Origin of the sequence: Chromobacterium haemolyticum (assembly GCF_002081825.1) — a bacterium.
GTDB classification, from domain to species: domain Bacteria; phylum Pseudomonadota; class Gammaproteobacteria; order Burkholderiales; family Chromobacteriaceae; genus Chromobacterium; species Chromobacterium fluminis.
Window position 1 is genome coordinate 1 of the sequence record NZ_MUKU01000035.1, and the last position, 53,981, is coordinate 53,981.

Here is a 53,981-nt window from a genome sequence, read left to right on the forward strand (position 1 = left end):
ATTGAATGTGTTGTGCTTTGCCAGTCTGGCATCAGCAGGTACGTTACCCGCCCAATTGGCGCGCTTACTGGAGCAGTCGAGGCTGTTTGTGCTGCCACCACGCAGACCAGGCCGACATTGCCCGCGAGTCGTGAAGAACAGGGCACACAAATATCCAACGAAAAATGCCAGTCAGCGTTAACTGACTGGCATTACGCCATCTGGCGGGCTTTGTCATTGCGCGGAGACGCCGGACTTAAGAACCTGTTTACGATCTGCTGCGCGTCGTGAAGCGTGGCACGGTGAGTACGCCTTCGAAATGCTCATGTACCACGCGTACATTCCGCTTTCTCAGCCATTTTCGCCTTGTCTCGCCTTAGCTCGCGAGATCGTAAACACGTTCTAATCGGCCGCCTTCCTCAGGATGGCGTACAACTCGTCCTTGAGCCGTAGTTTTTCCTTCTTCAGATTTTCGATTTCGAAGTCGGCGGAAGGCTCGATACGCGCTTCCATATTCTTGATCTTCTGGTCCAGGTCGTTGTGTTTGTTGAACAGGCGGGTGAAGTGATCGTCTTCGGTTTTCAGCTTGCTGATCAGTTCGCGGTATTCGGGAAACATGGGCGACTCCTTGGGCGGGTGGATACATGGAGCGGCTAACGACGCGGGCCTGAGCGAAGCGTAAGGGCAAAATCGGTAGTCGTCAGCGATTGGATACTGCCAAACCATGCTAACACCGCGCGGCGGCGAAGGTTATTGATCCAGAGCAGACGCCCTCCCTTAGGCCAGCCGTGCGCAGCAACGTGCTCTCAGAACGTGTTTACGATCTCTCGAGCTAAGGCGAGACAAGGCGAAAATGGCTGAGAAAGCGGAGTGTACAAGCGGTATATGAGCATTTCGAAGCCGTACTCACCGTGTCACCTCTCACGAAGCGCAGCAGACTTTAGAACAGGTTCTCAGGGCTTGAACCAGGGGCGCCCGTGCTGGGTGGGAAGCTGATAGCGTTCGGCCAGTTTCTCGTAGCCGCCGGCGGCGGCGAAGCGGCGCAGGCCCAGATTGAAACGGTCGCGGTCGCGGGCATTGCGGAAAGTCAGCCGGTAATGAGTGGGCGTGAACAGCGCGTATGGGCAGAGCTTGGCTCTGATGTCGATCTCGCGGCTGAGATCGTGGCTAAACTGCTGGAAGATGTTGATGTCTGAAATCGCCACGTCGGTGCGCTCGCTGTACAACAGGCGGTTGAGGGTGACCTGCGGCGATTCTTCGCGGTAGGACGGAATCTGCGGCGTCAGCGCGGCGAAAGCTGGCCCCAGATAAAGGTGGGCGCCCTGAAAGGCCGCCACCCGGAAGCGAACCAGGTCGTCCAGCCGCTGTAGGTGGATGCGGCGTTTGCACAGCGTGATCGCCATGTTCTGGTAAACGATGTAGGGCTCGGAAACATGGCCGCCGCTATTGGCGATGGCGGCGTCCACCTGGCCGTTTGCCAGCCAGTTGTGCGCGCGCAGATTGGGGCCGAAGCGGATTTGCGGCTGATAACCCGCCTGGCTTAAGGCCTGGCTGACGATGTCGTATTCCACGCCCTTGCCGCGTTCGGCGTCGATATAGGGTTGTTTGGTTTCGCCCAGCGCCACCCGTAGCGACGGCAGCGCCGCAATCTGGGCGCTGAGCAGCAGGGCCGGCAAGGCGCGGAGGACGAGGTGGAGCGGCGTGAAAGCCATGGGCCGGTAGCGAGTATCGATATGGTTGCAATGGCGCGCCCTTGGGCGGGGCCGTCGAATAGATTCTTTATAGCCGCTGGCCCGGGTCCGGCCTTGCCTGATGCGCGGACGCGAGCCGCGGCTGCCGCATTGTAGCGATTGCGCGGCCGGGCTTCCCGGGTTTCCGGCGGGGGACCGGTAAAAAGCGAGAATATGGCTTATCCACAGGGTTTGACGCAATGCCGTGCTTATCCACAACGTGCTTAGAGCCTGTTCAAAGTCTCGCGAGCAAGGGCGAGACAAGGCGAAAACGGCTGAGAAAGCGGAATGTACACGTGGTACATGAGCATTTCGAGGGCGTTTTCAACGCCGTATCGCCGAAGCGCAGTAGACTTTGAACAGGCTCTTACTTGATGCCCAGTCTTTCCATCCGATAGCGCATCGATCTGAAGGTTACGCCCAGCATCTTGGCGGCTTGGGTGCGGTTGAAGCGGGTGCTCTCCAGCGCCTTGAGGATGGCTTCGCGCTCCACGCGGTCCAGAAAGTCCTGCAGCGCCTCGCCGTCGGCGCAGGTCGGCGCCTCGCCGTCGCCATGGCCGCCCTGATCGCTCGGCAGCAGTTGCAGGTCCCGCAATTCAATGCGGGCGTCGTTGGCCAGGGCCACCGCGCGTTCCAGGATGTTTTCCAGTTCGCGGAAATTGCCCGGATAGTTGTATTCCAGCAAGGCTTTGAGCGCCGCCGGCGCCAGCCGCGGCTTTTCATCGGGGGAAAAGCGTTCCAGCAGGCTGGCGATGTAGCGCGGCAGATCCTCGCGCAGTTCGCGCAGCGGCGGCATGCGCAGCGGGAGCACGTTTAGCCGGTAGTACAGATCCTGGCGAAAGTTGCCGGCGTCTACCCGCGCGGCCAAGTCCTTGTGGGTGGCGCAGATGATGCGCACGTCCACCGCTTCTTCCTGGGCGTTGCCCAGGCGGCGCACTTTCTTTTCCTGGATCGCGCGCAGCAGTTTGACCTGCATCGCCAGCGGCAGGTCGGCCACTTCGTCCAGAAACAGCGTGCCGCCGTTGGCTTGCTGAAAGAAGCCGTCGCGGTCGTTGTCGGCGCCGGTGAACGCGCCTTTGCGGTAGCCGAAGAATTCGCTTTCCATCAGCGTTTCCGGGATGGCGCCGCAGTTGACCGGGATGAACGGCCGTTCGGCGCGCGCGCTGTGCTCGTGTATCATCCGCGCCGCCTGTTCCTTGCCGGTGCCGGATTCGCCGCTGACGTAAACCGCGGCCTGGCTGCGCGCCAGCTTGCCGATCAAGCGCAGCGCTTCCTGGATCGCCGGCGATTCGCCGTCCAGCCGCACCGCGGCCTCGGCTTTGCCGTTGTCCACGCGCAGCACGGATTTCACCAGGCTGCGCAATTGAGCCAGGCTGACCGGTTTTTGCAGATAGTCGAAGGCGCCGGCCTTCATCGCCAGTACCGCGTTGTCGGTATTGCCGTAGGCGGTGATCACCGCGATGGGCACGTCCAGGCCCTGTTCGGCGATATGGCGCACCACTTCGATGCCCTCGCCGTCCGGCAGGCGCATATCGGTCAGCGCCAGGTCGAAGGGCTGGCTGTTCAGGCTGAGTTTGGCGGCGCCGACGCTGGCGGCGGTGGCCACGTCCAGCCCCATCTTGATCAGGGTCAGTTCCAGCAGTTCGCGGATGTCCGGTTCATCGTCGATCACCAGCACGCGCAGGGAGGATTTAGCCATAAGCCTTGTGACAGATCAGACGGAACACGCCGCCGGGCGGGCAGTAGTCCAGCCGCGCGTCGTTGGCTTCCGCCAGTTCGCGCGCGATGTACAGGCCCAGTCCGGTGCCGGCGCTTTCCGTGGTGAAAAAGGGTTCGAACAAGCGGGCCTGGGCATCTTCGCTCATGCCTGGGCCATCGTCCATTACCTTGATGGTCAGGTGGTTTTCCACTTCGCCCACTTCGATGCGCACCGCGCCCGGCTGTTTGCTGGAGTAGCGCCAGGCGTTGGCCAGCAGATTGTTGAGAATCTGGCCAAAGTGGCCGCGGTCGAACTGGACCGCGGCGGCCTGCGCCTGATAGACGCAGCAGATCGCGCCGGCGGCGGCGGCCTCCACCACGCCGAAGTGGTCCAGCAGCTCATCCAGGAAGGGCTGCAGCCGTATCGGCTCGGCTTTGATCCGGTCGCGGCGGTTCAAGGCCAGCACTTCTTGCACCATGTGGTTGATGCGTTTGCTGTTGCCCTGCACGATGCGGATTAGCCGTTGGCGCGCGGGGTCGGTTTCGTCTTCGGCCAGCAGGTCGGCCGCGTGGTTGATCGCCGACAGCGGGTTGCGGATTTCATGGGCGATATTGGCGGTGAGCCGCCCCAGCGCCGCCAGTTTGACGCGTTTGCCCTCCTCCGCCATGTCCGCCATGTCGCGCATGAACAGCAGGAGCGCGTGGTCGTCGCCCATCAGCACCGGCACCATGCGGCCCACCAATTGGCGGCCGCGGATGTTGCGGTCGATGAAGCTGGGATTGGGAGGGCAGCCGTTGTGTCGCCAGCGTTCCACCAGCGGCAGCAGTTCGGGAACGGCGTGGCCGCGGCGCATGGCGCCAAAGTAGCGCGCCGCTTGATTGTTGAACTGACGCAGCAGGCCGGAGGGGTCCAGCACCACCACCGCGTCGCGCTGGCTTTGCAACACCAGCTCGTTCAGGCGGTTGAGGTTGGCGATCTCGCCGCCGCGGCGGGTGGCCAGCGCTTCGGAGTCGCGCGCCACCCGGCCCAGCTTCCAGGTGACGATGGAGGTGATGAAGCCGGCGGTGGCCAGCAGCGCGGAGTAGTAGAAATCCGAGCCGCGGCCTATGCCCAGGTATTGCTCGACGCCGACGAAGGACAGCAGGATCAGCGTGGCGATGGAGGCGTAGAACAGCGCGTAGCGGCCGGAGGACAGTAGGCCGGCCACCGCCAGATAGGGCAAGAGCAGGATGCCGTAGCCGCTGCGCACGCCGTCGTTGATGCCCATCAGCAGCACGATCATCGCGATGTCGGCGGCGATGGCCAGGGTCAGCTGCAGGGTGTGGGCCAGCCGGCCGTTGCGCAGCAGGAACCAGGCGCCGATCAGCGCGGCGTAGACACCGCTCCACAGATAAAAGGCCTTGCCGCCGGCCACCAGCGATTCGCCTTCGCGGTTGGCGAACAGGGACATCGCCAGCAGCACCAGCAGCAGCGCCGCCCGGAAGCTGTTGATGAAGACCAGCCCGCTGCGCGGGGTCAACGGCGTCGGCGGGCGGTCCTGGTTCATGTCGTCGGCAGCTCGCAGATGGCGCTGACGCTCCATTTCTTCGGCATCAGCTTGCCCTTCTTGCCGCGCTTGCCGGCGAATTCCGCCAGCGCCAGTTTTTCATCGGAGGCCTTGCCGCGCACAGACAGCGTGGACAGCAGCGCTTTTTCGCCGTTGATGAGGCCGACGGCGGTGACGGCTTCGCCGTCTTCCACCGCCATCAGCATCAGGCCGCGGCCCTTGGCCAGCTCCTTGAGTTCGGCGGCCGGGAAGGCCAGCAGCCGGCCGTTGTCAGCGGCGGCCACCAACTGGGTGGCTTCAGCGATGCCGGCGGCCGGCAGCGGCGCGGGGGTCAGCACGGTTTCTTCCGGGTTCAGCGTCAGGAAGGCTTTGCCGGCCTTGACCCGTCCGGCCATGTCGCCCAGCTTGGCGATGAAGCCGTAGCCGCCGGAACCGGCGACGACGAAGCGGGCCTCGTCTTTTCCGGATAGCATCTGAGCCGGCTTGGCGCCGTCCTGCAGGTCCACCAGCGAAGCCACCGGCACGCCGTCGCCGCGGCCGGTGGGCACGTCGGCCGGATCCACGGTGTAGGCGCGGCCCTTGGAGTCCAGCACGATCACCGACCACACGGTGCGGGTTTCCACCACGGTGTGCAGCGCGTCGCCGTCCTTGAAGGCCAGCGCGGTGAGGTCGACGTTGTGGCCGACGCGGGCGCGGATCCAGCCCTTTTGCGACAGGATGATGGTGACCGGCTCGTCGGCTATGGTCTGGGTCAGCACCGCGCGCTCGGCGGTCTTGATCTCGCTGCGGCGCTTGTCGCCGTACTTGGCGGCGTCGGCCTGGATTTCTTCGCGCATCATGGTGCGCAGCGCGTCCGGGGTGTCCAGCACATGGTGCAGGCCTTCGCGCTCCTCGCGCAGGTCGGACAGCTCTTTCTCCAGCTTGAAGCCTTCCAGCCGCGCCAGTTGGCGCAGGCGGATTTCCAGGATGTCCTCGGCCTGGATCTCGGTCAGGCCGAAGGCCTTGATCAGGTCCGGCTTGGGCTCGTCGGATTCGCGGATCACGCGTATCACTTCATCGATGTGGATGAAGGCGATCATCCGCCCTTCCAGGATGTGGATGCGCTTTTCCACCTGGGCCAGCCGGTGCTGCAGGCGGCGGGTGACGGTGGTGCGGCGGAAGTCCAGCCATTCGCTGAGAATGGGCTTGAGGCCTTTCTGACCCGGCCGGCCGTCCAGGCCTATCATCACCAGGTTCATCGAGGCGTTGCCTTCCAGGCTGGTTTGCGCCAGCAAGGTGTTGATGAACTCGTCCGGGTCCTGGCGGCTGGATTTGGGTTCGAACACCAGGCGTACCGGGCACGCGCTATCGGACTCGTCGCGTACGCGGTCCAACAGCGACAACATCAGGCTCTTCAGGTTTTGCTGATCCTGAGTCAGCGTCTTCTTGCCGGTTTTGACCTTGGGATTGGTGGCTTCTTCGATTTCCGCCAGCACTTTCTGCGCGCTGGAGCCGGGCGGCAGCTCGGACACGATCACGCGCCACTGGCCGCGCGCCAGTTTTTCCACTTCCCATTTGGCGCGCACGCGCACGCTGCCCCGGCCGCTCTCATAGGCGGCGAGGATGTCTTCGGCCGGGGTGATGATCTGGCCGCCGCCGGGGAAGTCCGGGCCGGGCACGTATTGCATCAGCGCCGCGGTGTCCAGCTCCGGATTGTCCAGCAAGGCGACGCAGGCGCTGGCCACTTCGGTCAGATTGTGCGGCGGGATTTCGGTGGCGAGACCCACGGCGATGCCGGAGGCGCCGTTGAGCAGCACCATGGGCAGGCGCGCCGGCAGCAAGCGCGGCTCCTCGAAGGCGCCGTCGTAATTGGGTACGAAGTCCACGGTGCCCATGTCGATTTCCGACAGCAGCAGGTCGGCGATCGGCGTCAGCCGCGCCTCGGTGTAACGCATCGCCGCCGCGCCGTCGCCGTCGCGGCTGCCGAAGTTGCCCTGGCCGTCGATCAGCGGGTAGCGCAGCGTGAAGTCCTGCGCCATGCGCACCAGCGCTTCGTAGGCGGAGCTGTCGCCGTGCGGGTGGTATTTACCCAGGATTTCGCCGACCACGCGCGCCGATTTCACCGGCTTGGCGCCGTGGGCCAGGCCCATGTCGCGCATCGCGTACAGGATGCGGCGCTGCACGGGTTTCTGGCCGTCGGCCACTTCCGGCAGCGCGCGGCCCTTGACCACGCTCATCGCGTATTCCAGGTAGGCGCGCTCGGCGTATAGGTCCAGCGGAATCCACTCGCCGTCGTCGGCGTCTGCCGCGGGCGGAGTGGGCGGCGGCGGGGTCAGAGCGGCGGCGCCGTCCGGCGTATTCTCGGCAAACAGATCGTTATCGTTCATATGGGCAAGGCAGGAGGTGAATCGGTTAGCGTTCATCGGCCGGCGTTTGCGCCACGGCAAAGCCTGTCCTCACGGTTATAGCTGGCGAGGACGCGTTGTCGTAAGCTTGGCCCGGGTGCGCCGCAAGCCGGCCGATGATAATGAATCAGTTCAGGGGAATTCTACTATGGCAAACCGAGTTGCGTGGCACTGCCACCGTTTCGATGGTTTTACGCCGCTGGCGCTGTATCGGGCCTTGCAGTTGCGCGACCGGGTGTTCGTGGTGGAGCAGCAGTCGATTTACGGCGACGTGGACGGTGTGGATGTGCACTGCCTGCACCTGTCCGGCCACGACGACGGCGGCCGGTTGCTGGCTTACGCGCGCCTGATCGCGCCGGGGGAGAAATACCCGGACGCGGCGGCGATAGGCCGGGTGGTGGTGGCGCCGGAGGCGCGCGGCCAGGGTCTGGGCAAGGCGCTGCTGGCGCAGGCGGTGGCGCAGTGCCGCGCGCATTTCCCGCAGGCGGCCATCATGTTGTCGGCGCAGACCGACGCGCAGGCCTTGTACGAAAGTTTCGGCTTCTGCGCGGTGTCCGAGGCTTACGACGACGGCGGCATTCCGCATGTGGATATGCGGCGAGAGGCCGGCGTTTAAAACCATTTCATCGCGCCTTCCGCCATGAAAAACCCACCCCGCAACGGGGTGGGCGCGTCAAGCGGAGATGAAGACGGGCTCAGCGTTTGGCGGCCGGGCCGTCGCTGCCCAACTCCACTGCGTAGGCCAGCGCCAGCTGCGAAAATTTCAGCGCGTGGCGAGCCTGGTTGCCGGCGCTGGCGAGGGTGTCGCGCACGGAGTGGATATTGGGGTTGGACTGGTTGAAGGCGGATTCGAACGGGAAGGACGCCGGATAGCCGTTCTTGTGCCAGGAGGCGTGGTCGGAGCAGGCGTAGCCGCAAGAGCTGTAGCCCACTTTCAGATTGGGCAGATAGACCTTGGCCAGGTTGGCGAGGAAGGTGTTCTGCGACGCGTTGGTGTAGTCGGTGAACAGGAAGATGTCCTCCGCGCTGCCCTGGTAGTTGGTCATGTCCAGCTGCAAGGCGCCCACCACGTTGACCTTCTGCTGCTTGTAGCGGTTGGCGATGTCGGAGGAGCCGCGCAGGCCCACTTCTTCCGCCGCATAGGCCATGAACTTGATGGTGCGGCGCGGCTGGTAGTTGTTGGCCATCAGCACGCGGATCACCTCGGTCAGGCTGGCGATGCCGGAAGCGTCGTCGTCGGCGCCCGGCGCGCGGCTGGTTTCGCCGGTGCCGTTGCCCACGGTGGAGTCCAGATGCCCGCCCAGCACCAGGGTTTCGGCGGCGTTGTCCTTGCCCTTGATGGTGAGAATCACCGATTTCTGCGGCCAGGCGCTGTGGGCGAACTGCTCCACGCTCACGTCGCCGCGGCCGGCGGCTAGCTGCCGCCATTGGCTGGCGATCCAGTTGGAGGCGTTGACGCCGTGGCTGGTGGTGTAGAAGCGGTTCTGGTAGTTGGACAGGGACTGGATGGTGCCGAGGATGTTGCTGTCCTGCAGCTGCGGCAACAGCTTGTTGACGGCGGCCTGGTCGTTGATCTGGTAGCTGGGCAGCAGCGCGCTGGCCACCGGGGCTTTCAGCGCGGTGCGCGCGTCCTGCAGATCCTTGTGCACGATGAAGCCGCCGCAATGGCGCAGGCTGTGGTGGATGGCGTCCGACAATTGCGGCAGCACGCTGTCGTCCACTTGCACCAGGTGGACTTTCTCGGTGGCCACGCCCTTGGCGGACACGCCGGCCGGCAGCGCGCTCACCGCCAGCTGGCGGCTTTCCTGGCTGCGGCTTTTCGGGCTGACTTGTTGCAGCAACTGATAGGCGTCCTCGCCGATGGAAATCCATACCGGCGCGGCCTGGACGGCGCCGGCCAGACTGGTGGCGGCCAAGAGCGCGACGAGACTTGGTTTGAGAGTGAGCATTCCGGAATTCCTGAGCGATGCCGGCCATGGGCGGACCATGGCCGGCGGATGGGAGAAACGGCGCGGGCCGTCATGGCCGCGCCGTCAGACGGTCATCAGCTGTCGCAAGCCACGCCCACGGCGGTGAAGGCCTTGGTGACGTCGGCGCTGTTGTAACCGCGCGCCTCGGCTGCTTTCTCCACGCCGCAAGCGGCACTGTTGTAAGTGGCGTTGGCGGTCCAGTACAGGCGGTTGGCGTCCACGAACACTTCAAAGGCCTTGCGGGTATTCCAGCCGGGGCTGGTGGCGATCAGGTAGAAGGCCTTGTTGTACACGCCGCTGGAGTAGTGCACGTCCAGGCCGCTGGTGTAGTCATTGGCGTGTCCGATGGAGCGGCCGTCCTTGGTCGGGTCGGCGAAGTAGCGCAGCGCGCCGGTCTTCTTGAAGATCTCCGCGCCCACCAGGAAGTCGTTCTTGCCCTTCATGTAGTACTCGGCGGCTTCGCCGGCCATGTCGGAGAACGCTTCGTTGATGCCGCCGGACTGTTCGCTGTAGACCAGGCCGGAGTTCTGCTCGGTGAAGCCGTGGCTGACTTCGTGAGCGGACACATCCAGCGACACCAGCGGGTAGAAGCGGGTGGCGCCGTCGCCGAAGGTCATCGCGCTGCCGTCCCAGAACGCGTTTTCATAGTTGCGGCTGTAATGCACCTTCATCAGCAGCTTCTGGTTGATCGGACGCAGGTTGAACCAATCCTTGTACAGGTTGAACACCACGTTGCCGAAGTAGTGGGCGTCGTTCAGCGGCGAGTAGGCGCCGTTAATGGCCTTGTAGGTGTTGGTGGGGCAAGCGAACTTGTACGGGGTGGTGCCGCTGGTGCCGCCGTTCAGGTTGATGGTGGCGACGTTGCCGCTGTCCATCTTGCAATCGCTGGTGACGATCAGCGGGCCGTAGGTGGTGCCGTACAGATATTTGCCGGTCTTGGCGTTGCCGCCGGGGCCGTTGGCTTCGGCGTGGTTCAGGCCTTCCCACTGTTTCAGCACCTGGCCGCTATTGGCGTCGATGATGAAGTGCGGGCGGCTGGGATCCTTGCCGCCTTCCACCAGGAAGGACACCAGATAGACCAGCTGGGCGGTGTTGCGCTTGTCCAGGCGCACCACCAGTTCGGTCTTTTCGTTGCGGGTTTCATAGCCGTTGGCCTTCAGCGCCTTGGCGTTGGCCAGCACCTGGGAGGCGCTGAGAGCCGGCTTGACCGAAGCCAGGTCGGAGGCGATGCCGCGCACATAGTAGCCGGACAATTTGCTGGCCGCGGCGGTGGACGAGCCTTTGGCGAATTGCTTTTCCTCCACTACGGCTTCGCCCCACACCGGCACGCCCTGATAGTACTGCTGGTAGCGGGTGATGACTTTGCCGTTGGGGAATTGCGAGCTGCGTTGCGCCTTGAGTTCGCCCTGGTTGATGCCGGCGGCACTGAACGCGCTGGTGCCGGCGGCAAGTTTACTGGATTTGCTCAGCGCATCCAGATTGACCCGCTCGGCGGCTTGGGCGGAGCCGTAAGCCAGAGCCAGCGCGGACAGCACCAGTACGCGAACCATCGCAGTTTGGGTTTTCATCACGAATTTTCTCCAATGTAGATCAGCGGGACACGGTAATGCCCCGCGTCAAGCCGGCGGGTCTTGCGTAAAGGCCGCCGGCGCCAGACAGGCTTGCGCCTGCCCTTTCGGACGCTTGGAAATCTTTCCCGAAGATGACTGGCGCCATCGGGCGGGGGTGGAATTCTCTGCGTCCCTTATGCGTTCCCGACATGGGACGTCGCTCTGAGCATGGGAAAGGAGTTGCTGAAATCAGAGGACGCTGGCTTGGTTTGTTCTGACGACCACTTGCCAAATGCATAAATTATGTATTGGTTTTTCCGCCTTGATATGCATCTGTTCTAAGTGCCAGTTGCTTGGAGACTAGCGGCGGCGGGCATGACCGAAATCAAAGCAGGGCGTCGAATCCTTGGTAGACAAGGAGAAGAGAGGGAAACATCAAGAAAATGAAAAGCCGCATCATCCCGATGCGGCTTGTTGTGATGCGGCAACATCCCTATCGCTATAAAAGCGGACAAACTGTCTAATTATGGATGGTTGCGGTTTTTTGAATATGCGTAAAGCGCATGATATCAATGAGTTGTTCTCACCCAGCTAGGGTTAAGGCGCCAGCCGCGCGACCCTCCAAGCACCGTCTTCCAGCAAGGAATACTGCACTCGGTCATGCAGCCGGCTGGGGCGGCCCTGCCAGAATTCCAGCCGGTCCGGCGTCACCGCGTAACCGCCCCAATGCGGCGGCCGGGGCACGCTCAAGGGGTGTTTGACCCCGAACATCGCCGCGCGCGACACCAGCACGCTCTTGGAGCCGATCTCGCTGCTCTGTTCGCTGGCCCAGGCGCCCACGCGGCTGGTGTAGGGCCGGCTGGCGAAATAGGCGTCCGAGACTTCCGGCGCCACCTGGGCCGCGCGGCCCTCGATGCGGATCTGCCGCTCCAGCTCCGGCCAGAAGAAGGTCAGCGCCACATAGGGGTTGTCGTTCAGCTGGCGGCCTTTTCGGCTTAGATAATTGGTGTAGAACAGCAGTTGGCCGTCCTCCACCCCCTTGAGCAGCACGATGCGCGAAGCGGGACGTCCGTCCGCTCCGGCCGTGGCCAGGTTCATCGCCGTAGGCTCGGGCACTTGCGCGGCGATGGCCTGGTTCAGCCAGCTCTCCAGTTGGGCCAGCGGGTCCGGCAGGCACTCCTCCGGCGACAGTTCTTTCTTGGAAAAATCCTTGCGGATGTCTGCGAGGTTCAGCGACATTTCGTCCTCCTTGAAGGGGCTATCTTATGTCAGCTCCGCTTGGACCATATAGGGGTTTGCGCAAGAAGCGCGCGCTATTTTAGCCGGCGCGCGGCGCCGGATTCTGCTATGTCATATAAGGCGCTGACGACGGACCGGCGCGGCTTGCCGCCGCGGCGCAGGACTTGCGGTTCAAGTTAGGCTAAAATACCCCATTTCTTTCCGCGGCTTATCCGCCCATGCATCTGTTCGCCCTTGGTTTGAACCACCATACCGCACCGCTCTCCATCCGGGAAAAGCTGGCTTTTCCTGCGGAGGTGTTGCCCAAGGCGCTGGACAGCCTGGTCAGCTCGCACGCGGCGCGCGAGGCGGCCATCGTCTCCACCTGTAATCGCACCGAGATCTATTGCACCGGCGGCGATCCGCAGGCGGCGCTCAGCTGGCTGGCCAAATTCCACGGCCTGGCGCTGGCGGAGATGCAGCCCTATCTCTATCAACTGGACGAGGCCAACGCCGCGCGCCACGCTTTCCGCGTCGCCTCAGGCCTGGACTCCATGGTGCTGGGCGAGACCCAAATCCTGGGCCAGTTGAAGGACGCGGTGCGCAGCGCCGAGCACGCCGGCACCATGGGCACCCTGCTCAACGGCCTGTTCCAGCGTACCTTCGCCGTAGCCAAGGAAGTGCGTTCCAATACCGCGGTGGGCGCCAGTTCGGTGTCGATGTCGGCGGCGGCGGTCAAGCTGGCCGAGCAGATCTTCCCCACCATAGGCGAACTGAACATCCTGTTCGTCGGCGCCGGGGAAATGATAGAGCTGGTGGCCACACACTTCGCTGCGCGCAATCCTTCCTGTATCACCGTGGCCAACCGCACGCTGGAGCGCGGCCAGCGGCTGGCGGAGCAGTTCGGCGGCAACGCCGTCACCCTCGCCGAGCTGCCGGACATCCTGCCGCGCTACGATGTGCTGGTCACCTCCACCGCCAGCCAGTTGCCCATCATAGGCAAGGGCATGGTGGAGCGCGCGATCAAGGCTCGTCGCCACCGGCCCATCTTCATGCTGGACCTGGCGGTGCCGCGAGACATCGAGGTGGAGGTGGGCAAGCTGGCCGACGTGTTCCTGTACAGCGTCGACGACATCGCCAGCGTGGTGGAAGTGGGCAAGGAAGCACGCCAGAGCGCGGCGGCGGAAGCCGAAACCATCATCCAGGCGCGGGTCTGCGAATTCAGCGACTGGCTGAAAAAGCGCGAGGCCGTGCCGCTGATCCGCGCGCTGCGCGACGACGCCGACCGGCTGCGCCGCGCAGCGCTCGACGCCGCGCTCAAGCAGCTGGCGCGCGGCGAAGCGCCGGAACGGGTGCTGGAAACCCTGTCGGTTCAACTGACCAATAAATTGATGCATCCCCCCACCCGGGCCTTGTCGTCCGGGCGCGGCGCGGAGCACGACGCGCAGGTGGAAGCCGTGGCGCGTCTTTATCGTTTACACCCGGAGTCGTAATGAAAGCGTCAATTGCGGCCAAACTGGCGCAACTGGCCGACCGTCTGGAAGAGGTTACCCACCTCCTGGCCAGCGAAGCGGCTACTCAAAATATGGATGCGTTCCGCAAGCTCACCCGCGAGCATGCCGAACTCAGCCCGGTGGTGGAAACCTACCAAGCTTATCGCCAGTGCGAGAGCGACATCGCCGCGGCGGAAGAAATGTTGTCGGACCCGGAGATGAAGGAATTCGCCCAGGCGGAAATTGCCGAGGGCAAGGACAAGCTGGCGGCGCTGGAGCTGGAGTTGCAGAAGCTGCTCTTGCCCAAGGACCCCAACGACGAGAGAAACATCTTTCTGGAAATCCGCGCCGGCACCGGCGGCGACGAGGCCGCGTTGTTCGCCGGCGACCTGTTGCGCATGTATACCCGCTACGCGGAACGCAACCGTTGGCAGGCGGAGATTGTTTCCGCCAGCGAATCCGATCTGGGCGGTTATAAGGAAGTGATCGTGCGCCTGATTGGTTTCGGCGCTTTTTCCCGGCTCAAGTTCGAGTCCGGCGGCCACCGCGTGCAGCGGGTGCCGGTGACCGAGACCCAGGGCCGCATTCACACGTCAGCCTGCACCGTGGCGGTGATGGCCGAAGCCGACGAGCTGGCCGACGTGGTGCTGAACCCGTCGGACCTGCGCATCGACACCTTCAGGGCCAGCGGCGCCGGCGGCCAGCACATCAACAAGACCGACTCCGCAGTGCGCATCACTCACCTGCCCACCGGCATCGTCGCGGAATGCCAGGACGGCCGTTCCCAGCACGCCAACAAGGCCAGCGCGATGCAAGTGCTGGCGGCGCGCATCATGGACATCCAGCGCCGCGAGCAGCAGCAGAAGGAGGCGGCCGAGCGCAAGAGCCTGATTGGCTCCGGAGACCGTTCCGAGCGCATCCGCACCTATAATTTTCCGCAGGGCCGCATCACCGACCATCGAATCAACCTGACCTTGTACAAGCTGGATTATGTGATGGACGGCGACCTGAGCGAGCTGACCGACGCTTTGATCGCCGAACAGCAGGCGGAATTGCTGGCGGAATTGGGCGAGTGAAAGCCGGGCGGTACTAGCCAGGATTATGGCGTTGCCGCTGTCGGCGCAACGCGCTACACTCGCAAACTCAAGAACGGGCGGTTTGCCGCCCGCGCCCGCAGGCAGGATTGTTGCGCGGGCTTATTCTCCGAACTTTGGGCCACTCGCGTGGCCTTTTTTCTTGTCCGTTCGCCGGAGAGCGGGCAAAAAAAAGCCGGGCCCTGTCTGAACCCGGCAATGCCCAACGTGGATTGGCAGTTAATCTGGCGACGCCGCCGCATCTTGCGGCGACACGCGGTAAGCAGTGGAAAATTCTCCGTTGCAAGCGGATGTCATCCTGTAATATTTATAATCCGTTACTATTTCAGTACGGATAAAGCCTTAGGCTCGGGAATGACGGTTCCGTTTCCGGGCAAGCCAAGGCCGGGCTTGACTCCGGCTGCCGGCGCCGCGCTGGAAATCGGGGAGCGCGGCATAGACGGCTCGCTCGGCGGGGAGCGCGAATCGCCATGCCATTGTTGCATGGCGGCGGTTTGCATGCCGCGGAACGCCGTTCAAAGCCCAGCCGTGCCCGGCATGCCTAGCATACGATGTTGCGCCTGGCATGACAAAGCAGTTAATTTCATGATAACCATGATAAAAAGGCATGTAAGATGAAGCTGCCACCGCTTAATGCATTACGCGTATTTGTCGTTGCCGCCGAGCATTTGTCCTTTACCCGCGCCGCCGCCGCGCTCAGCCTGACCCAAGGGGCGGTCAGCCGCCACGTGCAAACGCTGGAGGAATACTACGGCGCCACGCTGTTCACCCGGCAAGCGCGCGGCCTGTCGCTGACCGCCGAGGGTGAGGCGCTGATCAAGCCCGCGCGCGAAGCCTTCCAATTACTGAACGAGGCCAGCGAAGCGCTGCGGCTGCGGCAAAGCGATCTGCGCGTGCGCATGCCCCCCACCCCGGCAATGCGCTGGGTGCTGCCCAATCTGCCGGATTTCCAGACCCGCTATCCGGAATACACGCTGCACCTGGTAACCCAACTGATTCACGACAAGCCGTTCAACCGTGCGGAATATGATCTGGCGGTGGTGGGCATGGCGCGCGCCGAAGTGGCGCCGGACCTGCGCACCGAGTGCATCTGCCGCGAGAAGCTGATTCCGGTCTGCTCGCCGGCCCTGCTGAACGGCAAGCATCCGCTGAACACCCCGGACGATTTGCGTCACCATACCCTGCTGCACCCATGGCGCGATCAGGACACCTGGAAGCGCTGGCTGAAACTGGCCGGCGTCAACGGCGTGAATCCGGAAAGCGGCGTCACCTTCGACGCTTCCGAATACGCGCTGCACGCCGCCGTCGCCGGCATGGGCGTGACTCTGGCCCAGGTGTCCATGGTGACCCAGGACCTGGATTCCGGCCGGCTGGTGATGCCTTTCGATACCGTGCTGGAAACCGAGTGGAGCTATTACCTGGTCTATCCGCACGAGTTGGCGGAGCTGCCCAAGGTCAAGGTGTTCCGCGACTGGCTGGTGGCCATCCTGGCCAAGAGCGAAGCCAGCAGCTGGCTGGCGCGGCGCGGCTATTGAGCGCCAGGCGGCGGGGCATCCCGCCGCCGCTGATCACCCCTTTCTGTAAATTTCTGTGTCGGCCACTGGATTCCAGGGCGTTCTCGGCGCAAAATAATTGACTAGTCAATTATTGATAGGTCAACAAAAATGAGCACCTTAGCCGCAAGCGCTGGAGCGGCCGGCGCGCTGGATTTCCGCCAGAAAGTGCTGGCCATGCTTGGCCTCTGCTTCGTGCTGCTGATGGTGGCGCTGGACCAGACCGTGGTGGGTACCGCCATGCCCACCGTGGTGGCGGAGTTGCACGGCTTCGATCTCTACGCTTGGGTGGGCACCGCCTACCTGCTGACTTCGGTCATCACCGTGCCCATCTTCGGCAAGCTGGGCGACGACCACGGGCGCAAGCCCTTCGTCTTGACCGCCATCATCCTGTTCACCGTCGCCTCCATGTTGTGCGGCCTGGCTCAGAACATGTTGGAACTGGTGCTGGCGCGCGCGCTGCAAGGCGTGGGCGGCGGCATGCTGGTGGCAACCACCTTCGCCTGCGTGCCGGACATGTTTCCGGAAACCGCGCAGCGCCTGCGTTGGCAGGTGATGTTGACCGCCGCTTTCGGCTTGGCCAATGCGGTGGGCCCGACCCTGGGCGGTTTTCTCACCGAATACCTGGGATGGCGTTGGGTCTTCTTCGTCAATCTGCCGGTGGGGTTGGCCAGCCTGTGGTTCGTCTGGCGCTATCTGCCGGCGATGCGTCGCGGCGGCGCCGCCAGCAAGCTGGACTGGCAGGGCGCGTTGCTGATTGCCGTGCTGCTGGGCTCGATGCAGCTGCTGGTGGAATGGCTGCCGCTGCACAAGCCGCTGTGGCTGATGGCCGGCCTGGGGCTGGGCGGCCTCGCCGCATTGGCCGGCCTATTGTGGTGGGAGCGGCGTTGTCCTAATCCACTGTTGCCGCTGGACATGTTGAGCCACCGCAGTCTGGCGCCCTTGTTCGGCCTGTCTTTGCTGCTGGGCGGCGGCATGTTCGCGGTGATGTATTACGCGCCGTTGATGTTTCAGGGCGGTTTCGGCCTGTCGCCCAACCAGGCCGGACTACTGGTGACGCCGCTGGTGGTGTGCATCACTCTGGGCAGCATCCTGAACGGCCGCATCGTCACCCGGGTGCGCCGCCCCACCCTGTTGCTGGGCCTGGGCTTGCTGTTGTTCGCCTTCACCGCCGGCGCTTTGGGCTGGGTGGACGCCGCCACCGAGCACTGGCTGGTGGCCGTGCTGATGGCGGTGGGCGGCTTGGGTTTGGGCCTGTTGCTGCCCAACCTGACCATCTTCGTCCAACAGAGCGCGCCGCGAGAGCAGCTGGGCGTGGCCACCGCCATGATTCAGTCCACGCGGATGATAGGCGGCATGCTGGGCACCGCGCTGGTGGGCGTGTTCGTCACCCACCGTTACGTCGCCGGCGTCAACGCTCTGTCGACCGAGCCGCAATGGCTTGCCTGGCTGCGCGATCCGCAAATCCTGCTCAGCCCTGAAACCGCCGCTCGCTTCGAACAACTGACGACGGCGGCTCGTATCAACGGCGGCGCCTTGCTCGGTGCCTCCCGGCTGGCGTTGGTGGACGCCATTCACGTCAGCCAGTGGCTGGTGGCTGCGCTGGTTGTGCTTGGCTTATTGCTCGTGCGTCGAGTCCCACATGTAGAATTGCGCGATGTTAAAACCAAGACGGCGGTAATCCATGACTGAACGCGCCCCCAATCTGCTGCAGCAAATCGGCCGCACCGGCCGCGCCATGTACGCGGCGTTTGAGCAACAGGTGGGCTACCCCTTGCCGCGCTGGCGCATCCTCGCCGCGCTGACCGATCTGGAGCAGGCAACGCAGAAGCAGTTGGCCACCCGGCTGATGATGGATCCGGGCGCGTTGACGCGGCAGTTGAAGGGTATGGAGGAAGAGGAATTGGTGCGGCGGATCACCGACCCTGCCGACAACCGCCAGACCTTGGTGACGTTGGCGCCGGCGGGCCAGGCGCTGATAGAGGCGGTGCAACCCAAGCGCGAGGCTTTTTTCCGGCACGCGCTGGCGGACATACCCGCCAGCCAGATGGAAACCACGCTGGAAGTGCTGCACCGGCTGGAACAGCGCTTCCGCGGCCAGGATTAGAGCCGGCACCGCCGGCCGCCGGCTTTTATTCCTGTGGCTGCCACTGATAGGTTTTCAACACCGCCTTGATGCGGCCGCTTTTCTGCAGGCGATCTATCGCCAGATTCAGCTGCGCCACCTTGATATCGGAATGCGGCGCCACCGCGCACATGGTGGGCATGAAGGTCACTACCAGCGAGTGCAGCTTGAATTGCGCCGCATCCTGCGGCCAGGCGCGCGCCCAGGCGGCGAACTCCAGTTCAGACACGATGGCGACGTCGCTCAGCCGTTTTTGCACCGATTTGACCAGCAGTTCCATCCGCGCTTCCTCGTTGTGCGAGGCCGGGTTGGCGCGCCAGAAGCGTTCCAGCGTGGGATAGTTGTAGCCGCGTATGGTGACGATGCGTTTGCCGGCGAGGTCGCTCACCTGACGTAGTTCCGTCGGCTGCTTCAGCGTCAACGGCCGCTCCAATTGCTGGTAGATTTCATGAGTCCAGCCCAGACGCGCGGCGTTGCCGAACCAGTCCGGATTGGCATTGCAGATAATGTCCACCCGGCCCGATTCGATAGAGGGCTCCACCCGCTTGCGGGCGATCAGCATGAACTCCGGACGCAGGCCCAATTCCGCCGCCAGCATCTCGCCGAGATCCTTGGACAATCCGCCGCGCAGATGCTCGCCGTCCGGCGACAACATCACTACCGGCGCCGCGTCGGTATCCGCCACGCCTATCCGCAAACTACCCGCCGCCCACGCCTCCCCGCACCATGCCGCCGCCAGCCCCGCGAGCAGCCACAGCTTATTCGTAATGGCCATATGGATGTTCTCTCTTTATTCTTAAGCAAGCGACCGGACAGTTGATTGCGAGTGTTAAGATGATCTTTTGAGTCCGTTGCGCTTGTTATCGTTGTAGACAAAAAAAGTTCAGCCGCCATGACAAAAACATTCTTGCATCCCCTCCGGCAACACCTTTCCCAACGCATTCTGATTCTGGACGGCGGCATGGGCACCATGATCCAACGCCATCAGTTGGAGGAGGCCGATTATCGGGGCGAGCGCTTTGCCGACTGGCCTTGCGACGTCAAGGGCAACAATGACTTGCTGGCGCTGACGCGTCCGGACGTGATCGGCGGCATTCACCAGGCTTATCTGGACGCCGGCGCCGACATCATCGAAACCAACACCTTCAACGCCACCTCCATCGCCATGGCGGATTACGCCATGGAAAGCCTGGTTTGGGAAATCAATCATGCCGCGGCCAGGCTGGTCAAGGAACTGTGCGAAAAGGCCAGCGCCGCCAATCCGGCCAAGCCGCGCTACTGCGCCGGCGTGCTCGGCCCCACCAACCGCACCTGTAGCATCAGCCCGGACGTCAACGACCCGGGCTACCGCAACGTCAGCTTCGACGAACTGGTAACGTCCTACACCGAGGCGATAGACGGCCTGGTGCAAGGGGGCGCGGACCTGCTGTTGGTGGAAACCATTTTCGACACCCTGAACGCCAAGGCGGCGGTGTTCGCCATTCACCGATATTTCGACGAGCGCCCGGCCACGCCGCGTCTGCCCATCATGATTTCGGGCACCATCACCGACCAATCCGGCCGCACCCTGACCGGGCAGACCACCGAAGCCTTTTACAACTCGCTGTCCCACGCCGACGCGGTCAGCTACGGCCTCAACTGCGCGCTGGGACCGGACCTGCTGCGGCCTTATGTCGAGGAAATGGCGCGGGTGTCCGCCGGCTATGTGTCGGTGCACGCCAACGCCGGCCTTCCCAACGCCTTCGGCGGCTACGACCTGGAGCCGGACGCGATGGGCGAGTTTGTCCGCGAATGGGCGGAGTCCGGCCTGATCAACATCGTCGGGGGCTGTTGCGGCACCACGCCGGAACATATCGCCGCCATCGCCCGCGCGGTGGACGGCGTCGCGCCGCGGCCGCTGCCGCAGATTGAAGCCAAGTGCCGCTTGTCCGGCCTGGAGCCGTTCAACATCGGCGACGGCGATTTGTTCGTCAACGTGGGCGAACGCACCAACGTCACTGGCAGCCGCGCCTTCGCCAAGCTCATTCTCAACGGCGACTACGCCACCGCGCTGGACGTGGCGCGTCAGCAAGTGGAAAACGGCGCTCAGGTCATCGACATCAATATGGACGAGGGGATGTTGGACGCCCACGCCGCCATGGTGCGCTTCCTCAACCTGATCGCCTCCGAGCCTGACATCGCCCGCGTGCCCATCATGATCGACTCCTCCAAATGGGACGTGATCGAAGCCGGCCTCAAATGCATACAGGGCAAGGGCATCGTCAACTCGATCTCGATGAAGGAAGGCCGTGACAAGTTCGTTGAGCAGGCGCGGCTGATCCGCCGCTACGGCGCCGCGGTGATCGTGATGGCTTTCGACGAAACCGGCCAGGCCGATACTTACGCCCGCAAGATCGAAATCTGCGAGAACAGCTACCGCATTCTGGTGGACGAAGTGGGTTTCCCGCCGGAAGACATCATTTTCGATCCCAATATCTTCGCCGTCGCCACCGGCATTGAGGAACACGCGCGTTACGGCCTGGACTTCATCGAAGCCACCGGCTGGATCAAGCAGCGCCTGCCTCACGCCAAGATTTCCGGCGGCGTGTCCAACGTCTCCTTCTCCTTCCGCGGCAACAACAAGGTGCGCGAGGCCATCCACGCCGTCTTCCTCTACCACGCCATCCAGCGCGGCATGACCATGGGCATCGTCAACGCCGGCGCGCTGGAAGTCTACGACGAGGTGGACCCGGAACTGCGCGAGCGCATTGAAGACGTGGTGTTGATGCGCGCGCCCAAGGACGGCGGCGACGCCACCGAACACCTGATCGCGCTGGCGGAAAAATACAAGGGCGAAGCCGCCGGCGAGAAAAAAGTGGAAGACCTGGCCTGGCGCGCGCTGCCGGTGGAAAAGCGGCTGGAACACGCGCTGGTCAAGGGCATCACCACCTTCATCGTCGAAGACACCGAGGAGGTGCGGCAGAAATCCGCGCGCCCCATTCATGTGATCGAAGGGCCGCTGATGGACGGTATGAACGTGGTGGGCGACCTGTTCGGTGCAGGCAAGATGTTCCTGCCGCAGGTGGTCAAATCCGCGCGGGTGATGAAGGCCGCCGTCGCCCATCTGGAACCCTTCATCGAAGAGGAAAAAATCCGTCTCGGCCTCTCCGACGCGCCGGCCAAGGGCGTGATCATCATGGCCACGGTCAAGGGCGACGTTCACGATATCGGCAAGAACATCGTCGGCGTGGTGCTGCGCTGCAATAACTATCAGGTGATCGACCTGGGCGTGATGGTGCCCTGCCAGAAAATCCTGGACGCCGCCATTGAGCACAAGGCCGACATCATCGGCCTGTCCGGCCTGATCACGCCCAGCCTGGAAGAAATGAGCCATGTGGCCAAGGAAATGCAGCGGCAGGGCTTCAGCATCCCGTTGTTGATAGGCGGCGCGACAACATCCAAGGTTCACACCGCGGTCAAGATTGCTCCGCACTATCAACATCCGGTGATCTACGTGCCGGACGCCAGCCGCGCCGTCGGCGTCTGCTCAAACCTGTTGTCCGATACGCTGCGCGACGCCTTCGTCTTGGAAAACCAGGCCGAGCAAGACCGCGCCCGCGAAGGCCACGCCAACAAGGCGAGCCGCAAGGTGGTGAGCCTGGAGCAGGCGCGCGCCAACAAGGAAGCGATAGACTGGACGGCCTACCAGCCGCCCAAGCCGAAATGGCTGGGCGTGCGCCGCTTCGAGCGCTACCCCTTGGCCGAGATCGCCGCCTATATCGACTGGACCCCGTTCTTCCAGAGCTGGGAGCTGGCCGGCCGCTTCCCGCGCATTCTGAACGACGAGATCGTCGGCGAATCCGCGCGCGCCTTGTACGAGGACGCGCAAGTGATGCTCAAGCAGATAATCGATGAGAATTGGCTGGGGGCCAACGCGGTGATTGGTCTGTTCCCGGCCGCCAGCGTCAATCACGACGACATCGAAATCCGCGACCCGGACAAGCGCGTCAGCCTGATGAGCTGGGTGGGCCTGCGCCAGCAACTGCCCAAGATGGACGGCAAGGCCAACTGGGCGCTGGCCGACTACATCGCGCCACGGGACAGCGGCGTGCAGGACTATATCGGCGCCTTCGCCGTTACCGCCGGCATTGGCATTGAGCCGCACGTCAAACGCTTCGAAGACGCCGGCGACGATTATTCCTCCATCCTGCTCAAGGCGTTGGCGGACCGGCTGGCCGAAGCCTTCGCGGAACTGATGCACGCCCGCGTGCGCCGGGAATTCTGGGGCTACGCCGTCGCGGAGCAACTGGACAACGAAGCGCTGATCGACGAAAAGTACCAGGGCATCCGTCCCGCGCCCGGCTACCCGGCTTGCCCGGACCACACCGTCAAGACCGCGCTGTTCGAACTCTTGGATGCGCCGGCCATCGGCATGACGCTGACCGAAGGCTACGCGATGCTGCCCACCGCCGCCGTGTCCGGCTTCTATCTCAGCCACCCGGCCGCGCGTTACTTCGGCGTGGGCAAGATCGAACGCGACCAAGTGGCCAGCTACGCCGAACGCCGCGGCGTCAGCGTAGAACAGGCCGAACGCGACCTGGCCCCCAATCTGGGCTATGACGCCTGAGGCGGGCAAGCCCTGGCCCAGGCTGCTGTTGGGCGGCCTGATCTTCGGCGTCGGCGGCTGGCTGTTGCTCTGCTTTCGCGACCGCTACGTGGTGCTGTTGCTGGCCGGCGCGCTGCTGGCCTGGCAAGCGCTGCCGGCCGGTTTTAAAACCCGCGCGCTGCTGTTGAGCGCGGCCGCCTGTCTGCTGGACTTCGTCGTCTCCGGGCTGGGTCTGTACCGCCTCGTCGGCGTTGGCGTCCTACCCTTGTGGAGGGTTGTCTTGTGGCTGAGCTTCAGCTGTTGGTGGCTGCGGTTGCTGAATGTCTGGCGACCGTCGCCGCGTCTGCTGGCGCTCATCGGCGCGCTGGCGGGACCGTTGGTCTGCTGGGGCGGGCTGCAATTGCGTGCTCTGCAAGCCGGCGCGCCGCCGTGGCTGACGCTGCTGGCCCTGGCCCCGTTATGGGCGGCATTGTTGGCTTGGACGCCGCGTTTGCTGCCGGAGGCGGATAGGCGGCTGGACCAAGCGCGTGGCTGTGGATAAAAATGCCATTTTCAGCATCCTGTGGATAAAGTGGCGCGCCGCCGTGTTCACGCGCTGAACATTATTTGGAACTGGCTGGAATCGTAAAAAACCGCATCGTTAACGATGCGGTTTTTATTTAATCCATGAAAGTAATAATTCATTCAAGATTAATTAAATATTGACTGATAAAGTTAATAGGAAAGCGGTGAAAATTAACAAAGCCGCTATTTAAGCAACGCTCAAAACACGTCAAGGCCCATCACAGGCTAGTTAGCGATGGATTGGGTAATTAGTTTTAATAAAAACCTATGACTTTGTTATTTTTGTGTTGGTGGATCATGGAAAATTCACACATGCAAATCGTTTTGCAAATCACATAATCATTACAACCAACCGAGAAAGCTTGCGATGGGGAATTGGCAGATTCCTCCTTGAATTAATCGAGCCGGCCCGGTTGGTCTTTTTGGATGATGAAAACCGCAATAACGATTTTGAAAAGGATATTCCGTGAAAAAACTTATTGTTGCCGCAAGCCTGCTGGCCAGCGCGCAATTAGTCGCCGCCGCGCCGTTCTCTCCGGCCGAAACTCACTACGTCAAGCTCGATTTTCGCGGCTCGTCCGGCGGCAATATCTGCGGCGGCTCGCTGGTGGGGCCGGACCTGGTGCTGACCGCCTCGCATTGCATCCTGGATAACTGGAAGGGTGTGACCGCTCATTATGGGCGTCACTTCGCCCAGCGCGTGGACACCGCTCGCAACAACGCCAAGCCCAACTGGATCAAGTTCGACCACAATGGCGTGGCGGTGGATCTGGCCTTGTTGAAACTGTCCCGCCCCATCGCCGGACTAGACGGAGCCAGGATAGTGCCGGTGGTGGCGCAGGAAGACTGCAACGGCGCGATAGGCGCAATGCAGGCTAATCTGCGCATGGCGGAGACCGGCGGCCAACTGGCGGCTAGTCTGATGGATGTCCGCGTCGCCAACATCCAGCGGCTGGGGCCGTCGCCTTTGGCTAACGGCGTGTCCTTGCTAGCTAGTGGCACGGTGGGGCGCGGCGGGGACTCCGGCAGCCCCTTGCTGTCGCCCAAGGGCGTGCAAGTGGGCATATACAACGGCAATGCCGGCAATGTTTCCGCCTTCGCCGCATTGTGCAAATACGCGGGCAGCATCAAGGCCTGGTCCGATGTGCTGAGCCCGTCCGGCAGCCAGACCCCGCCACCCGGCGACTGGGTGTGGCCGGACGCCGCGCGACGCTGAAACCGCGCGTCCAATAAGAAAGCAGCCCTTGGGCTGCTTTTTTTGCGTTGGAGTCGTTGAACAGCTTCTTTGCCGTTCAGAACACCTCGATATCGGTCAGATGATGACGGCCGGTGCGGTTTTTCTGGCAGAACACCTTGGCGCGCACGGTCAGGCGCGACTCCGGTTTGCCTATCCTCGACATGCTTCTTGTACGAACAACTCGACAAACGCATAATTGCCGTCTTGAAATGAAAATGATTATTAATTACAAAAATGCACTCGCGCCTTGTTCTTCCCTTTATTCTGGCGGGCAGCCTGGCCGTGGCCGCCTGCTCCGGCGGCCCCGCCGCTCAGCCAGTACGCACCGGCGTCTTCGTCGATAGCCCGGTAGCGGGCCTGGACTACGACAGCGGCAGCCATGCTGGCAAAACCACCGCCAACGGCGAATTCCGCTATCTGGACGGCGAAACCGTCGTCTTTCGCATCGGCCAGCTGGAACTGGGCCGCAGCCTGGGCGCGCCCCAGCTGACTCCGCTGCAACTGGCCGGCAGCCAAAACCCGGCGGATCCCAAAGTGCTGCGCCAGGTACAGCTGCTGCTGACGCTGGACGAAGACGACAACCCCAATAACGGCATCCAGATCAGCGCCGACACCGCGGCCCGCTTCCGCCGCAGCCAAAGCTTGGCCCAGGCCGGCGATCTGCAAACCCTGCTGGACAGCGCCGGCATCGCCCGCAGCGTGGTGGCCGACGACTACGCGGCCAGCCACTTCCGCCTCAGCCTGGCCGCGCTGCGCGAACAGCCGCCCGGTCCGCGCTTCGCCCCGCTGGCCGAAACCAACGGCGCGCCCTTGAGCGACGCGGGCGAACGCGCCGGTTGCGTGAAAGACAAGCAGACCGGCCTGATCTGGGAAGTGAAGTCCGTGCAAGGCCTGCGCAGCCAATTCCACAGCTATTACGCCAGCGCCAGCCGCAATCCGGAACGCCCGGCCCAGTGCGAGCCCGGCCAGGAAGATTGCCTGGCCGTCACCTACACCGAAGCCGTGAACAAGCAAAAACTCTGCGGCTTCGAAGACAGCGAAGACGACATCGCCGCGGAGCGCGGCTGGCGGTTGCCCACCGAGCGCGAACTGAAAACCCTGTTGGACTGGAGCCAGTACGACCGCTCACGCGGCCTGCCGGCCATGGACCGCCACGCCTTCCCGGACGCCGAAGCCACCTTTTACTGGACCGCCACCAGCCGCCGCGGCGAAGGCGCGGTGGCGGTGGCCTTCGACGACACCCACCGCACCCTGTCCAGCGTCAGTCTCAGCCTGGGCCAGCCGGCGCGGCTGCGTCTGGTGCGCGGCCCCAAGCTGGCGGACGATTCCAACCCGGAAGACAATCCGCCGCCGCAGCCGGCCTACATCCCGGTCAGCGCCGACGGCCAACTGGCCGCGCCGGCCCAGGCCGCCTGCGTTGACGACAACCTGCACCCGGACAGCTGGCGCGACGTCATCCTGTGGCAAGCCCGGCCGCGGCCGGCCGACGCCGCCAGCCTCAATCCGGCGCTGGCCGCGCTGCAACAGCAGCGGCTGTGCCAGCAGGACAATTGGCGGCTGCCCAGCGTGGTCGAGGCCATCCGCTGGCTGCAATTGCAACAGGACCCGGACTACCCCGCCGCTAACGCCGCCGCCCGAATATGGGCGCGCGACGCGAGCGGCGAGCTTTACAGCCTGGACCGCAACGGCGGGAAACAGAGCGCGGCCCATCTCGCCGGCCAGGCCGAGCAACCGCTGCTGGTCGCCCTCTCCATCCGCCCGGCCAAACCGCCGCTGCCGGACAGCGACGGCGAGGAGCCGGACGCCGCCCAACTGGCGCAATGGCGGACCCGCTACGGCCAATACCAGCCGGGCGCGGACCGCCAAGCGTCCTGGCCCGCTCCCACGCTGGACGCGTCGGCGCAAGCCGGTTTCCACGATCTGGGCTTGCTGCCGGCGGCGCCGTTTCCGGCCGACAACCCCTATAGCGCCGCCAAGGCGGCGCTGGGCGACAAACTGTTCCGCGATCCCCGGCTGTCCCGCAACAACCGCATCGCCTGCATCAGCTGCCACGCGCCGGAACACGGCTGGAGCGATCCGCGTCCGGTGTCCCAGGGCCACATCGGCCAATTGGGCGGCCGCAACGCCATGACCCTGCTCAACACCGCCTACGTCGGCGCGCTGTTCTGGGACGGCCGCGCCGCCAGCCTGGAAGAGCAAGCCAAGGGTCCGGTGGTCAATCCGCTGGAAATGCACCAGCCGCTGGGCCAGGCCGTGGCCAAGATCGCCGCCGCGCCGGAATACGCGCCGCTGTTCGCCGCCGCCTACGGCGACAGCCGCGTGGACCTGGACCGCATGGCCAAGGCCATCGCCACCTTCGAGCGCACCCTGATCAGCCAGGACAGCGCCTTCGACCGCTTCCTCAAGGGCGAGCGCGCCGCGCTGAACGACCAGGCGCTGTGGGGTCTGCATCTGTTCCGTACCAAGGCGCGCTGCATCAACTGCCATAACAGCCCGCTGCTGTCCGACAACCAGTTCCACAACACCGGCCTCAACTTCATCGGCCGAGACAAGGAAGACCTGGGCCGTGGCGGCGTCACCGGCTTGCGCGCCGATCTGGGCAAGTTCCGAACTCCCACCCTGCGCGACCTGCTCTACACCGGCGACTACATGCACACCGGCGACATGCCGCTGGATGAGGACGGCGCCGGCGTGATCGAGTTCTACAACAACGGCGGCAATCTGGTGGAAGCGGTGGGCGTGGAAAAATACACCCTGCCCAAGCCCTCGCCGCTGCTCAAGCCGCTGGGCCTCAGCGCCGCGGAAAAGCAAGCGCTGCACGCCTTCCTGCAAGCGTTGTCCGGCCCGCCGCGCCTGCAGCCGGCCAGCGAAGCCGAGCTGTTCCGGCGCTGATAAGCTATTTGCGATCCGCTGCGCATCGGCAATGCAGCGTTAAATCGCCATCGCCCGGCCTCACCGCCGGGCCGCGCTTGCCTGAATCCACTGGCGCAAATGCCGTTTACGGTTTATCCCAAAATATCGCGCCATGACAGGCGCGTGTTTTGCCAACTGAAAACCGACGGATAGCAAGAGAGGGACGCGATGGCGTGGTCGTTGCGAAGGGCTTTCAATAATGCCGGGAACGGCGCCAACGCCGCCGGAGTGTGCGAGGCCGCGGTCTGCCTGTGGCTTAAACACATCCAGGATCGCGTGGGTAAATTCAATATGGGCAGCAGCGCCGGCGACTACCTGCCCACCACCGCGCAGGCGGACGCGCTTTACCAGCAGTTCGACAACGGCGCCTACCTGTTCCGCTTCGCCTCCTATCTGGAACAGCAGGTCTACCCCTCGGTGGCCGCCAATAACCGGGTGGGCGATGCCAGCCACGCGGAAACCTTCGGTCTTACCTTCTGCCACTACTGCAACAACGCCCACGGCGCCAGCGCCCAAGCCTGGCAAGACATCATCGAAAACCGGATGGTGCGCGGCGACGCGCTCTTCCTCAACCTGATGCATAACGGTGGCGCTTCCGGTCACGCCGTCGGCGTCTACAAGGGCAGCGACTATATCTGGGTGTTCGATCCCAATTGCGGGCTCTACCGCGGCAATGTCAGCGCCGGCTGCTGCAGCGCGGCGGACTTGTTCCGCGCGGCGCAATATCTGGCCGGCCTCACCACCGGCTATTGGAACGAGACGGTTTACTACGGGCTGCATATGCGGGGGTGATTTGCGAAGTTACGATTTTTGAGAGTTTGAATCCGCTTCACGGATGATGATTCAGGGCCGGTTCCGCCCGGCAAACGGAAAGGGGAATTTGCGCGGCCAAATTCCCCTTTACCCCAAAGGCCGCCCTGCAAGCCTGGCCTTCGGCTTCCCGCCGGCTCCCGTCAGTCCCGAGGCGCGGCTGAACTCGCAGCGCGCTAACGTCGCGCTGCTCGAACAAGCAGCCGCTTAAAACCTCGGGCCTGCCACCCGTCGGCAGGCTTGAAGGGAGCAGGGGCGCGTCGAATACGTGGTTTTCTTAACGTCACATTGGCTTGTGCAAGTGTGAATCCAGTCGCCGCTCCCTTGACCCCTCTTGGAACAACGGCAACAATCCGCCTTGTGCCGCGTAATAGTGGCACCGGGACTGCAAACCCGTGGGAGTTAGGCCTGACATGTCAGCTGCGGTTGATGTGTCCGAACGTCATTGGCACGACCTTTTCAAGGGCGGGCTATGGCGGGGAGGCCTATGGCCTGCCGGTCCTTACTCCCGGTTTTGCAGCCCTGTCATGTGCCCGCCACCCTCGTCTGCAAACGGGGAGGCTTTCGGAGCTTTGAGTAAGGAGGTCCTGCCATGAGTAACCCGTATTTCCCCCCGCGCCGCCGCTATAAAGGTGTATCAAGAGAAGCTGTCGAAACCTTGTTGCCCTTCGTCAGCTTCATCCCCGGCCGCACTTATCCCCATTACTGGCAAATCGAGCCCAGCTACGACTCTTATCCACAGGCCTGCGCCGACGGCCGCGAATACGCCGCCCATCTGCTGCAATGGCTGAAGGACAATCCCTTGCTGGTCGGCTCCGGCCTGCTCGGTCGCATCGCCCGCGACATCGACTTTGCCAACGCGCAGCAGCGCGGCGTTTGGGTGGCCTTCTTCAACCACCTGGAACGTGTTCTATCTTTGGGGCTGCGCGGCTTGGATGTGTTCGCCCATGTCGATGGCCAGCACGATTATCACTTGGCGGTGGAGGCGAGTTTTGAGCTGGAGGGGAAGGTGAGGAAGACTTAAGTCAACCAGAGAAGTGAGAAGCCCGGCGGTGCCGGGCTTTTAAGTAGAGTTATGAGACTGCTGCGTAATGACTACAGCAAATGCTACTTTTCCCGCTTTTGGCATGAATATGCAGCAGAAGGAGCAAAGCGACTGACACTAGATGTAGTGCTGTCTTGAGTTTTTCTTGCTAAATCTTGTTTCCAAGAAGGCCATTGCTCAATATTTTGACTTGCCGCTTTCAAGACATCCTGAGCTGACTTTACTGGTTTATTCATGAGACCCTCCAGAAGAAAACTTGATAAGTATACTTGCAAAGTGGGCAACAAAAATAGTTTCTTTTTCCAGGTAGTTTAGTGGATACATCTGCATACGCAAGGGCGGAAGGGACTGTCCTGGCCATGGGAAGACTTTTCCACTACTGTTTTTGCGTTTTATCGGAAAGCCATCGCTCATCTGCATCGAGAATAGATCAAAGAATCGTCTTGGGCCAACTCCAACAAAAGGCTCAAATATTACTTTTGTTTTGTAGTCATCTTTTACCGAAGAAATAGAGTCGTCATGAAAACACATTGCTTTTGATTTTGGATAGGGCTCGATGTAAACAACCCTTTCAATCCCGGATGCAATGACATGCTTTGCACAGTTATGGCATGGAAATGTTGTGCAGTATAAATTTGTAGAAGAAGTAGATATACCATTGCGAGCGCAGTTTAAAATGGCATCCATTTCAGCGTGAACGACCCGGCCATATTCTGTTATATCTTTTATTTTTGATCCATAAAGAACTTTTTTTATTCGGTTTAATACTTTTTTACGGGCTATTTTATTTTTTATATGGCGTGATGTTATCTGGTTTTCTATTTTTTTAATAATACTACTTATTATTTCTTGTTTTTCTATAGAGTTAGAGTCTACTCCTCTTTTGTAATCCCTACCTCTTGTATCGTCGACAACTTCACCTGTTGCTGTGATACTTGGCCAATAGACCCCTCCTTTGAATTTAGGAACATCATTAGATCCAGTTGAGATAATAGTTTGGTCTTTAGCTATAACTGCTCCTACTTGACGGGACAAGTCGGCAGATCTCAAAGCTGACGAAAATGCCATAAACATGGCAAACTCATCAAACGTGGGTGTTTTAAATGGATCGCCAAAAATTATATCAATAATTCTGTGAATGCTATTTGTTACAATATCCTCATTTCCATCGTAGCTAACAAAAAAATCTGAAAGATGGAATGCATCCCTAGTTTTTTGACCATAAGAATCTGGGTCTTCCTCATCTCGACGAATAAGAGCTTCAGCTTGCTCTTCAGTCATCACCATGTCTATAAGAGTTTTTTTTCTCCTTTTTTCTTCTGAGTAAACTGATATTGCATAGAATCCAGTTTGATATATTTCTCTGAGACGTATGATTTCTTCAGGTGTTTTGATAGAGTTAATGATGAATGCTGTGTTTTTTAAAGGGCCAGGTTGTTCTGCCGCGTCTTGTTCTTTTTTTCTAGCCTCATTAATGACAAGAGAAATCCCTCCAGCTAAAATTCCATTGTCGTTCGCTAGTTTCCTAATTTCATTGCCCTTGTCCATGTAATATGAGATGTGTTCAAATTTTTTTGGTAAGTTATCTTGATTTGGGTATATAAAATCAATAACTTGCTTAGAAACTCTTATGTCATGAGAGGTGTAATTGTAAGACTTTAGCTTGTTTTTGATTGGTTCTATAATTTTCTTTAAATCAGTTCCAATTGCTCCCACAAGAGCAATGACAATTTCAGATTCATTGAAATTTATAATATCAGACATGTGATGCCCTCTGAATTCTGATTATTAAGCTACCCCCACACTCCCATGCGTCACAAATCCCGGCCGTTGAATCAGGCGCTGATAATAGGCGTGCGCATGCGGCAGTTCCAGCTTGTCGAAAGGCGTTAGCTGCCAGCGGTGGATGGACAGGCCGAGCACGATGTCGGCCAGGGTGAAATCGTCGCCGCAGATATAGGGTGTATTCTGCGAAGCCAGCTGCCGGTCTAGAATGGCCATATAGTGGCCCCATTGCTGGATGCTGGCCTGGATTAGCGCCGGGTCCTGGTGTTCCGGGCTGTGGCGGCTGAGGCCGTGGAAGGCATAGCCCCAGGAGCCGTTCAGCTCGGTGGCCTGCCAGTCCATCCATTTTTCCACTTGGGCGCGGCTGCGCGGATCGGTGGGCAGCAAGTGGCTGGCCCGGCGCGAGTCGGCCAGGTAGCGGCAGATGGTGTTGGATTCCCACAGCACCAGGCCGTCGTCCACCACTGTCGGAATCAGCGCATTAGGGTTGAGCGCCAGGAATTCCGGGCTGCTGGCGGACTGAAAGCCGCGGCCCCAGTCTTCGCGTTGGTAGTCGATGCCGATTTCATGACAGGTCCACAGCACTTTGCGGACATTGATGGAACTGGTGCGGCCCAGGATGCGCAGCATGGAAATCTCCGGCGATGATGTTGGGATGGACCGGAGCAGTGTAGTCCCGCCGGAGGCGGGCATGCCATTGAAATGAAGAGTTGTGGCGAGGATGCGCCAGCTTGGCCGGCCGCCATGGGGTCGGGCTTGGCAAGCGCAAGGCCCTTGTCATATGATGGCTGTCGATTTGGGCCGATAGCTCAGCTGGGAGAGCGCTGCGTTCGCAATGCAGAGGTCGGGAGTTCGATCCTCCTTCGGTCCACCAATTCCCCCCTTCTTGTTTTTTCCTGCGTGAAACTAGAGAGCATTTTTTTGCAGTTGCTGCAAAGATAGGCGATCGGGCCTTACACGAGAGCGTTCGTAAGCATTGGCATTAGGCCTGTGCATATAACACTGAACTGCGCATCACTATCCAAGCAAACCCGCCTAACGGCGGGTTTGTCCTTGCTATTGTGTGCTTATTCAGCTGAAGTCGTCGTCCAGCGCCACTCCCCATGGATGCAGGTTCGGCCAGAGCGGTAATCCCCCTCCAGGAAACCAATGATGGCCTCCAAGCCACTGCTACTGGCTGAACGCCCGTCCTGGTCTGCCCTAGCGGGTGATCATTGAGCTAGCGGTGGTGTGCGCGGCGGGATCATGCGCTTGTTGCCGGTGGCTTCAAATGCGCCAGCGAAGCGCAGCAGCGCGTTGTCATCATAGGCGCGCCCCGCAAAAGTCAGCCCCACCGGCATGCCGATATCAGCCATCACCCCCATCGGTACGGTAACCGTCGGGACGCCAAGATGGCGGATGGCGAGGTTGCCATTGGCTACCCAGACGCCGTTGCTCCAGGCGATGTCGGCGGAGCGCGGATTGACGTCTGCATCTGCCGGGCCGACGTCGGCCACGGTGGGGAACAGCACGGCGTCCAGCTTTAGCGCATCCATCCAGTCTTCCAGATCCAGCTTGCGGGTCTTTTCCAGACCACGCAGACCATCCGGCACGCTTTCAATCCGGTCATAGGACTTGAGGCCCCGCTTGGCCATGTTGACGTACTCGTCCATGCCGGCGGCCAGGTCCCCTTCGCGGTTTGGCAAGGTGCCCGGATCGTGCGGGAAGATCTTCGGACCATCCACGTCAGCCAGTTTGTTGAGCTTGGGGTCGCCGTTGGCGCGCAGGAACTCATCGAAAGCCCAACCGGACAGCTCCCACAGCTCGTCATTGAGGAACTCAGGCGAGACGATGCCGCGGTTGAATACAGTGGGCGCGCCGGGACGATCGCCTTCACAGTTGGAAACCAGCGGAAAATCCACTTCGATGACTTCCGCTCCGGCGGCTTCCAGTGCCTGACGCGCGGCTTCCCAGAGATCGATCACCGATGCGCGGGTATGGATGCGCTGTCCGGTCGGGCCGCCGATGCCAGGCGTCTCGCTGGTGCCGGCCAGTTCGTCCTTGTTGATGTACATGCGTGGTATGCCAAAGCGCTTGCCTTTGAGTGTGTCGGGCTGAGCCAGCAGGCCGGAATAGGAATCTGGCCGGACCTCCGAGGCTTTGGGAATCTCCACCCAGGGCTGCAGGCGCCATAGGTCGCCACGGCTGATCGGGTCGTCCGCGACGATGACGTCGAGCACTTCGAGCAAGTCCGCCATGGTGCGGGCGTACGGCACGACAACGTCCATGGTCGGTGTCAATGGCCAGTTGCCGCGTACCGAGATCACCCCGCGAGACGGCGTATAGGCACACAGGCCATTGTTCGAGGCCGGGCCGCGGCCGCTTGACCAGGTCTCCTCGGCCATGCCGAAGGCGGCGAAGCTGGCGGCTGTCGCGGTGCCGGCGCCATTGGAAGAGCCGGAGGCGAACGGCGCCGTCAGGTAGTTGGCGTTGTAGGGGCTTTCGGCGCGACCGTAGCAGCCGCGCTGCATGCCGCCATTGGCCATGGGCGGCATATTGGTCTTGCCCAGGCAGATGGCGCCGGCGGCGCGCAGGCGCGCTATGGTGAAGGCATCGTGTTGGGCTAGCAGATCCTTGAACGCCGGGCTGCCTGAAGCGGCGGTCAGCCCCTGCACCAGATAGCTGTCCTTGGCGGTATAGGGAATGCCGTCCAGCGGGCTCAGCGTTTCACCACGAGCGCGACGGGCATCGGATGCCTCGGCTTCCTTGATCGCCTCCGGATTACGCACCACCACCGCATTGAGCCTGGTCTCCGTCGCGGGGCCATCGTAGGCCTCTATCCGCGCCAGATAGGCCTTGACCAGTTCGACCGCTGTCGTACGCCCGGATTCGAGCGCGGCGCGCAGCTCGGCAATGGATAGCTCGGTCACCTCGATCATGCTACTACCTCCACTAAGAAGACGGATTTCATGCCCATCGCGGTGACCGTTTTCCTGCAGGCGCAGGCGGGTCATGCCGCACGGTAGCCGGCGCGCGCATGGGCTGTTCTGCAATATGGCGGCTAATCTACAAGAGATAGCGTTATACGGGAAAATGATTCATTTTGATGCACTTATTCATGCGGCGAATACCGGGGCAGCGCCGCATCATCGGATTCGATGAGCTTGCGCATCAAATCGCGCAGCCAGTGCAGCGCAGGATGACTATCCTGCACCGGGTGCCAGATGCAGTTAAGGTGATAGCCTGGCAACTCTTCCGGCAACGCCACCATCTTCAAGGGCCAGTAACCCGCCATCATCGCCGCTACTTTCTTGGGCAGGATAAACAAATGATCGGTGTTGCTGACGATGGCGGCTGCAGCCATATAGCTTTGGCTGTGTACCGAAATCTTGCGCTGCAAGCCGCGCTCGGCAAGAAAATCATCCATTGGCGACCCCAGATTGCCCAGCGGCGTGTGGAAGACATGCGGCAAGGCAATCAGATCCGATAGTGTCAGTCTATCGTTCTGGAGCGGGTGATCATGGCGCAAGATGCCGATCAGCGGCTCGTTCAGCCAGGTTTCCCGGCACAGATAGCTGGGGATGGACATGTATTCGTCAAAACCCAGCAGGAAGTCGATTTCGCCGTCGGCCAGCGCCAGTTCCGGAATGTCTTCCCGCAGGATGGTGATGTCGATATGAACGTTAGGCGCGGCCTCCGCCAGTTTTTTCACCAGGGGCGGAATCAGCACGCACTCTACATAATCCGTGGTGCACAGGGTAAAGCGGCGCGTCGATGTTGCTGGGTCAAAGGCCTCCGGCTGGCTGAAATGGCTTTGCAGCAGGCTGAGCGCCTGATGGACGCCCTGTTGCAGATAGAGTGCTTTTTGCGTCGGCAGCATGCCGTGCGGCGAGCGCACCAGCAGCGGGTCGTCGAAGAATGTCCGCAAGCGATTGAGCGAGTGACTCATCGCCGGCTGGCTGACAAACAGTTTCTCTGCCGCCCGTGTGACACTGCGCAGGCTGATCAGGGCATCCAGTGCCAGCAACAGGTTCAGATCCAGTTGATGCAGTTTCACACCATTCACCGTATTTATGAAAGCATTCGTATTGTTCATTTGCTGAATAGTTTGGCTCTTCATAGACTACGCCTGTCAATCACTTCGTCGTTCATTGCAGAGGAAATCTGCAGTTCCAGAACGTTGATCCGCCCGGCGAATGTGCATTGGTCAAGCCTCCGCATCGCGCAGATCGGGAGACGTGTCGAGTCTGTCATCCGCAAATGCACGATTTATTGAATACTTCTGATGGCATTTATCAAGCCGATGGTGATCAAAATGAACAATAAAACGCACAATAGCCTACCTGCCGCCGACGGTTTTCACATGCCGGCCGAGTGGGCTGAGCATCAGGCGGTATGGATGATCTGGCCGCAGCGCCCGGATAACTGGCGCCATGCCGGACGCGAGGCGCAACAGGCTTTTGCTGCCATCGCCAAAGCCATTTCGGCGACTACGCCCGTGTTCATGGCCGTGCCAGAACCGTTCATGTCACAGGCGCGCGCCGTCATGCCGTCCGAAGTCACCCTGGTTGCAATGAATAGCGATGACTGCTGGATGCGCGACAGCGGACCGACCATGGTGATCGATCAGGCGGGCCATCTGCGTGGCGTGGACTGGAAGTTCAATGCCTGGGGCGGCTTCAATGGCGGGCTGTACCATCCTTGGGATCAGGATAGTGAAGTGGCGGGCCAGGTGTTGGCCCACCATGGCTTTGATCGCTACCTAGCTCCGCTGGTGCTGGAAGGCGGCTCGATTCATGTCGATGGTGAAGGTACGCTGCTCACCACCGCGGAATGTCTGCTCAATCCCAATCGCAATCCGGATTTGTCCAAAGCCCAGATTGAGGCCTTGCTTTCCGAGTATCTGGATGTGACGCACTTCATCTGGTTGCCGGAAGGCGTGTTCATGGATGAAACCGACGGTCACATCGACAATATGTGCTGCTTTGCCCGTCCAGGGGAAGTTGTGCTGCACTGGGTCGACGATGAGCAGGATCCGCAGTATCCGCGTTCGCAGGCCGCCTACGAAGTGCTGTCCAAAGCGCGCGACGCCAAGGGCCGCCAGCTCAAGATCCACAAGATGCTGGCCCCGGGCCCCTTGTTCTATGAGCAGGATGAAACGGCTGGCGTGGTGGCTAGCGGGCAGGCGGTGCCGCGTGAGGTTGGCGAGCGCATGGCCGCTTCTTATGTCAATTTCCTGATCAGCAACGGACAGATTATTTTCCCGCTTCTGGATGAGCGTACCGATGCCGCGGCAGCCAGCCGCTTGCAGGAGATCTTCCCTGAGTACCGAATTGTCGGCGTCCCGGCACGCGAGGTACTGCTTGGCGGCGGCAATATTCACTGCATAACCCAGCAAATTCCGGCAGGCAAGGCTGGCTGAGGCACTATCGTGCACGGCGGGTGCATTCCCGCCGTTTCTGTCTGCCATGCGCCGAGCTTGTGCGGAATTTTGTGCGTGGTCAGCTTATGGTTCCCAAGGTCGGCCGAGATATGGTTCCGATCACACTATGTGACCGGAGGCCTGCCTGGGCCAAACGGCCAAGCTCGTCCTTCCGGTTTCGCGTTTCCGCCCCCTTCCGCAGTCATTCCGTTTTTCGCCTTTTTCATTCCCTGAGCTCTTGATCCAGCGAGACCTTCCGTGTTTGAAACCCTGCCTCAGAACGTGTTTACGATCTCGCGAGCTAAGGCGAGACAAGGCGAAAACGGTTGAGAAAGCGGAGTGTACAGACGGTACATGAGCATTTCGAAACCATTTTCAACACCGTATCGCCGACGCGCAGCAGATCGTAAACACGTTCTCAGACCAAGCCCACGGCACGGCGCATGGGCGGTCAGGGAGGGCACGGCTTCAGGGATAGGTGATCATGAAAACGGCCTTGGCATTGGCGTGGCCGGCGGTGACATTGCCGGTGCGCACATAGTGGGCGAACAGCGGCATGCTGACCATTCCGTCCAGGGGTGAACCCATGTCGAAGCTGGGCGTGCCGGCATCGTTTTCCGGCCCAAACGTGATGATGTCGCTTTCCGCGCCGGCCAGACTCCGGCTCAGTTGCAGCCCCAGGCCTTGGGCCGCGGCGACGCCTCCTTCGGGGTTGGCGTTGATGCTGAGTAGCCGGCTGATATTGCCGGGCTGGTTGGCGTCGCTGAACTGAATCTTGGGCCGGGCTTGCGCCGCGCATTTGCTGAGCTGCAGCGAGAATTGCTGGGGCGCTTGGGTGGATGGCTGGCCCAAGGCGGGGAAGTCCGCCGGGGTGTACTGGCCCATTGGGACGGTGATGTTGGCGGTCTGTAGTTCGCAGGTGTTGGCCACGGACACGTTGATGTCCAACAGCTCGCCAAAAGAGGCCTGCTGGTAACAATCTCTTGTTACATTGCCGTTGCGGGTGGCGTCAATGTAGAAGGAGGCGCCGGCGCCGGGCACGTTCCCCACGGTGCCGCCGGGCGTGGGACCGGTCAAGATCAGTTCCTGATACAGCTGCAAGATTAGGGTGTCGGATGCTCCGCCATTCGTGCGTTCGGCGGGCTTCGAGGTCAACACGCGTTCTATAGTGGGGTCGTACGGCAGAGAGGGCTCTCCGTTCCCTGCCTGGTAGCTCCAGCGCAAACCGATGCCGGCGATATTGGTGGGAATGGTTTCATGTGGCCCAAGCTGGCCGCCGTTGCCGTGGGTCCAGGCGCCGTGGATGCGCACGATGTCCGGGCCGCCAACCTGACCTTGATATTCGCCGCGCACGGCAATGCCGCGCTTGACCAGCACGGTGCCGGGCTTGGTGTTGGCGGTAATGGTGATGGTGTTGCTGCTCAGGTCAACCCAGGGGCCGGGCTTGGTGTTGGCGAGAGTGCAGTTGCGCGCCGCCGCCGCCGCGTGGGCTGAGACGCCATGGCTAAGCAAAAGGGCGGTCAGGCAGGCCGCGCATGCGCGCCGGATAAGCCGCGCTTGTGGTGTGGAGCGGATTGCGTGGGCCATTTTTCCTTCCTTGGGAACCGATGACGGTCCGCGCCGCTCCAGCGGAGGCGGCGCGAACCGGATTACAGCCTGGTCAGGCCGCCGGATAGACCGGCGGCCGGGCGGGGCTTAGAAGTAGTAGTAAGACGAGATGGTGCCCTGATTGACGCCGTACAGCGGCACCAACAGCGCATTGCCCATGACTTCATTGGCGCGCATCAGGCCGTAGTTCCAACCCACCAGGCCGCCATAGGTCTGGCGCCAGCCATTGACGAAGTTGACCTTGCTGGTGGCGGTGGAGTAGTCGACGGTGCCGCCGTCTTCGTTCATGCCCACCAGGCCGCCCAGGATGCTCTCCACGCCGCCGCTGACCGCGCCGCTGGCCACGGAGCTCTGGATTTCGCTCTGGTTGAGTCCCACCAGGCCGCCGACGTTGCTGCGGTATTCGCCGCGCACATTGCCGGTGGCTTGGGCGGTGGTGATGCGGCCGGCGTTTTCGCTATTGCTGTTGACGCCCACCAGGCCGCCGACGTGGCTGGTGTTGCCGCCGGAAACGTCGCCGGAAGCGTCCACGGACTCCAGGTTGCCGCCGTTGTAGCCTACCAGGCCGCCTACTCGGCTATTGGTCCCGCCGCTGACTTTGCCGCTGGCGCGCGCATAGCTGACGTTGCCGCTGTTGTTGCTGCCTATCAGGCCGCCCACGCGGCTGTTATGGCCGCCGGTCACCGCGCCGCGCGCTTCCGCTGTGCGGATGTTGCCGCCGTTGTTGGTGCCGATCAGGCCGCCCAGGCTGGCGCCGGAGGTGTCGTACACCGCGCCGGTGGCGCTGACGTCTTCCAGCTCTCCGCGTTGGTTAAGGCCCACCAGGCCGCCAATGGCGGAGCTGCCCACGCCGGTGATCTTGCCGCTGGCGCTGGATTTCACGATCTGGCCGCCTTCGTTGTGGCCCACCAGGCCGCCGATGCGGCTGTCGTAGGTGGCGTATACGCTGTTGCTGGCTTGGGAGTCGATAATCCGGCCGCCTTTGGTGTAGCCCACCAGGCCGCCGACATTGACGCCGGCGCGGGCGTCGATAGCCCCGGCGGCGCTGGAGCCGCTGATTGTGCCGCCGTTGTTGAGGCCCACCAGGCCGCCCACGCCGCCGCTGCCGATTTCATTGCGCGGCATGTAGTAGGCGTACACGCGGGCATCGGTGCGGGAGGCATGGATGACGCCGCGGTTTTCCCCCACCAGGCCGCCCAGCACTTGGGTGTAGCCGTTGCCGTAGACGTTGCCGGTATAGGCGGAGTTGAACACGTCGCCGGTATTGGCGCCGATCAGGCCGCCGACGATGTTCATCGGGCTGCCGTAGGCGTTGACGGTGGCGTTGCTGGTGGCGTTGTGGACGGTGCCGGTGTTGCGGCCCACCAGGCTGCCGATTTCGACGCGGCCGGTGTAATTGGCGTAGCCGGTTACGGAGCTGTTGATCAGGTTGACGTTGCCGATGACGCCGGCGTTGTTGGCGAACAAGCCCAGCGCCGGGCCGGCGTTCTGGATGTTCAGGCGGGTGATGTTGTTGCCCAGGCCGTCGAACACGCCGGAGAACGCCGCGCCGCCGTTGCCGCCTATGGAGTTGAACACGCGCCCGTAGCCGTCGATGGCGTTGCCCAGCACATAGAGGCCGTTCAGATTGGTGTTGACGGCTTGCAGTTGGGCCACGTCCTGGATCACGGTGTAACGCTTGCCGTTGGATTCGAAGCCGGCGCCCTTGCCGGACAGGGTGACGCGCTTGCCGGCGGCGACCACGCGGCCTTGGCCGGTAGTGTCTTCGTGGTTGAGCGCCAGCGAGGCGCCGGCTCCGCTCAGGCTGAGGTTGGCGTTGAGCATGACCTGTTTTTGGGCGGTCAGATCCACCGCGGCGCCTGCGCCGCTGGCGTTGAGGTCGGCATTCAGGTTGACGTTTTGCCGGTCGGAGCGCAGCGTCAGCTTATTGCCGCTGGACCAATTGATCTTGCCGTTGGCGTTGAGGTCGCCCTGAGTGCTGACCAGCTCGATATGGGTGTTGGCCAGGTTGCGCGAGACGGTGTCGCTGTAGAGGCCGCTGGACACCGGAGAAGAGGCGGAGGGGCTGAGATCCAGTTGCTCGGCGCTGACTTTCCACGTGCCGGTGCGGCCGTTGCTGGCCGCGGTGGTGACGTTGGTGGCCAGCGCAACGGTCACGGCCTTGCCTTTGACTTCGATCTGGCCGCCGTCGCCCAGGAAGCTGCCTTGAGCGCTGGCGTTAAGCGTGCCGGCCACGTTGACGCGCTGATTGTCGCCGGCGTCCAGCACGATCTTGCCGGCGCGGTTTTGCAGGGTGCGGGCTTCGATCACGCCGGTGTTGTTGACGACGTTGCGCAGGAAGTTGTCGCTGGCGCGGGCGGTCATCAGGACCTCCCCGCCGTCGGCGCGCAGCAGGTTGCCGTTGTGCACTTGGGCGTTCACGGCGGCGGCGTCCACTTGCAGATTCACCAAGCCGGAGCCGTCGAAGTTCAAGGTGAAGGCCTTGCCGCCGGCCAGGGCCACTTTGCCCAGGTTGGCCTGGATCACGCCGGTATTGCTGACGCGCGCGCCCAGCAGCGCCACCGCGCCGCCATTTTGGGCGACGAGGGCGCCCTGGTTGGAGACTTCCGCCGCGGAGTTGCCTTCAAAACGGTAGTTGCCGGCCATGAAGCGTTCGACAGAGAGGTCCTGACTGGAGGCGACCAGGCCGCCCACGTTGACTTGCGCGGTTTTGCCGAACAGCACCCCGTTGGGGTTGACCAGGAACACGCGGCCGTTGGCGTTTAGCTGCCCCATGATGTTGCTGCCGTCCACGCCCACTACGCGGTTGAGGGCGATGGAGGCGCTATTGGGCTGGTTGAAGGTGACTTTGTGGCCGTTGCCGATATTGAAGCTGTTCCAGTCGATCGCCAGTTTGTCGCTGGATTGATTGATGGACATTTGCTTGCCGTTGTCGAACACCAAGATGTTGCCGTTGCCGGCCTTGATGCTGCCGCCGTCCGGCAAGTTGGCCGCCTGGACGTGCGCGGTCAGCAACAGGGCCAGGGCCGGCAGACTACGCGCCAGCAGGCGGCTGCCGCTGCCCGGCTTGCCGCGAGCGCGGCTGAGTTCGCTGCCAACGCTCCAGCACTGGCGCAGGGAATTCCAAATCAGAGCGTAATTCTTATTCATGACAACTCCATCTTGTTGATAAGCGAAATGCGGACTCCCGTGTGAGGGAGGGTGTATCCAGCGCGGCGACGTCACAGTTGCCAGGTCGCCTGCGCCCAGATAGCGGGGTTGCGCGTGTCCTGGCCGCCGTCGTTGCCGACGCGCCAGGCCGCGCTCACATTCAGTCTCAGGCTGTCGCGCAGCCAGTTCAGGCCCAGTCCGGCCGCGGCGCGGCTCAGGACGGGGTTGCGATAGCCCCAATCGCGCTTGTTGGCGCGGGTTTGGCCATAGTCGTAAAACAAGGCGGTTTCCACGCCGGGCCAGGCGGCGTAGCGCAGCTCCAGGTTGCCTATCCAGCCTTGGTCGCCGCTGGCGTCGCCAGCCGGATAGGCGCGCACCGCGTAGGGGCCGCCCAAGCTGATTTTTTCCGAGGAATCCAGATTGCGGTCCGCCCATTGGCCGTTGAATTGGGCGTAGAGGCTGAAGCGCTGGCTGAGCCGTTGCAGGCGGACGGCGCTGAGGCTGAGCTTGCCGAAATGACCTTGGGTATCGGCGGTCAGCCGGTCGGCCCACCGCGCTATCGGGTCGTCAATGCCGAGCCGGCCGTAACCGTAGCCCAGCGAGGCCTGGCTGATGCCGCCGCCGCCCCAGCCATCCTGGCCGTTGGCGCTGAGCATGGCGGTCCATAGGCGCACGCGTTTGGCGCCGCGGCTGTCAAGCAAGTCGATGTCGTCTTTGAGCCGCTTGTCGTCATACATCAGTTGGGCGTAGGCGCTGGCGTTCCGGCCGCGCCACAGCGGCTGGGAGAGAAATCCGCTTTGGATGCGGGCGTTGCCATGGGCTTCCAGATCCGTGAAGTCCCGTCCCAGCCGGTATTCCATATTGGAGTAAGCGGCGCCCACCCGCGTCAGCCAGGGGCCGACCGGCAGTTGATAGGACAGGCGTTGGTATTGCTGGCGGCCATCGCTGCCCATTGCCCGCAGGCTGAGCTGATCGCCCAGCGCCAGAGGGTTGTTGAGGTTGAGGTTGCCGCCCAGCCGGTATTCGCCGGTGTATTTGCTGCCGTAGTTGTCGAGTTCGACGCCGCCGCTCAATCGTTCCCCGGGCAGGGCCTGCACCAGCAGCTCGGAGCTGCCGGCCTGGCTGCCGGGCCGCAGAGTGGAGCGCACTTTGACGCCGGGCAGGTCATTCAAGCGCAACAGGGCGCTGTCCAGCGCGTCGCGCTCCACCAGCTGGCCCGCCAAAGGGCGCAGCGGCGCTTGCAGCACCTCGTTGCGCACGGCGGAGGCGTTGTCCAGCGTCACTTGGTCGTAACGGCCTTCCTGAATGTCGATCCGCACCCAGCCGCCTTCGATATCCTGAGGCGGCAGATAGGCTTGGGCCAGCAGATAGCCGTGCTGCTGATAGAAGCGCGTGATGCCGCTGGCCGCTGCGTGTAGTTCGGCCAGGCTGAGTTCCTGGCCGGCCAAGGCTTGCAGTTGCCGGGCCAGCGTGTCTTGAGCGAATACGCTGTTGCCGCTGAAGCGGAAACCGGTCACCAGCAGGCGCGGGCCGGTGTCCTGGACGGCCGGGGATTCGGCTGCCGGCGGCGTCAATTCCAGCTGCGGAGCCGGGGTAGGCAGCAGCTGCGGCCGCGCCGACTCAATGTCGCGCAAGGACTGGCCGGCGTCCGGCCGTTGCGCCAAGCCGGGCGCGCTCCATGCTAGGCCCAGGCCGGCCGCTAACAGCAGACTATGGGCGCGGCGGTTCAAGATGGGCGCGCGGGACGGGAGGGGGGATCGGTTCTTCATCGGTTTATCGTTATGGCGAAGGCTGGGGTGTGGGCGCCGCCGCCTGCGCCTGCGGCAGGCAGGGGGCGACGAGCATGTCGTAGCGTTGTTGGCGACCGGCGCGTTTTTCCGGCAATTGATAGTCGATGCGGCATTGCTGCTCCGGCGTGCCGCCCCATTCGACGATGAGCCAGCCGTTGGGCTCCAAGCCTTTGGCGAAGAGACGGCCGCCTTGTCCGACCACGCCGACGTTGTCGCCCCGGGCGTTGCGCGCGGCGGCGCCGAAGGGCAGCGGCTTGTCGTCCGGCATCCGGCTGTCGATCAGGGTGGCGCGCGCCACTTCGGTGGCGTAGGACAGCATCACCACGGAACCCGCGCGCGGGGCCAGTCCTTTGCCGGCGGACTGCTTCAGTTCCACGTCCAGCGGCATGCCCTTGGGATTTACTTCTATGGTGTTGAGGTGGTAAGGCGTCAGGCTGGGCACCACGGCGTAGCCGCGGGCGTCCACCCGGGCCCGGGTGGCTCCGACCAAGGCGCCTTCCGCGTCCGGCACTCGCACCACGGCCAGGGTTTCCCCCAATGTCTGCGCCAGGGTCACGCCGCCGGGGTGCGCCACCAGGGCGCCGGCGGCGCTGGCGGAATACTGGTTGTAGCCTCGGCCCGCGCTGACGCTGGCGTTCAACTGCGTGTAAGGCAGCTGATACCCCAGGCCGGCGCTGCCGCCTCCGCCGCCGCGTTCGGAATGGCTGGCGGAGACGGAGTAACTGCCGCGGTTGTCGTCGCCCAGGGTGCCGGCCAGGCTGGTGGTGGTCTGCAAGCCGCTGTCGGAGTCATGGGAAAGGAAGCCGCTGAGCGTGGGCAAACGCCGGCTGTCGCCCAGGGGAAGGCTCAAATTGAGTGCATAGGTGGTCCGGCTGCGTTCCTGGGAGGTCGGTCCTTGGGCCAGATTGCGCGAACGTTGGGCGGAGAGGGTGTAGCTGACGGAGCCCACGCTGCCGCCGTAACCCACCGAGAAGTTGACCTCCTTGCTGTCGCTGCCCCAAAACTGTTGCATGGAGCCATTGGCGTACAAGGAGCCGCCGCCCAGTTGCTGGCTGATGTTGACGTCGAAGCGATGACGCTGGCGCACGATCGCGTTCAGCGTCCGCCGCCGCTGGTATTGATCCTCCGCGACGATGCGCTCGATCAAGCTCAGATAACCGGAGGTGGAGTAGCGATAGGCCAGCAGCGAGAAGTTGGTGCCGGTGCTGTTCAGCTTTTTGCTGTACGACAGCCGCAGGCTGTTGCCCTGGATGCGCCGGTCGCCGGACAAGCGGCTTTCGGCTCGGGTCAGGTCAGCGGCGAAAGCGCCGACGCTGGTATTGGCCGCCACGCCAAACAGCCCCGAGGCGTAACCCTGGGAGGCCGTCGCGCCGGCGTAAGCCGTCCACATGCCGTTCAGGCCGCGCTGGTAAATGGCTTGGGCGAACAGCGGGTCGTCTGTCAGGCCGGGCTGCTTGACCTGGCCGGCGATCAGGCTGTAACGCTGGACTCCGCCGCGCAAAAGCTGCGGCGTGGCCGCATAGGGCACCACGCTGGTGTATTCCTGGCCGTCGGCCTCGGTGACTTTGACCAGCAGGTCGCCGCCCTCGCCGCTGGCCTGCAGATCGTTGATGGTGAAGGCGCCGGGCGCCACGGTGGTTTCATAGATCAGATAGCCGCGCTGGCTTACGCTGACTTTGGCGTTGGTCCGTGCCGTGCCGTGGATCGCCGGCGCGTAATGGCGCTGGGTGTCCGGCATCATGCGCTCGTCGCTGCTGAGCTGGACGCCGCGGAAGGACAGGCTGTCGAACAGCTCGCCGCTGCTGGCGGTTTCGCCCAGCACCAGCTGCGAACGCCAAGCCGGCACATCGGTTTGCAGATAGACCGAGCCGCTTTGATAGCGGGCGGCGCGTCCTGTCCCCCAAGACAAGGCACCGTTGTGGCGCAGCCGCCACGCGCCCAGGTTCAGGCCGCCGTTGAGGCCCAGGTAGCCGCTATTGGAGCGCTTGCCCTGGTTTTCGCTGCTGTACAGGTTGACGTTGTAGTTGAGCAGGCCGGCGGAGACGCCGTTTTCCCATTTTTCCGGGCCAACATAGGTGCTGGCGGAGGCGAAATGCACGAAGATGGCCGGCACTTGCAAGGACAGTTTTTGCTCGGCCATGTCGGTATTGACGCTGGCGCCTGGAACGTACTGCCCCAGATCGCCGCAGAACAAGGCGTCTGGCATGGGGTTGAGCTCGTCTGACCCGCTTTGGCCTCGCGCGGCCTTGTCCATATTGATGCCCAGCCGCTCCAGTTGCTCCCTGCGGAAGCAGGGGCGCGCCCCCGTCCCGGATGCCGTTTCGACGAATTCGATGTCTTCCATGCCCTGCCAGCGGCCATTGACGCTGATTTCCAGACGGTAGGTCCCCGGCGGGGTTTTTCCTTCCTGTTCAAAACGGCTGAGGTCCAGCGGCGGCCCGCCCGCCCCGGTAAACAGATAGGCGGAGTCGAACACCAGGCCTCGCGCATTGCCCGAGGCGGGGGTTGCGGGCGGCCGGATAGCGGTCAGCGCGGCGCCGTGGGCTTCGGCGGAGTCGGGCAAATCGGTCGTACCCGTATTGCCGGACGCGCCAACGGCGGGCGCCGCGCCGGCCAGCATGCCGCCAAACACACCCACTGCCCACCAAGCCAGAGGCTTGGTTTTGGGCGCACGCGCCCGGGCTTTGTCGCTTACGCTCAAGCCGATCATGAATTGCCTCGTATTGCGCTGTGCCGCCGCGGCAGGGGCAAGCCCTTGTCGGCGGTTGGGGATGGAAATCTTGGGAACGGGCGCGTCGGACTTATTGCAGCCGTGCCTCCGCGTCTATGGTTCCGCCAAAGTCGCTGACGGCCTGAAATTGCAGCAAGGCCCCGGTCTTGAAGGCCTGAGCTTGCCGCTTGATCAAAAACCGCTCGGAGGAGAAAGGCTTCACCATGTCAACCGCCACCTCGACCGGTTTGGCGCCGTCAGCGGCCAGCTTGGCCTGGAACAGAGAGACGAAGAACGGCGTGGGATTCCGGGCCTCCAGGTAACGCTGGCCGTTTTCCGCCACCACTCGCCATTGCATTTTTTGCGGCGCCAGCGCGGGCTCGCCCGTCAAGGCTTGGGGCCGGAAAAACACTTTCAGCCGAGTGCGGTAAGTAAATTGCAGGTAGTTGTCCCCCGCCGCCTTGGGCGGGACTTCCAGGAAGTTGATCCAGAACACCGATTCGCGGTCTGGCGGCAAAACGTCCCCGCTGTACACCATGCGCACCACTTGCCGCTTGTCGCCGTCCAGGCGGACAATCGGCGGCGACAGGGTGAAGGGCACCTGAATATCGCTGGGCGCGACGGTGGCGTCGCCCAAATCCAGCCAGGACTGCACCAGGATCGGGTCCTTGCCCTTGTTCTCCAGCTGAATGCTCACTTCCCGTTCCTGGGCGGGATAAATAATCCGCGTTCCCCGGATCACGAGCGCCGCTTCCGCGGCGCTCGTCCAGCAAAAAGCCGCCACAGCACACACAGCCGCCATTCCCGCATACTTGCGCGCCATCCATGCCATGGCCGCTCCTCCCTAGCTGACAGTCAGATAAACGCGCCGATTATTGGTAAGCCAGCACATAGTCGATCTGGCTGAATACCGCGCCGCTGCCCGGCACGGTGCCGGTGTTGACGCGCTGGAGCTTGGCCGACAAGGGAATATTGGCGGAGCGTTGCACCACAGGTTGGCCATCTGCCGGCACGCTAGGCGTCAAGGTGGCGATCGGCATGTCCGCGCTATTGGTGGAGCCCAGAGGGATCTTGACCGCGCTGCCGCCAGAGCCTTTGTACAGTTCGATTTCCAGGTTGGACGCCGCGCTCGGTCCGCTCAGCTTCAAGCGGCCGGTTTCTTTGTTCACGTTCTGGTTATTGGGGTTGAAGGCGATCTGCACGCGGGAGGCGTTGCACACATCGGATTGGCCGGAAACGGTCAGGCTGAACGGGACTTCAGCGCTGCCGGCGGTCGGGATTTGATCAGGCGTCAGGTTATTGAAGTCCACCACTTTGTAGCCGTCTTCCTGACCATCGATCAGGCAAGTGCTGGTGGCTACGCTGCCCTTGAATACAATCTCGCCGCGGTTGGCGGCAAACGCCTGGGAAGCCATGCCCACGCCCAAGGCCAGCGAAACAATGATTGCCAGTTTATTCATAAAGCACTCCACACTTAATTAAGTTAAATCACAGCCGTGACCATGTTTCCTGACCACCGCCCGCTTGGCAGGCCGTCGCCTGAAATTGCCACAGTCTGCCGCCAATGACCGACATAGTCGTCAATCGGCAGGCACATTATCAGTAGCTATTCTTAATAATTGAATAAGGCGTTTCTTAAAACCCGGGCTTTGGCCGCAGATTAAGGAATTACTTAATGGAATAAATAATTGCGTGATTAAGCGAGGCCGTCACTGTGGATGCTGTGTAATAGCCCGCACCCTTTCTGAAGCGTGCTGCAGGTGCGCATCCTGAAATAGTACAGCGAGGGAGCGAGCACGGAGCAACGCCGCTATCGGGCCGCGCAGCAGGTTTTTCGAGGTCCCTAGAAGAAGCAGGGTTGTCAGCATCTCCTGATGGATAGCACCGGCATCAAGAGGATGGGCGAAGGAGAGTGGAAGGTGAAAAAGCATGGTGCTGACTACCTCCGTCAATGGCGCAAGCTGCATCTGGGAATGGATGCACAGACGCTGGAAATCCCGGTAATGGAGGTGACCGACAATCGCACCGGCGATGCCACGATGCTACCTGAGCTGCTATCGCAAATTCGGGCGGCACAGGGACTGGTGACGGTGACAACGGATGGGTCGTGCGACACGTCTATGTCACGCAGCAATTGTGGAGCGCGGAGCTGCCATTATCCCCCCGCGACGAAATGGCCAATTTTGGCAAGGGAATTCACAAGGCAAGCAGGCGCGCAATGAGTCGCTACGCTTAGTGAAGTATCTGGGGCGAACGCTCTGGAAAAAGTGGAGTGGCTACCATCGCCGCAACTTGGTTGAAACGAGGATGCACTGCTTCAAATTACTGGCAGACCGGGTCAAGTCGGGGGACTTTGACCGGTAGGTGGCGAGCTTCAAATCTGTGCAACGATTCTGAATCGTTTCACAGCGCTAGGTACGCCGCAAACGGTACGCGCGGGATAAGTCTGTTTGTGGATAGCTCAACCTTTAACTGATTTGTGCAACAAAGCCTGTCAAATCGCTACGCTCCACCACCAATGGCAGAAAAATATGTCAACCCGAGCCTATATTATCGAAGGGCATTTCGATTGCTTGAATAAGTGGCTTATTAAATTAAGATGTTCAATCTTAAAGCGATATATCTCACAATAAATAAAATGGCGATTGTGGTGCATTAATTGTTCTATTTTTTGACTTAGCTGCTGGTGGCAATAGGTATCAGCGTTCTACTCGTTGAGTATGGCCGGTAAAAAGAGGCTGTAGTTTGCCTCTGACGTTGATTCTAGTGATCAATAGAAGTCTCATGGAAATATTATGTCAATTGTTTTTTTGATGTCTAATGTAAGTCATTTGTATTAAATTTCAGTGATTGGAATAACTAGACTGCTTAACTTGCACGGGACAGATTAGGTAATAGCAAGTGGAGAGTGTTATTTGGACAATAAAGTTATCGATTTAAGGAAATCCTTATAGGCGCAGTTGTTGTTAGATACGTATTCTCTGCACTGCTTGCTGCAGTAGTGATGCGGGTTTTGCTGCTGGTGACAGCAAGCTTTTGCAATAACAAAGCATCACCTGAGGTGGGCTGAATATTGCCAATTTTTTATATGGAGGTTTTCTGTGAAAAAGAAAAGCTTGCTTTTAGCATTGGGAATTATGTTTTCTGGGGCGTCGCAATTGGCGGCGGCAAACAGTGCAGACCTTTTAATTAAAGGAAGATTAGTTCCACCGGCGTGCACACCGGCCTTGGATGGCGGTGCGATTATCGATTATGGCGATATCCCGGTGTCCAATCTGAGCAATAGCAAAGCGTACACGCTGGAAGATCGCAATACTAATCTGACGGTAACCTGCCAGGAGGATACCGCGCTGGGCATCCGCATCACCGATGCCCGCACGGAGAGCAAGCCGGTGTTGGGCACTGAAATTCCACAGCCGGTCACGCATTCTCAATCCACGCATGTGGCCACTTCGAACACCCAGACCATGGGCTTGGGAAATGATGCGGCTAAAGGCAAGCTCGGCGTATGGTGGATGACGATTGATAAAACGAGGTTGAAAGCGACCAATGTTGAGTCAAATGAGGTGCAAGGGAAGGAGTTGTTATTCTCAGCTGACAATGGTGCAAGTTGGGGGTATGTAGCAGTATTCCCAATTGAAGCTCATGCTTTTTCGTCCAATGTCACTTTTGCAATTCAAGGAGGTACAACTCTTGCCCCTGCAGTGGCCGCTGTGCATACCTTCCCGTTGGTGGTGGGGGCGGCATTGAATACCAAAGGACGGTTGAGCGTGAAGGACGACACCAAACTGGATGGCAAAGGTACTTTCACTATTTATTACCAGTGATTTGCTTGAGCGAATCAGCGCTGAATAAGTCTTGAGTCAGCGAGCTTGAATACGGGCCGGCGGCATGCTTGCCAGCCCGGTTGATACGGTTTGGCGCGGTGAATAAACGCCGTCCTTGATGGAAAAGAGTTTCATATGATGCATGCGCTGAATGTATTTGCCGTTGCGGTCCGCGGCGGCGCAATGGCCGGCGCCTTAGCGCTGGCCCTGCTGCCCGCGGCGGCCTGGTCCGCCGGCGTGGTGCCGGAAACCTCGCTGGTGGTGGTGGAAGAGGGCGATGGCGAGGGCGTGATCAACGTCAAGAATACCGACGCCCACGCCAGCCTGATGTATGTCCGGCTGGAAAATCTGCCAGAAGACCCGGAGCAGCTACTGCTGGCGACGCCGCCAATTTCCAGGGTGGAGGGTGGGGAGAAACAACTGGTCCGCTTTTTGTTGAAATTGCCGCAGCCGCTGCGGACCGAACGGCTGATGCGGGCGTCTTTCGAGGGGATTCCTGCGGTGTCCGCTGATAAGGGACATCGCATTCAGATGACTTTCAATCAGAACCTGCCCGTGCTGATCCGCCCCAAGGGGCTGCCGCGTGAAAGAGAGCCATGGACCAAGTTGCAATGGAGCCAGGCGGAAGACGGCCGGGTGGAAGTCAAAAACGACAGTCCTTACGTGGTGCGCCTGTCCACACACAAGGTGGAGTTACAGCCTGGCAAGCAAGCGCTGGAGCTGCCCAAGGCCTATATCCTGCCCGGCGAGCGCTTGCAGCTGGCGTCGGCCGGCCAGACGCCCTTGGACGCCACTCACGTCAAGCTGTGGCCGGCGACCAGTTACGGCTATGCGGTGGACTCATTCACTGCGTCCTTAAACTGAACGGTGAAGCCTGGTCATGAACATTAGCCAAGCGATTATCGCGGCGATGCGCGTTTCCATGCTGGCCGTGCTGCCGTGCATACCGGCCCTGGCGGCGAACGCGCCGTTCGCGATGACGGCCGAGGTGGTGCCCCCCAGCTGCACGCCCAGTTTTTCCCATAACGGCGTGGTCGATTACGGCCTCATCCCCTGGTCGGCCTTGAATCCAGGCGCGACGCTGTTGGGCGAGCGGGAGATCAGCTTGCATGTGCAGTGCGATCAGCCGGCGCTTGTGGGTTTGAGCATACGGGACAACCGCGGCGACAGCCGCGCCGGCGTCGCCGTCATGGCCGGGCTCCAGACGACGGGGGCCGCATCGCCGTCGCTGCCGGCGGAGGAAGAACAGACTCTGGGCCTGGGCCGGGACAGCCGCAAGCAAGCGCTGGGCTATTGGTGGCTGAGCCTGATCGAGGCTCATGCGGACGAGCATCCAGCGACGCTGATGCGCAGCGCTGGCCGGCAGGAGGGCTGGTTGCAAGCCAACGCCGAACCGTTGGACTTGCGTTACGGCTATGCACTGGGCTCGCCGCAGCGCCAGACCTTACAACCGGCCCGCTCCCACGCGTTCAAGCTGCGCGTCGGCGCGGCGCTCAGGGGGCGGCAGACACTCAGCGCGCGCGAACCGGTTAACTTGGACGGTCACGCCACCGTCACGGTTTTCTATCCCTGATCTCTCCATCCATCCAAATCTTGGGTCCTGTTAGATGAAGTATTCAATTGAATGGCTGCTCAGGCCCGTCCCGTTATTGTTGTGGCTGGCCGGAACGTTCCCGACGGCGGCATTGGCGAAGAACGAAGCCCGCGACATAAGCGGCGAGGGCGTGCAGTTTGACTTGGGTGTGTTGAAGGCGAGCGGCATCGACCCCGGGGTGGCGGAGTACTTCAGCCTGGGCGCGCGCTTTGTGCCGGGCAGGAATCGGGCGTCCTTATTCGTCAACGGCGCGGATCGCGGCAGCGCCGAGGTGAGCATAGACGAGGGCGGCCGCCTGTGCGTCGACGACGGATTCTGGACGGCGGCCGGCTTGCTGCCCACGGACGGCCAACCGCCGGCAGAGGCCGGCTGCCGGGAGTTGACGGCCTTTTATCCGCAGGCGGTGGTCAAGCTGCGGCCAGAGCTGGCACGGGTGGACATCCTTGTGCCCAGCGGCGCCTTGCGGCGCAAGCAGGAGCAACTGGGCGCTCACGATAGCGGCGGCACTGCCGGCGTGTTCAATTATGAGGTGTTGGCCATGCGCAGCAGCGGAGGCGGGCGGAGCCAGCAGTATCTGCAAGGTTTTACCGAAATCGGCTTCAATTGGCAGGACTGGATGGTGCGCAGCCGGCAAAGCTTCGCGCGCAACGGGGCGAGCAATCGTTTCCAGTATCTCTACAGCTATGCGCAGAAGACCCTAGTGAATAGCAAGGCTATCCTGCAAGTGGGCGAGTTGTCGCTGAACAACCCCTTGTTTGCCGGCGTGAACTTCTCCGGCGCGCAGTGGCTGCCGCAAGGGGCCTTGCTGCCGCGCGGCAATCTGCCGCAGGTCAGGGGCATCGCTCAGAGCGAGGCCCGGGTGGAGGTGAGGCAGGCCGGTGCTTTGGTGTACAGCACGCTGGTGCCCCCCGGCGCTTTCGAACTGAATGATGTGCCCATCCTGTCGGCGGGCTTCGACCTGAATGTCACCGTTACCGAAAGCGATGGCGGCCAGCACGCCTTCACTGTGCCGGCAGCGGCATTTTTTGCCAGCCCGGGCGGCGATATCGAGGGTTTCAATATGGCGGCGGGCAAACTGCGTCAGTTCAGCGGCCAGGATGGCGACACGCCTTGGTTGTTCTCCGGCAGCCGCAGCTGGCGGCTGGGCCGGGAACTGGATCTCAGTTTGGGGGGAATGTGGTCCGAACGCTTTCATTCCATCGGAGGGGCCTTGTCTTATCTGTTAAGCCCTGGAATGGTGGCCGGCATACGTGCCGTGACCTCCCGCGACGGCGAGGCGGGAAGGAGCGGCGCGCAATACAGCGCGTCCTTGAGCGCGAGCTGGAGCGAGCGCCTGTCCGGCGCGCTGAACCTGAGCCGGCAGAGCGTCCATTTCCGCACGTTGTCGGATTATGCGGCTCGTCGGCAAGAAGTGCCGGCCGCGCTGACGCAGTACGGTCTGTCCCTGTCCTACAGCCATGAGTTCTTGGGCGTGTTCAGCCTGAGCGCCACGCGCTCGCATAACGGCGGCGATGCTTCCCCGCGCTTGAATGGAGGCTGGTCACGGCGAGTGTGGGACGCCAATGTTTCCTTGAACGTGGGCCGAGATCTGAGTCAGGGCTCTGGCGCGCATCGTAATCAGTTTTACTTGAACGTCGATCTACCGCTGGAACGCGCCAGCTTGAGCGCTTATCTGCAACGCTATGGTCAAAGCCAGACTATGGGGACCAGCTACCGCGAAATCGTCAGCGATAGCTTGAATTACGGCGTGGCGGTGGATCGCGATGCCGACCAGAACAGCACCGGCTTCAGCGGCAATTTGCACTGGATTCCGCGTTACGCACAGCTGGGCCTTGGCATGAGCCAGCGCGGCGGCACCCAGTCGTACAACGCCAGCCTGCGTGGCGGCGCGCTGCTGCATGAGCGCGGCCTGACCCTCTCGCCTTATCCGCTGCGCGACAGCGTCGGGGTGGTGTCGGTGGGCGGCTTGCCCGGCGTGAAGTTCAGCACGCCCAGCGGCCCCGTGTGGAGCGATAGCGAAGGCCACGCGGTATTGGCCAATCTGAACGCTTACGCCGATACCCGAGTGGAGCTACAGACGCCTAGCCTGCCGCGCAATGCGGACGTGGCGAATGGCTTGAAAGTGGTGCGCGCTGGGCATGGCTCGGTCAGCCGGGTGGACTTCTCGGTGCTCAAGACCCAGCGTTTACTGATCCAGATCGTGACAGAGGACGGCGAGGCCTTGGCATCCGGCCTGAGCGTGGTGGATGAGGCCGGGCGCTTCATCACGATAACCGGGAATGGGGGCGAGGTATTCCTGGATCAGGCGACCGCGCAGAACGGGCTGTATGTGGAGTCTCCGACAAGGCGGCGCTGTCGCTTGGACTATGTCTTGCCGGACGAGGACGCTTCCGCCTTGTACCAAACAGTCAGAGCGAGCTGCGCGCCGGATTCGCCGCTCGAAGCGGATGCGTCGGAACGTTGGCTCGCCGGTTGAGATGCCTTGTAGTGCCTGTGATCTTCCCCCTCCAGCCATACCAGCGATAAGGAGAGAAGTCCTAGGTTTGCATGGTAGTGGTACTGCTTGATAGTTCGGTGGTCCGCTGCTGGCGATAGCGTGCCGCAAACACTGCTGGTGGTAT

Annotated in this window: 38 protein-coding genes, 1 tRNA gene and 1 pseudogene; 20 read left to right on the forward strand and 20 right to left on the reverse strand. The window is 61.9% G+C overall.

Going from position 1 to position 53,981, the window contains the following annotated elements; all coding sequences use genetic code 11:
• A partial coding sequence (locus B0T39_RS25960) for a hypothetical protein (protein ID WP_217806295.1) occupies window positions 1-270 on the forward strand: 270 nt, incomplete at its 5' end.
• Window positions 271-381: 111 nt separating this feature from the next.
• Here B0T39_RS25960 and B0T39_RS19810 read toward each other — a convergent pair.
• The 5 genes from B0T39_RS19810 to parC all read right to left on the reverse strand — a co-directional run bounded on the left by B0T39_RS19810 (window position 382) and on the right by parC (window position 7,320).
• Window positions 382-597 (reverse strand): YdcH family protein, encoded by a 216-nt coding sequence (locus B0T39_RS19810; RefSeq protein WP_043593468.1) that lies wholly within the window; start codon window positions 595-597, stop codon window positions 382-384.
• A gap of 335 nt (window positions 598-932) precedes the next feature.
• Window positions 933-1,691 (reverse strand): substrate-binding periplasmic protein, encoded by a 759-nt coding sequence (locus tag B0T39_RS19815; RefSeq protein WP_081549661.1) that lies wholly within the window; start codon window positions 1,689-1,691, stop codon window positions 933-935.
• A gap of 385 nt (window positions 1,692-2,076) precedes the next feature.
• Entirely contained in the window at window positions 2,077-3,408 is a 1,332-nt protein-coding gene (locus B0T39_RS19820) for a sigma-54-dependent transcriptional regulator (RefSeq protein ID WP_081549663.1), read from the reverse strand.
• On the reverse strand, window positions 3,401-4,954 hold the full coding sequence (locus tag B0T39_RS19825; RefSeq protein WP_081549719.1) for a sensor histidine kinase: 1,554 nt from the start codon (window positions 4,952-4,954) through the stop codon (window positions 3,401-3,403). Before B0T39_RS19825 ends, B0T39_RS19820 begins: the two co-directional genes overlap by 8 nt.
• Window positions 4,951-7,320: a DNA topoisomerase IV subunit A gene (gene parC / locus B0T39_RS19830; RefSeq protein ID WP_081549665.1), complete on the reverse strand. Its 2,370-nt coding sequence runs from the start codon at window positions 7,318-7,320 to the stop codon at window positions 4,951-4,953. Before parC ends, B0T39_RS19825 begins: the two co-directional genes overlap by 4 nt.
• A 166-nt stretch (window positions 7,321-7,486) precedes the next feature.
• On the opposite strand from parC, the gene B0T39_RS19835 reads away from it, so the two are divergent.
• Window positions 7,487-7,954 carry a GNAT family N-acetyltransferase gene (locus B0T39_RS19835; protein WP_081549667.1) on the forward strand — a complete coding sequence of 156 codons (468 nt, stop codon included), beginning with the start codon at window positions 7,487-7,489 and terminating at the stop codon, window positions 7,952-7,954.
• Between the two features lie 79 nt (window positions 7,955-8,033).
• Here B0T39_RS19835 and B0T39_RS19840 read toward each other — a convergent pair whose 3' ends face one another.
• From B0T39_RS19840 to pdxH, 3 genes are all read right to left on the reverse strand, one after another.
• Window positions 8,034-9,287, reverse strand: a complete 1,254-nt coding sequence (locus B0T39_RS19840) for a M28 family metallopeptidase (protein ID WP_081549669.1) — start codon at window positions 9,285-9,287, stop codon at window positions 8,034-8,036.
• 95 nt (window positions 9,288-9,382) lie between these two features.
• Window positions 9,383-10,876 (reverse strand): M4 family metallopeptidase, encoded by a 1,494-nt coding sequence (locus tag B0T39_RS19845; RefSeq protein WP_141111319.1) that lies wholly within the window; start codon window positions 10,874-10,876, stop codon window positions 9,383-9,385.
• A gap of 579 nt (window positions 10,877-11,455) precedes the next feature.
• Entirely contained in the window at window positions 11,456-12,097 is a 642-nt protein-coding gene (gene pdxH, locus B0T39_RS19850) for a pyridoxamine 5'-phosphate oxidase (protein ID WP_081549671.1), read from the reverse strand.
• 218 nt (window positions 12,098-12,315) lie between these two features.
• On the opposite strand from pdxH, the gene hemA reads away from it, so the two are divergent.
• From hemA to B0T39_RS19875, 5 genes are all read left to right on the forward strand, one after another.
• Window positions 12,316-13,569: a glutamyl-tRNA reductase gene (gene hemA, locus B0T39_RS19855; RefSeq protein ID WP_081549673.1), complete on the forward strand. Its 1,254-nt coding sequence runs from the start codon at window positions 12,316-12,318 to the stop codon at window positions 13,567-13,569.
• On the forward strand, window positions 13,569-14,645 hold the full coding sequence (gene prfA / locus B0T39_RS19860; protein ID WP_081549675.1) for a peptide chain release factor 1: 1,077 nt from the start codon (window positions 13,569-13,571) through the stop codon (window positions 14,643-14,645). Before hemA ends, prfA begins: the two co-directional genes overlap by 1 nt.
• 632 nt (window positions 14,646-15,277) lie before the next feature.
• Window positions 15,278-16,198 (forward strand): transcriptional regulator GcvA, encoded by a 921-nt coding sequence (gene gcvA, locus B0T39_RS19865; protein WP_019102440.1) that lies wholly within the window; start codon window positions 15,278-15,280, stop codon window positions 16,196-16,198.
• A gap of 129 nt (window positions 16,199-16,327) precedes the next feature.
• Window positions 16,328-17,908 (forward strand): MFS transporter, encoded by a 1,581-nt coding sequence (locus tag B0T39_RS19870; RefSeq protein ID WP_254894609.1) that lies wholly within the window; start codon window positions 16,328-16,330, stop codon window positions 17,906-17,908.
• The gene (locus B0T39_RS19875) at window positions 17,901-18,323 is read left to right on the forward strand and encodes a MarR family winged helix-turn-helix transcriptional regulator (protein ID WP_043636446.1); all 423 of its coding nucleotides are present in this window, start codon (window positions 17,901-17,903) and stop codon (window positions 18,321-18,323) included. Before B0T39_RS19870 ends, B0T39_RS19875 begins: the two co-directional genes overlap by 8 nt.
• 25 nt (window positions 18,324-18,348) lie before the next feature.
• Here B0T39_RS19875 and B0T39_RS19880 read toward each other — a convergent pair whose 3' ends face one another.
• Complete coding sequence (locus tag B0T39_RS19880) at window positions 18,349-19,116, reverse strand: substrate-binding periplasmic protein (protein WP_081549677.1); 768 nt, start codon at window positions 19,114-19,116, stop codon at window positions 18,349-18,351.
• Between the two features lie 117 nt (window positions 19,117-19,233).
• On the opposite strand from B0T39_RS19880, the gene metH reads away from it, so the two are divergent.
• From metH to B0T39_RS19915, 6 genes are all read left to right on the forward strand, one after another.
• Window positions 19,234-22,947 carry a methionine synthase gene (metH, locus tag B0T39_RS19885; RefSeq protein WP_081549679.1) on the forward strand — a complete coding sequence of 1,238 codons (3,714 nt, stop codon included), beginning with the start codon at window positions 19,234-19,236 and terminating at the stop codon, window positions 22,945-22,947.
• Window positions 22,937-23,467 carry a DUF2878 family protein gene (locus tag B0T39_RS19890; protein WP_081549681.1) on the forward strand — a complete coding sequence of 177 codons (531 nt, stop codon included), beginning with the start codon at window positions 22,937-22,939 and terminating at the stop codon, window positions 23,465-23,467. Before metH ends, B0T39_RS19890 begins: the two co-directional genes overlap by 11 nt.
• Window positions 23,468-23,956: 489 nt before the next feature.
• Complete coding sequence (locus tag B0T39_RS19895) at window positions 23,957-24,706, forward strand: trypsin-like serine protease (protein ID WP_081549683.1); 750 nt, start codon at window positions 23,957-23,959, stop codon at window positions 24,704-24,706.
• 255 nt (window positions 24,707-24,961) lie between these two features.
• The gene (locus B0T39_RS19900) at window positions 24,962-27,619 is read left to right on the forward strand and encodes a cytochrome c peroxidase (RefSeq protein ID WP_081549685.1); all 2,658 of its coding nucleotides are present in this window, start codon (window positions 24,962-24,964) and stop codon (window positions 27,617-27,619) included.
• A 189-nt stretch (window positions 27,620-27,808) separates the two neighbouring features.
• Window positions 27,809-28,432, forward strand: a complete 624-nt coding sequence (locus B0T39_RS19905; protein WP_081549687.1) for a YopT-type cysteine protease domain-containing protein — start codon at window positions 27,809-27,811, stop codon at window positions 28,430-28,432.
• 610 nt (window positions 28,433-29,042) lie between these two features.
• Entirely contained in the window at window positions 29,043-29,474 is a 432-nt protein-coding gene (locus tag B0T39_RS19915; protein ID WP_141111320.1) for a hypothetical protein, read from the forward strand.
• Window positions 29,475-29,557: 83 nt separating this feature from the next.
• On the opposite strand, the gene B0T39_RS25725 is transcribed toward B0T39_RS19915, so the two are convergent.
• From B0T39_RS25725 to B0T39_RS19925, 3 genes are read right to left on the reverse strand one after another with little or no spacing between them, the layout of a single operon-like run.
• Window positions 29,558-29,731, reverse strand: a complete 174-nt coding sequence (locus B0T39_RS25725) for a hypothetical protein (protein WP_166453356.1) — start codon at window positions 29,729-29,731, stop codon at window positions 29,558-29,560.
• Complete coding sequence (locus B0T39_RS19920) at window positions 29,724-31,259, reverse strand: anti-phage dCTP deaminase (RefSeq protein ID WP_081549693.1); 1,536 nt, start codon at window positions 31,257-31,259, stop codon at window positions 29,724-29,726. Before B0T39_RS19920 ends, B0T39_RS25725 begins: the two co-directional genes overlap by 8 nt.
• 24 nt (window positions 31,260-31,283) lie before the next feature.
• Window positions 31,284-31,910 carry a glutathione S-transferase family protein gene (locus B0T39_RS19925; protein WP_081549695.1) on the reverse strand — a complete coding sequence of 209 codons (627 nt, stop codon included), beginning with the start codon at window positions 31,908-31,910 and terminating at the stop codon, window positions 31,284-31,286.
• A 168-nt stretch (window positions 31,911-32,078) separates the two neighbouring features.
• Between B0T39_RS19925 and B0T39_RS19930 the strand changes: the two genes are divergently transcribed.
• A tRNA-Ala gene (locus B0T39_RS19930) sits at window positions 32,079-32,154 on the forward strand.
• 337 nt (window positions 32,155-32,491) lie between these two features.
• On the opposite strand, the gene B0T39_RS19935 is transcribed toward B0T39_RS19930, so the two are convergent.
• Window positions 32,492-34,198: an amidase gene (locus B0T39_RS19935; RefSeq protein WP_081549697.1), complete on the reverse strand. Its 1,707-nt coding sequence runs from the start codon at window positions 34,196-34,198 to the stop codon at window positions 32,492-32,494.
• 173 nt (window positions 34,199-34,371) lie between these two features.
• Window positions 34,372-35,316, reverse strand: coding sequence for a LysR family transcriptional regulator (locus B0T39_RS19940; RefSeq protein ID WP_081549725.1), 945 nt, complete (start codon window positions 35,314-35,316; stop codon window positions 34,372-34,374).
• 228 nt (window positions 35,317-35,544) lie between these two features.
• Here B0T39_RS19940 and aguA point away from each other — a divergent pair, with 228 nt between their 5' ends.
• Window positions 35,545-36,681, forward strand: coding sequence for an agmatine deiminase (aguA, locus tag B0T39_RS19945; RefSeq protein WP_254894610.1), 1,137 nt, complete (start codon window positions 35,545-35,547; stop codon window positions 36,679-36,681).
• A 468-nt stretch (window positions 36,682-37,149) separates the two neighbouring features.
• Here the strand turns inward: aguA and B0T39_RS19950 are convergent, their stop codons facing one another.
• The 6 genes from B0T39_RS19950 to B0T39_RS19975 all read right to left on the reverse strand — a co-directional run bounded on the left by B0T39_RS19950 (window position 37,150) and on the right by B0T39_RS19975 (window position 47,399).
• Window positions 37,150-38,268, reverse strand: a complete 1,119-nt coding sequence (locus B0T39_RS19950) for a fimbrial protein (protein WP_081549699.1) — start codon at window positions 38,266-38,268, stop codon at window positions 37,150-37,152.
• A gap of 108 nt (window positions 38,269-38,376) precedes the next feature.
• Window positions 38,377-41,439, reverse strand: coding sequence for a two-partner secretion domain-containing protein (locus B0T39_RS19955; RefSeq protein WP_081549701.1), 3,063 nt, complete (start codon window positions 41,437-41,439; stop codon window positions 38,377-38,379).
• A gap of 71 nt (window positions 41,440-41,510) precedes the next feature.
• Entirely contained in the window at window positions 41,511-43,208 is a 1,698-nt protein-coding gene (locus B0T39_RS19960; protein ID WP_081549703.1) for a ShlB/FhaC/HecB family hemolysin secretion/activation protein, read from the reverse strand.
• Window positions 43,209-43,218: 10 nt separating this feature from the next.
• Window positions 43,219-45,939, reverse strand: a complete 2,721-nt coding sequence (locus tag B0T39_RS19965) for a fimbria/pilus outer membrane usher protein (RefSeq protein WP_081549705.1) — start codon at window positions 45,937-45,939, stop codon at window positions 43,219-43,221.
• A gap of 91 nt (window positions 45,940-46,030) precedes the next feature.
• A complete protein-coding gene (locus tag B0T39_RS19970) occupies window positions 46,031-46,771 on the reverse strand; it encodes a fimbria/pilus periplasmic chaperone (RefSeq protein ID WP_081549707.1) in 741 nt (246 codons plus the stop codon).
• 40 nt (window positions 46,772-46,811) lie between these two features.
• The gene (locus B0T39_RS19975; RefSeq protein WP_081549709.1) at window positions 46,812-47,399 is read right to left on the reverse strand and encodes a fimbrial protein; all 588 of its coding nucleotides are present in this window, start codon (window positions 47,397-47,399) and stop codon (window positions 46,812-46,814) included.
• Between the two features lie 405 nt (window positions 47,400-47,804).
• On the opposite strand from B0T39_RS19975, the pseudogene B0T39_RS26295 reads away from it, so the two are divergent.
• From B0T39_RS26295 to B0T39_RS20000, 5 genes and pseudogenes are all read left to right on the forward strand, one after another.
• Window positions 47,805-48,383: pseudogene (locus B0T39_RS26295) on the forward strand (IS5 family transposase); the annotation flags it as partial.
• A gap of 657 nt (window positions 48,384-49,040) precedes the next feature.
• Entirely contained in the window at window positions 49,041-49,766 is a 726-nt protein-coding gene (locus B0T39_RS19985) for a DUF1120 domain-containing protein (RefSeq protein WP_141111321.1), read from the forward strand.
• Between the two features lie 135 nt (window positions 49,767-49,901).
• Window positions 49,902-50,630, forward strand: coding sequence for a fimbria/pilus chaperone family protein (locus B0T39_RS19990; protein ID WP_217806296.1), 729 nt, complete (start codon window positions 49,902-49,904; stop codon window positions 50,628-50,630).
• Between the two features lie 16 nt (window positions 50,631-50,646).
• Window positions 50,647-51,339: a DUF1120 domain-containing protein gene (locus B0T39_RS19995; protein ID WP_081549715.1), complete on the forward strand. Its 693-nt coding sequence runs from the start codon at window positions 50,647-50,649 to the stop codon at window positions 51,337-51,339.
• Between the two features lie 112 nt (window positions 51,340-51,451).
• Entirely contained in the window at window positions 51,452-53,836 is a 2,385-nt protein-coding gene (locus B0T39_RS20000; RefSeq protein ID WP_176219613.1) for a fimbria/pilus outer membrane usher protein, read from the forward strand.
• Window positions 53,837-53,981 lie beyond the last annotated feature (145 nt).

Excerpts from the sequence above, each read along its gene's own strand:
- B0T39_RS19965 (WP_081549705.1), bottom strand. The coding sequence starts at position 45,939 with ATGATCGGCTTGAGCGTAAGCGACAAAGCCCGGGCGCGTGCGCCCAAA.
- B0T39_RS19955 (WP_081549701.1), bottom strand. The coding sequence starts at position 41,439 with ATGAATAAGAATTACGCTCTGATTTGGAATTCCCTGCGCCAGTGCTGG.
- B0T39_RS19995 (WP_081549715.1), top strand. The coding sequence starts at position 50,647 with ATGAACATTAGCCAAGCGATTATCGCGGCGATGCGCGTTTCCATGCTG.
- B0T39_RS19915 (WP_141111320.1), top strand. The coding sequence starts at position 29,043 with ATGAGTAACCCGTATTTCCCCCCGCGCCGCCGCTATAAAGGTGTATCA.
- B0T39_RS19835 (WP_081549667.1), top strand. The coding sequence starts at position 7,487 with ATGGCAAACCGAGTTGCGTGGCACTGCCACCGTTTCGATGGTTTTACG.
- hemA (WP_081549673.1), top strand. The coding sequence starts at position 12,316 with ATGCATCTGTTCGCCCTTGGTTTGAACCACCATACCGCACCGCTCTCC.
- B0T39_RS19900 (WP_081549685.1), top strand. The coding sequence starts at position 24,962 with ATGCACTCGCGCCTTGTTCTTCCCTTTATTCTGGCGGGCAGCCTGGCC.
- parC (WP_081549665.1), bottom strand. The coding sequence starts at position 7,320 with ATGAACGATAACGATCTGTTTGCCGAGAATACGCCGGACGGCGCCGCC.
- B0T39_RS19840 (WP_081549669.1), bottom strand. The coding sequence starts at position 9,287 with ATGCTCACTCTCAAACCAAGTCTCGTCGCGCTCTTGGCCGCCACCAGT.
- B0T39_RS19810 (WP_043593468.1), bottom strand. The coding sequence starts at position 597 with ATGTTTCCCGAATACCGCGAACTGATCAGCAAGCTGAAAACCGAAGAC.
- B0T39_RS19875 (WP_043636446.1), top strand. The coding sequence starts at position 17,901 with ATGACTGAACGCGCCCCCAATCTGCTGCAGCAAATCGGCCGCACCGGC.
- B0T39_RS19890 (WP_081549681.1), top strand. The coding sequence starts at position 22,937 with ATGACGCCTGAGGCGGGCAAGCCCTGGCCCAGGCTGCTGTTGGGCGGC.
- B0T39_RS19825 (WP_081549719.1), bottom strand. The coding sequence starts at position 4,954 with ATGAACCAGGACCGCCCGCCGACGCCGTTGACCCCGCGCAGCGGGCTG.
- B0T39_RS19935 (WP_081549697.1), bottom strand. The coding sequence starts at position 34,198 with ATGATCGAGGTGACCGAGCTATCCATTGCCGAGCTGCGCGCCGCGCTC.
- B0T39_RS19975 (WP_081549709.1), bottom strand. The coding sequence starts at position 47,399 with ATGAATAAACTGGCAATCATTGTTTCGCTGGCCTTGGGCGTGGGCATG.
- aguA (WP_254894610.1), top strand. The coding sequence starts at position 35,545 with ATGGCATTTATCAAGCCGATGGTGATCAAAATGAACAATAAAACGCAC.
- B0T39_RS19960 (WP_081549703.1), bottom strand. The coding sequence starts at position 43,208 with ATGAAGAACCGATCCCCCCTCCCGTCCCGCGCGCCCATCTTGAACCGC.
- metH (WP_081549679.1), top strand. The coding sequence starts at position 19,234 with ATGACAAAAACATTCTTGCATCCCCTCCGGCAACACCTTTCCCAACGC.
- B0T39_RS19925 (WP_081549695.1), bottom strand. The coding sequence starts at position 31,910 with ATGCTGCGCATCCTGGGCCGCACCAGTTCCATCAATGTCCGCAAAGTG.
- gcvA (WP_019102440.1), top strand. The coding sequence starts at position 15,278 with ATGAAGCTGCCACCGCTTAATGCATTACGCGTATTTGTCGTTGCCGCC.
- B0T39_RS19970 (WP_081549707.1), bottom strand. The coding sequence starts at position 46,771 with ATGGCATGGATGGCGCGCAAGTATGCGGGAATGGCGGCTGTGTGTGCT.
- B0T39_RS19870 (WP_254894609.1), top strand. The coding sequence starts at position 16,328 with ATGAGCACCTTAGCCGCAAGCGCTGGAGCGGCCGGCGCGCTGGATTTC.
- B0T39_RS19990 (WP_217806296.1), top strand. The coding sequence starts at position 49,902 with ATGATGCATGCGCTGAATGTATTTGCCGTTGCGGTCCGCGGCGGCGCA.
- B0T39_RS19950 (WP_081549699.1), bottom strand. The coding sequence starts at position 38,268 with ATGGCCCACGCAATCCGCTCCACACCACAAGCGCGGCTTATCCGGCGC.
- B0T39_RS19820 (WP_081549663.1), bottom strand. The coding sequence starts at position 3,408 with ATGGCTAAATCCTCCCTGCGCGTGCTGGTGATCGACGATGAACCGGAC.
- B0T39_RS19880 (WP_081549677.1), bottom strand. The coding sequence starts at position 19,116 with ATGGCCATTACGAATAAGCTGTGGCTGCTCGCGGGGCTGGCGGCGGCA.
- B0T39_RS25725 (WP_166453356.1), bottom strand. The coding sequence starts at position 29,731 with ATGAATAAACCAGTAAAGTCAGCTCAGGATGTCTTGAAAGCGGCAAGT.
- B0T39_RS19905 (WP_081549687.1), top strand. The coding sequence starts at position 27,809 with ATGGCGTGGTCGTTGCGAAGGGCTTTCAATAATGCCGGGAACGGCGCC.
- B0T39_RS19845 (WP_141111319.1), bottom strand. The coding sequence starts at position 10,876 with ATGAAAACCCAAACTGCGATGGTTCGCGTACTGGTGCTGTCCGCGCTG.
- B0T39_RS19815 (WP_081549661.1), bottom strand. The coding sequence starts at position 1,691 with ATGGCTTTCACGCCGCTCCACCTCGTCCTCCGCGCCTTGCCGGCCCTG.
- pdxH (WP_081549671.1), bottom strand. The coding sequence starts at position 12,097 with ATGTCGCTGAACCTCGCAGACATCCGCAAGGATTTTTCCAAGAAAGAA.
- B0T39_RS19920 (WP_081549693.1), bottom strand. The coding sequence starts at position 31,259 with ATGTCTGATATTATAAATTTCAATGAATCTGAAATTGTCATTGCTCTT.
- prfA (WP_081549675.1), top strand. The coding sequence starts at position 13,569 with ATGAAAGCGTCAATTGCGGCCAAACTGGCGCAACTGGCCGACCGTCTG.